At 33.9% G+C, this 57671-nt stretch carries 54 protein-coding genes and 1 pseudogene (1 of these 55 only partly in view); 16 read left to right on the top strand and 39 right to left on the bottom strand.

The window, feature by feature from the left end; translation table 11 throughout:
• Positions 1 to 187: 187 nt before the first annotated feature.
• The 7 genes from arsS to ACGLWY_RS12975 all read left to right on the top strand — a co-directional run bounded on the left by arsS (position 188) and on the right by ACGLWY_RS12975 (position 6419).
• Positions 188 to 1240, top strand: coding sequence for an arsenosugar biosynthesis radical SAM (seleno)protein ArsS (gene arsS, locus ACGLWY_RS13005; RefSeq protein ID WP_396620099.1), 1053 nt, complete (start codon positions 188 to 190; stop codon positions 1238 to 1240).
• A 22-nt stretch (positions 1241 to 1262) separates the two neighbouring features.
• Positions 1263 to 1937, top strand: a complete 675-nt coding sequence (locus ACGLWY_RS13000; RefSeq protein ID WP_396620098.1) for a TIGR04282 family arsenosugar biosynthesis glycosyltransferase — start codon at positions 1263 to 1265, stop codon at positions 1935 to 1937.
• The gene (locus ACGLWY_RS12995; RefSeq protein WP_396620097.1) at positions 1930 to 2742 is read left to right on the top strand and encodes a purine-nucleoside phosphorylase; all 813 of its coding nucleotides are present in this window, start codon (positions 1930 to 1932) and stop codon (positions 2740 to 2742) included. Before ACGLWY_RS13000 ends, ACGLWY_RS12995 begins: the two co-directional genes overlap by 8 nt.
• Positions 2743 to 2904: 162 nt before the next feature.
• The gene (arsM, locus tag ACGLWY_RS12990; RefSeq protein WP_396620096.1) at positions 2905 to 3873 is read left to right on the top strand and encodes an arsenosugar biosynthesis arsenite methyltransferase ArsM; all 969 of its coding nucleotides are present in this window, start codon (positions 2905 to 2907) and stop codon (positions 3871 to 3873) included.
• A gap of 221 nt (positions 3874 to 4094) precedes the next feature.
• Positions 4095 to 4982, top strand: a complete 888-nt coding sequence (locus ACGLWY_RS12985; protein WP_396620095.1) for a sterol desaturase family protein — start codon at positions 4095 to 4097, stop codon at positions 4980 to 4982.
• Positions 4979 to 5680: a DUF547 domain-containing protein gene (locus ACGLWY_RS12980; RefSeq protein ID WP_396620094.1), complete on the top strand. Its 702-nt coding sequence runs from the start codon at positions 4979 to 4981 to the stop codon at positions 5678 to 5680. Before ACGLWY_RS12985 ends, ACGLWY_RS12980 begins: the two co-directional genes overlap by 4 nt.
• Positions 5673 to 6419: a TIGR04283 family arsenosugar biosynthesis glycosyltransferase gene (locus ACGLWY_RS12975; RefSeq protein WP_396620093.1), complete on the top strand. Its 747-nt coding sequence runs from the start codon at positions 5673 to 5675 to the stop codon at positions 6417 to 6419. The genes ACGLWY_RS12980 and ACGLWY_RS12975 overlap by 8 nt, the downstream gene beginning before the upstream one ends.
• Positions 6420 to 6718: 299 nt before the next feature.
• Here the strand turns inward: ACGLWY_RS12975 and ACGLWY_RS12970 are convergent, their stop codons facing one another.
• On the bottom strand, positions 6719 to 7450 hold the full coding sequence (locus ACGLWY_RS12970) for a metallophosphoesterase family protein (RefSeq protein ID WP_396620092.1): 732 nt from the start codon (positions 7448 to 7450) through the stop codon (positions 6719 to 6721).
• 81 nt (positions 7451 to 7531) lie between these two features.
• Positions 7532 to 8536 (bottom strand): glycoside hydrolase family 113, encoded by a 1005-nt coding sequence (locus ACGLWY_RS12965; RefSeq protein ID WP_396620091.1) that lies wholly within the window; start codon positions 8534 to 8536, stop codon positions 7532 to 7534.
• A 94-nt stretch (positions 8537 to 8630) separates the two neighbouring features.
• Between ACGLWY_RS12965 and ACGLWY_RS12960 the strand changes: the two genes are divergently transcribed.
• From ACGLWY_RS12960 to ACGLWY_RS12940, 5 genes are all read left to right on the top strand, one after another.
• Entirely contained in the window at positions 8631 to 9935 is a 1305-nt protein-coding gene (locus ACGLWY_RS12960; RefSeq protein WP_396620090.1) for an NAD(P)/FAD-dependent oxidoreductase, read from the top strand.
• 356 nt (positions 9936 to 10291) lie between these two features.
• Complete coding sequence (locus ACGLWY_RS12955; protein WP_396620089.1) at positions 10292 to 10852, top strand: transposase; 561 nt, start codon at positions 10292 to 10294, stop codon at positions 10850 to 10852.
• Between the two features lie 58 nt (positions 10853 to 10910).
• Complete coding sequence (locus ACGLWY_RS12950; protein ID WP_396620088.1) at positions 10911 to 12512, top strand: 4Fe-4S binding protein; 1602 nt, start codon at positions 10911 to 10913, stop codon at positions 12510 to 12512.
• Between the two features lie 76 nt (positions 12513 to 12588).
• Entirely contained in the window at positions 12589 to 13281 is a 693-nt protein-coding gene (locus ACGLWY_RS12945; protein WP_396620087.1) for a glycosyltransferase family 2 protein, read from the top strand.
• On the top strand, positions 13278 to 14768 hold the full coding sequence (locus ACGLWY_RS12940) for a cellulose synthase family protein (RefSeq protein ID WP_396620086.1): 1491 nt from the start codon (positions 13278 to 13280) through the stop codon (positions 14766 to 14768). Before ACGLWY_RS12945 ends, ACGLWY_RS12940 begins: the two co-directional genes overlap by 4 nt.
• 285 nt (positions 14769 to 15053) lie before the next feature.
• Here ACGLWY_RS12940 and ACGLWY_RS12935 read toward each other — a convergent pair whose 3' ends face one another.
• The 3 genes from ACGLWY_RS12935 to ACGLWY_RS12925 form a co-directional block, all read right to left on the bottom strand.
• On the bottom strand, positions 15054 to 15389 hold the full coding sequence (locus ACGLWY_RS12935; protein WP_396620085.1) for a hypothetical protein: 336 nt from the start codon (positions 15387 to 15389) through the stop codon (positions 15054 to 15056).
• Between the two features lie 73 nt (positions 15390 to 15462).
• Positions 15463 to 15708 (bottom strand): hypothetical protein, encoded by a 246-nt coding sequence (locus tag ACGLWY_RS12930; protein WP_396620084.1) that lies wholly within the window; start codon positions 15706 to 15708, stop codon positions 15463 to 15465.
• Positions 15701 to 17410, bottom strand: coding sequence for a hypothetical protein (locus tag ACGLWY_RS12925; protein ID WP_396620083.1), 1710 nt, complete (start codon positions 17408 to 17410; stop codon positions 15701 to 15703). Before ACGLWY_RS12925 ends, ACGLWY_RS12930 begins: the two co-directional genes overlap by 8 nt.
• 217 nt (positions 17411 to 17627) lie before the next feature.
• Here ACGLWY_RS12925 and meaB point away from each other — a divergent pair, with 217 nt between their 5' ends.
• Positions 17628 to 18632, top strand: coding sequence for a methylmalonyl Co-A mutase-associated GTPase MeaB (gene meaB, locus ACGLWY_RS12920; protein ID WP_396620082.1), 1005 nt, complete (start codon positions 17628 to 17630; stop codon positions 18630 to 18632).
• Between the two features lie 26 nt (positions 18633 to 18658).
• A complete protein-coding gene (locus tag ACGLWY_RS12915) occupies positions 18659 to 20113 on the top strand; it encodes a mannosyltransferase (protein ID WP_396620081.1) in 1455 nt (484 codons plus the stop codon).
• Here ACGLWY_RS12915 and ACGLWY_RS12910 read toward each other — a convergent pair.
• The 18 genes and pseudogenes from ACGLWY_RS12910 to ACGLWY_RS12825 form a co-directional block, all read right to left on the bottom strand.
• Entirely contained in the window at positions 20063 to 20842 is a 780-nt protein-coding gene (locus ACGLWY_RS12910; protein ID WP_396620080.1) for an RMD1 family protein, read from the bottom strand. The two genes, ACGLWY_RS12915 and ACGLWY_RS12910, sit on opposite strands and share 51 nt — an antisense overlap.
• Positions 20842 to 21255 (bottom strand): VOC family protein, encoded by a 414-nt coding sequence (locus ACGLWY_RS12905; RefSeq protein WP_396620079.1) that lies wholly within the window; start codon positions 21253 to 21255, stop codon positions 20842 to 20844. Before ACGLWY_RS12905 ends, ACGLWY_RS12910 begins: the two co-directional genes overlap by 1 nt.
• 13 nt (positions 21256 to 21268) lie before the next feature.
• Complete coding sequence (locus ACGLWY_RS12900) at positions 21269 to 21499, bottom strand: hypothetical protein (RefSeq protein WP_209653842.1); 231 nt, start codon at positions 21497 to 21499, stop codon at positions 21269 to 21271.
• Positions 21500 to 21527: 28 nt separating this feature from the next.
• Positions 21528 to 21929, bottom strand: a complete 402-nt coding sequence (locus tag ACGLWY_RS12895; protein WP_396620078.1) for a DNA primase — start codon at positions 21927 to 21929, stop codon at positions 21528 to 21530.
• 16 nt (positions 21930 to 21945) lie between these two features.
• Positions 21946 to 22923, bottom strand: coding sequence for a deoxyhypusine synthase family protein (locus ACGLWY_RS12890; protein ID WP_396620077.1), 978 nt, complete (start codon positions 22921 to 22923; stop codon positions 21946 to 21948).
• Positions 22913 to 23851: an agmatinase gene (speB, locus tag ACGLWY_RS12885; protein ID WP_396620076.1), complete on the bottom strand. Its 939-nt coding sequence runs from the start codon at positions 23849 to 23851 to the stop codon at positions 22913 to 22915. The genes ACGLWY_RS12890 and speB overlap by 11 nt, the downstream gene beginning before the upstream one ends.
• A complete protein-coding gene (locus ACGLWY_RS12880) occupies positions 23841 to 25238 on the bottom strand; it encodes an arginine decarboxylase (RefSeq protein ID WP_396620075.1) in 1398 nt (465 codons plus the stop codon). Before ACGLWY_RS12880 ends, speB begins: the two co-directional genes overlap by 11 nt.
• Positions 25239 to 25806: 568 nt before the next feature.
• Entirely contained in the window at positions 25807 to 26685 is an 879-nt protein-coding gene (locus tag ACGLWY_RS12875; RefSeq protein WP_396620074.1) for a pseudouridine synthase, read from the bottom strand.
• A gap of 62 nt (positions 26686 to 26747) precedes the next feature.
• Entirely contained in the window at positions 26748 to 27653 is a 906-nt protein-coding gene (locus ACGLWY_RS12870; RefSeq protein WP_396620231.1) for a geranylgeranylglycerol-phosphate geranylgeranyltransferase, read from the bottom strand.
• A 52-nt stretch (positions 27654 to 27705) separates the two neighbouring features.
• On the bottom strand, positions 27706 to 28635 hold the full coding sequence (locus tag ACGLWY_RS12865) for a mevalonate kinase (protein WP_396620073.1): 930 nt from the start codon (positions 28633 to 28635) through the stop codon (positions 27706 to 27708).
• A gap of 73 nt (positions 28636 to 28708) precedes the next feature.
• Positions 28709 to 29014, bottom strand: a pseudogene (locus ACGLWY_RS12860) (four helix bundle protein).
• Positions 29015 to 29028: 14 nt separating this feature from the next.
• Entirely contained in the window at positions 29029 to 30144 is a 1116-nt protein-coding gene (locus ACGLWY_RS12855; protein WP_396620072.1) for a diphosphomevalonate/mevalonate 3,5-bisphosphate decarboxylase family protein, read from the bottom strand.
• A gap of 1 nt (position 30145) precedes the next feature.
• On the bottom strand, positions 30146 to 30682 hold the full coding sequence (locus tag ACGLWY_RS12850; RefSeq protein WP_396620071.1) for a DUF1697 domain-containing protein: 537 nt from the start codon (positions 30680 to 30682) through the stop codon (positions 30146 to 30148).
• A gap of 1 nt (position 30683) precedes the next feature.
• A complete protein-coding gene (locus ACGLWY_RS12845; RefSeq protein ID WP_396620070.1) occupies positions 30684 to 30953 on the bottom strand; it encodes a type II toxin-antitoxin system RelE/ParE family toxin in 270 nt (89 codons plus the stop codon).
• On the bottom strand, positions 30943 to 31188 hold the full coding sequence (locus tag ACGLWY_RS12840) for a hypothetical protein (protein WP_396620069.1): 246 nt from the start codon (positions 31186 to 31188) through the stop codon (positions 30943 to 30945). The genes ACGLWY_RS12845 and ACGLWY_RS12840 overlap by 11 nt, the downstream gene beginning before the upstream one ends.
• A 60-nt stretch (positions 31189 to 31248) precedes the next feature.
• Positions 31249 to 32460: an NAD(P)/FAD-dependent oxidoreductase gene (locus tag ACGLWY_RS12835; RefSeq protein ID WP_396620068.1), complete on the bottom strand. Its 1212-nt coding sequence runs from the start codon at positions 32458 to 32460 to the stop codon at positions 31249 to 31251.
• Positions 32457 to 33143 carry a glycerophosphodiester phosphodiesterase gene (locus tag ACGLWY_RS12830; protein ID WP_396620067.1) on the bottom strand — a complete coding sequence of 229 codons (687 nt, stop codon included), beginning with the start codon at positions 33141 to 33143 and terminating at the stop codon, positions 32457 to 32459. The genes ACGLWY_RS12835 and ACGLWY_RS12830 overlap by 4 nt, the downstream gene beginning before the upstream one ends.
• Before the next feature lie 202 nt (positions 33144 to 33345).
• On the bottom strand, positions 33346 to 37023 hold the full coding sequence (locus ACGLWY_RS12825; protein ID WP_396620066.1) for a metallophosphoesterase: 3678 nt from the start codon (positions 37021 to 37023) through the stop codon (positions 33346 to 33348).
• Positions 37024 to 37334: 311 nt separating this feature from the next.
• Here ACGLWY_RS12825 and ACGLWY_RS12820 point away from each other — a divergent pair, with 311 nt between their 5' ends.
• A complete protein-coding gene (locus ACGLWY_RS12820) occupies positions 37335 to 38531 on the top strand; it encodes a Pycsar system effector family protein (protein WP_396620065.1) in 1197 nt (398 codons plus the stop codon).
• On the opposite strand, the gene ACGLWY_RS12815 is transcribed toward ACGLWY_RS12820, so the two are convergent.
• The 7 genes from ACGLWY_RS12815 to msrB form a co-directional block, all read right to left on the bottom strand.
• Complete coding sequence (locus ACGLWY_RS12815) at positions 38528 to 40900, bottom strand: GAF domain-containing protein (RefSeq protein ID WP_396620064.1); 2373 nt, start codon at positions 40898 to 40900, stop codon at positions 38528 to 38530. The two genes, ACGLWY_RS12820 and ACGLWY_RS12815, sit on opposite strands and share 4 nt — an antisense overlap.
• 112 nt (positions 40901 to 41012) lie before the next feature.
• On the bottom strand, positions 41013 to 41879 hold the full coding sequence (locus tag ACGLWY_RS12810) for an acyl-CoA thioesterase (protein ID WP_396620063.1): 867 nt from the start codon (positions 41877 to 41879) through the stop codon (positions 41013 to 41015).
• Between the two features lie 53 nt (positions 41880 to 41932).
• Entirely contained in the window at positions 41933 to 42448 is a 516-nt protein-coding gene (locus ACGLWY_RS12805; protein WP_396620230.1) for a peptide-methionine (S)-S-oxide reductase, read from the bottom strand.
• Positions 42439 to 43383, bottom strand: coding sequence for an aldo/keto reductase (locus ACGLWY_RS12800; protein WP_396620062.1), 945 nt, complete (start codon positions 43381 to 43383; stop codon positions 42439 to 42441). The genes ACGLWY_RS12805 and ACGLWY_RS12800 overlap by 10 nt, the downstream gene beginning before the upstream one ends.
• A 28-nt stretch (positions 43384 to 43411) precedes the next feature.
• A complete protein-coding gene (locus ACGLWY_RS12795) occupies positions 43412 to 44974 on the bottom strand; it encodes a YdiU family protein (protein ID WP_396620229.1) in 1563 nt (520 codons plus the stop codon).
• A complete protein-coding gene (gene msrA, locus ACGLWY_RS12790; RefSeq protein ID WP_396620061.1) occupies positions 44974 to 45513 on the bottom strand; it encodes a peptide-methionine (S)-S-oxide reductase MsrA in 540 nt (179 codons plus the stop codon). Before msrA ends, ACGLWY_RS12795 begins: the two co-directional genes overlap by 1 nt.
• A 76-nt stretch (positions 45514 to 45589) precedes the next feature.
• Positions 45590 to 46033, bottom strand: coding sequence for a peptide-methionine (R)-S-oxide reductase MsrB (gene msrB, locus ACGLWY_RS12785; RefSeq protein ID WP_396620060.1), 444 nt, complete (start codon positions 46031 to 46033; stop codon positions 45590 to 45592).
• Between the two features lie 471 nt (positions 46034 to 46504).
• On the opposite strand from msrB, the gene ACGLWY_RS12780 reads away from it, so the two are divergent.
• Positions 46505 to 46927, top strand: coding sequence for a hypothetical protein (locus tag ACGLWY_RS12780; protein WP_396620059.1), 423 nt, complete (start codon positions 46505 to 46507; stop codon positions 46925 to 46927).
• A 97-nt stretch (positions 46928 to 47024) separates the two neighbouring features.
• Here the strand turns inward: ACGLWY_RS12780 and araA are convergent, their stop codons facing one another.
• The 9 genes from araA to fucP all read right to left on the bottom strand — a co-directional run.
• Complete coding sequence (araA, locus tag ACGLWY_RS12775) at positions 47025 to 48530, bottom strand: L-arabinose isomerase (RefSeq protein ID WP_396620058.1); 1506 nt, start codon at positions 48528 to 48530, stop codon at positions 47025 to 47027.
• Between the two features lie 80 nt (positions 48531 to 48610).
• A complete protein-coding gene (locus ACGLWY_RS12770; RefSeq protein ID WP_396620057.1) occupies positions 48611 to 50200 on the bottom strand; it encodes a solute:sodium symporter family transporter in 1590 nt (529 codons plus the stop codon).
• Positions 50201 to 50242: 42 nt separating this feature from the next.
• Positions 50243 to 50947, bottom strand: a complete 705-nt coding sequence (locus tag ACGLWY_RS12765) for an L-ribulose-5-phosphate 4-epimerase (protein WP_396620056.1) — start codon at positions 50945 to 50947, stop codon at positions 50243 to 50245.
• A 120-nt stretch (positions 50948 to 51067) separates the two neighbouring features.
• A complete protein-coding gene (locus tag ACGLWY_RS12760; RefSeq protein ID WP_396620055.1) occupies positions 51068 to 52744 on the bottom strand; it encodes a ribulokinase in 1677 nt (558 codons plus the stop codon).
• Positions 52745 to 52868: 124 nt separating this feature from the next.
• On the bottom strand, positions 52869 to 53555 hold the full coding sequence (locus ACGLWY_RS12755) for an NUDIX hydrolase (RefSeq protein WP_396620054.1): 687 nt from the start codon (positions 53553 to 53555) through the stop codon (positions 52869 to 52871).
• A gap of 26 nt (positions 53556 to 53581) precedes the next feature.
• Positions 53582 to 54238, bottom strand: coding sequence for a fructose-6-phosphate aldolase (gene fsa, locus ACGLWY_RS12750; protein WP_396620053.1), 657 nt, complete (start codon positions 54236 to 54238; stop codon positions 53582 to 53584).
• Between the two features lie 11 nt (positions 54239 to 54249).
• Entirely contained in the window at positions 54250 to 56298 is a 2049-nt protein-coding gene (locus ACGLWY_RS12745) for a transketolase family protein (protein WP_396620052.1), read from the bottom strand.
• A 405-nt stretch (positions 56299 to 56703) separates the two neighbouring features.
• On the bottom strand, positions 56704 to 57039 hold the full coding sequence (locus tag ACGLWY_RS12740) for an L-rhamnose mutarotase (protein WP_396620051.1): 336 nt from the start codon (positions 57037 to 57039) through the stop codon (positions 56704 to 56706).
• 6 nt (positions 57040 to 57045) lie between these two features.
• Positions 57046 to 57671: the end of an L-fucose:H+ symporter permease gene (gene fucP / locus ACGLWY_RS12735; protein WP_396620050.1), read on the bottom strand. 694 nt of this gene lie beyond the right edge of the window; the window shows 626 of its 1320 coding nt (coding positions 695-1320); the start codon falls outside the window, past its right edge; its stop codon occupies positions 57046 to 57048.

Genomic DNA, 57671 nt, shown 5'->3' with positions numbered 1-57671 from the left:
TACAATGTTAAAATTACGATTTTTGAATTCTTCAATTCGTAATTAGGATGGAAGGCTGAAGACGGAAGATAAAAAAACCCTGAAACTTTGGCACTTTGAAACTCTGAGACTCTGAAACTTTGATACTCTGAAGCTTTGAAACTTTGAAACTTTGAAACTTTGATACTTTAAAACCCTGAAACTTTTTATGATCAAATCCCTACATAAACGCGAAAGCGCACTAGCAAATAGCAAACGTCAATTAGAAATTTTATCGAATGGTATTTTTCAAAAAGGGGCATTACCAACTTTTAAGGAGAAAATTTCTGAAACAAATGAATTTCCACTTAAAACTAAAAAACTTGAAATTTTACAAATTAATGTGGGCTACATGTGTAATCAAGTTTGCTCGCATTGCCATGTAGATGCAGGTCCAGACCGCAAAGAAATTATGACGCAAGAAACCATGAACCAGTGTCTAAACGTCATAAAAAAAACAGGTGCACATACTTTAGACTTAACAGGAGGCGCCCCTGAAATGAATCCAAATTTCCGATGGTTTGTTGAAGAAGCTTCAAAAGCCGGTATAAAAGATTTTATTGTTCGTTCTAATTTAACCATTATTACTGCCAATAAAAAATACAATGATTTGCCTGAATTTTTCAAAAAACACAACGTACATGTCGTAAGTTCGATGCCCCACTGGACTCGTGGAAAAACCGACAAACAAAGAGGTGACGGTGTTTTTAACGCTTCTATTGAAGCTTTAAAAATGCTTAATGCTGTGGGTTACGGCATGCCAGAAAACAAATTGCGATTAGATTTGGTTTACAACCCATCAGGTGCTTTTTTACCAAGCAATCAAAAATCATTGGAAAAAGATTTTAAAAAGGCACTTTTAGAAGAATTCAATATTCATTTTCATAATTTATTTGCTATAACCAATTTACCTATTAGCAGGTTTTTAGATTATTTAATTGCTTCTGAAAACTACGAAGACTATATGCATGCTTTGGTCGAGGCTTACAACCCGGTCGCTGTAAAAAACGTGATGTGTACCAATACCCTATCTGTAAGTTGGGATGGTTATTTATACGATTGCGATTTCAACCAAATGCTACAACTCCCTGTAAGCAGTAAAGTAAACCACATTTCAGATTATAATGAAGACTTATTAGAAGGCAGAAACATTGTAATGTCGCAACATTGTTATGGATGCACCGCAGGAGCAGGAAGTAGTTGCCAAGGCAGTGTGATTTAAATGGGATTTTAAAAGAATATTCATGGGAGTTTTAAGTAATAACAACAATGATAATCAAGAGATGTCTACAAATTTCTATTTTCCTTCTTCTAAAAAAGCCATCATTATTTTTACAAGAAATCCTGAGTTAGGGCAATGTAAAACCAGATTAGCCAAAACTATTGGAGACACATCGGCATTAGAAGTTTACAAACATCTTTTAAAACATACCGCTAATATTGTCAAAATCACGAATGCCGATAAATATGTATTCTATTCTGAAACCATTCAAAAAAATGATTTTTGGGACGCTACCATTTTTAGAAAGAAATTACAAGAAGGATTCGATTTAGGAGCAAAAATGCAAAACGCTTTTAAAGACATTTTTTCGTTAGGTTACCAAAAAGTCATTATAATAGGCAGCGATTTACTCGATTTAAAACCTACACATATCAATTTAGCTTTTGATGCCTTAAATGAAAACGAATTCGTTATCGGACCTGCAAAAGATGGCGGTTATTACCTTTTAGGGATGCATGCTATGCAAGACACTATTTTTAAAGATAAAGCTTGGGGAACGCCTTCCGTATTAAAAGAAACCCTGAAAAACTTAAAAGATAGCAGTTACCATTTACTAGAAGAATTAAACGATATTGATACCTTTGAAGATATGAAACACTATCAAGAACTAGAAAAATATTATATTAAAAATGATTAAGTACATAGAAGAAACCGTTACATATTTACAAGACAAAGGATTCGAAAATCCTGAAATTGGTATTATATTAGGCACTGGCTTAGGACACCTTACAAATGAGATCGACATCATAAAAGAAGTTAGTTACAACCACATCCCTAACTTTCCGACAGCCACCGTAGAGTTCCATAAAGGCAAACTCATTTACGGTATTTTAGAAGGCAAAAAAGTCATGGTTATGCAAGGGCGTTTTCACATTTACGAAGGCTACTCGCTACAAGACGTTACTTATCCAGTTCGTATTATGGAAAAATTAGGCATCAAAACCTTATTAATTTCCAATGCTGCAGGAGCCATCAATTTAAATTTCAAAAAAGGCGAACTCATGCTTATTGAAGACCACATTAATCTTCAAGGCAGCTCTCCATTGGCCTTTAAAGGCGTAGAACAATTGGGCGAACGCTTTACCGACATGAGCGCACCTTACAATGCGGAAATCAATTCAAAATTCAAATCCATAGCAAAAGTCAACAACATAACATTACACGAAGGGGTTTACGCCAGCGTTGTTGGTCCGCAATTAGAAACCCGTGCAGAATACCGCATGTTAAAAATTATAGGAGCCGATGCAGTGGGTATGAGTACCGTACCCGAAATTATTGTCGCCAATCATTTAAAATTAAAAGTGGCTGCAGTGTCAGTTTTGACCGATGAATGCGACCCAAACAACTTAAAACCTGTTGATATTGCCGAAATTATCGCCATGGCAGGAAAAGCAGAACCAAACATGATTACATTATTTAAAGAATTGATAAAAACATTATAAAGAATTGATAAAGACAAGGGTATTTGGGCGTTACCACAAGGGTCGGGCTTTCCACTATATCTTTTTTGCTTTTAATGGCAAAAAAGGATGACGCTGCAATCCCTAACGCAAAACAAGACCTCACAGGTTTTAAAAACCTGTGAGGTCTAAAAAACAAAAAAAATGAGCTATTTAGAAACAACACATAACGTATACAAAGAAGCTGCTTTAACACCAGACGTTGGTTTATGCTGCACCACCAACCCTATTTGGGAATTACCTGGTTTAAAGATTCCTAAAATCATGCAAGAAATGAATTATGGTTGTGGTAGTACCGTACATGCGCGCGATTTAACCAACAACCCAAAAATGCTTTATGTTGGTGTTGGTGGCGGTATGGAACTATTGCAATTTGCTTATTTTAATCGTCAAAAAGGCGGTGTTATTGGTATTGATGTGGTAGATGAAATGCTCGAAGCATCCCGTAAAAACTTTATAGAAGCCGAAACACAAAACCCATGGTTTAAAAGTGAGTTTGTAGACCTAAAAAAAGGCGATGCCATGAATCTGCCCGTTGAAGACAATAGTATTGACGTTGCAGCACAAAATTGCCTTTTCAATATTTTTAAGGCAGACGATTTAAAACAAGCCATTGCCGAAATGTATCGGGTACTAAAACCACATGGCAAATTGGTCATGAGCGACCCAACCTGCGAACAAGAAATGAATGATGACCTTAGAAACGATGATCGTTTGCGTGCTTTATGTTTAAGTGGCAGTTTGCCAATAGCCGATTATGTAAAAGCACTCACCGATGCTGGTTTTGGCACCATTGAAATTAGAGCCAGAAAACCATACAGAATTCTTGATCCCAAAAACTATCCAACACAAAAGCTTATATATATTGAATCTATTGAAGTAGCAGCAATAAAAGACCCGATGCCAAGTGATGGCCCATGTATATTTACAGGAAAGGCAGCTATTTATTACGGCGAACACGATTACTTTGATGACAAAAAAGGGCACGTTTTACTTAAAAACCAACCTTTAGCGATTTGCGATAAAACAGCAGGTGCTTTAGCTTCGTTAAACAGAGACGATATTTTTATTAGCGAATCCACCTTTCATTATGATGGTGGTGGCTGTTGTTAAATTCCTGCGAAGGCAGGAATCTCACAAAGATCAATAAAAAGTTTCATTTTGACCTCAAGGTCAAAAACCGAAATTTTGTATTTTACCTCACCCAGAACTGCCTTCGGGCAGTTCTGACCTCTCAAGGAGAAGTGAGTTGGAGGCTGAACCTTCGGGAAATTATTTAGATTAAAAAGTTAACAAAACAAAAAAACAGATTCCTTCATTCGCAGGAATTAAGTATGGAAAAATATATTGACATCATAAAAAACTCCTATTCCGGATATTGGAATTACTTAAAACATGAGTTGATTTCAATTAACCATTGGGACAACTTTTTTTATGGGTTAATTGGTATTTCACTAATTGTTTGGCTATTGGAGATTGTATTTCCATGGCGAAAAAACCAATCCGTTTTTAGGAAAGATTTTTGGTTAGACACTTTTTATATGTTTTTCAACTTCTTTCTTTTAAATTTAATGGTGCTCATTGCTTTATCAAATACCGTAGCCGCACTATTAGATGACGGTTTAAAAACAATAGGGCTCTCCATTTCAAGCCTTCAACTTTTCGATATCGATACGCTACCAAAATGGTTAGGATTATTAATATTCTTTTTGGTTTCAGACTTTGTACAATGGAATACACACCGCTTATTACACCGTGTCCCTTTTCTTTGGAATTTCCATAAAGTCCATCACTCTGTAAAAGAAATGGGGTTTGCTGCCCATTTGCGCTACCATTGGATGGAACCCGTAGTTTATAAATCACTGTTATATATTCCTATCGCTATTATTGGTGGTTTCGATGCGCAAGATGTTGCCTTTGTTTACTTTTTCAGTATTGTTATTGGTCATTTAAACCATGCCAATTTGGGCTGGGATTATGGTTTTTTAAAATATGTTTTCAACAACCCCAAAATGCATATTTGGCATCATGCTAAAGAACTTCCTAAACATGTTATATTTGGCGTTAATTACGGACTAACACTAAGCTTTTGGGATTATATTTTCAAAACAAATTACATACCTTATAACGGAAAAGACATTGAATTGGGTTTTGAAAGTGATGACCAATTTCCGAAAAATTTTATAAGTCAGGAAATCTATCCACTTAATAAAAAACAATGACAACATTCTACAGCATCATTATTTGCACATTATTAAGTTTTTCTATGCAAGCTCAAAATTTTGATCATTCATCATGGACTAGACTTTTGCAAAAACATGTTTCCAACGAAGGACAGGTTAATTACAAAACTTTCAAAACGGACAATAAAGAATTAGCAACATACATCGCATATTTAAGCAAACATACTCCCAACGACTCATTTTCAAAAGAAGAAAAACTAGCTTATTGGATAAACACTTACAACGCATTAACTATCGATTTAATTTTACGCAATTACCCTATTAAAAGTATTAAAGACATTAAAAACCCTTGGGATCAGCGTATTTGGACATTTAGTGGTGAATGGTATAATTTAAATGCTATTGAACATCAAATTCTTCGCAAAATGAACGAACCCCGTATTCATTTTGCTATTGTTTGCGCCTCTATTTCTTGTCCGAAATTATTAAATGAAGCTTATACTTCCAAAAATTTAGACGTTCAGCTTACAAAAGCTACAAAAGATTTTTTAGCCGATAACACCAAAAATTCTATTTCAATAGACAAACTGGAACTATCAAAAATATTTCAGTGGTTTGCCAAAGATTTTAAACTAAACGGGGATTTAATTGATTTCTTAAATTTATATACTGATATCAAGATTTCCAATAAAGCTAAAACAAGTTATAAAGACTATAATTGGAATTTGAATGAATAAAATTTCAATCATCATTCCTGTTTTAAATGAAGCCAGCACCATTGCTAATTTACTTCATTATCTGATAGCCAATTCGTCTTCAGAAAATATTGCAGATATTATTGTAGTAGATGGTGGAAGTTCTGATGGTACCAAAAATATTGTATTATCTTTTATATCAAGTCTAGCGCAGTCGAGGCATCATAATTTCTCGACCACGCTCGAAGAACCTACTATTCAGCTTCTAACTTCGGCTAAAGGCAGAGCCAAACAAATGAACTTTGGTACAAAATATACCAATGGAAACATCCTTTATTTTTTACATGCCGATTCTTTTCCTCCTAAAGATTTCGATAAATTAATTATTGAAAAAGTTGAAAAAGGCAATGAAGCAGGTTGCTTTATAATGCAATTTAACAGCGACCATTGGTGGCTAAAACTAGCTGGTTGGCTAACTCGATTTAACTGGAAAGTATGCAGAGGTGGCGACCAAAGTTTGTTTATCACCAAATCATTATTCAGTAAAATTGGCGGTTATAATGAAAATTTTACCATTTATGAAGACAACGATTTAATTGCTAAACTTTACAAAATCAAACAATTCACAGTCATTCAAAAATGGCTTATTACCTCTGCAAGACATTACAATAATAACGGTGTTTGGAAATTACAATATCATTTTATGGTCATTCATTTAAAAAAGCGTTTTGGTGCTTCGGCAGAAGACTTACACAAATACTACAAGCAGCATATCTGCTAACTTAACAACGTGAGATCGGTGTTAAAAGTACAATGTTAGAAGTACAATATTAAAAGTTTAGAGTTTAATATACCGATGAAGTTTGTGACATACGATTGAACGATTCAACGGTTAAACAATTAAAAGTCACATGTTATGTTCATCAACCTTAACTAAGGATTTGTAATGATCTCGTTTTTTATTTAACTATTTAAGCACGTGGATTTCAGATCGCATCGAACTCTTAACTTTTAACTTTGTACTTCTAACTTTTAATATTGTACTTCTAACTTTAAAATTCAAACTCTCCTTAACAAGTACTAAACCTTATTTCTCCCTTTTTCATTTGGATATATACTAGGCAATTCATCACTTTGATAAAATGCTTTGGTTTCAACGTTCATGACTGATATTTTCCCTCTAAAAGCGGCACCTGTATCGATATTCCAAACATTAAAAGCATGCATTGGCACATCACAATTAAAATTGGTTGTTGGTGTATGTCCTATAAAAATTTCTTTATAATGCCTTAAACGATTGGGAAACAACAGCGAATCTTCTTCTATACTTTTATCCATAGTTAAAGCCATTTCCCAAAGGGTTCTATCATAATAAAAAGACTGTTTAAACACTTCTTTTTCTACACCATGCATTGAGGTGAAACCGGCATGAATAAATAATCGGTTGTCATTATCAATATGGTATAAAGGCATTTTCTGGAAAAACCCTAAATGTTTCTTTTTTTCATCTTCAGAAAAAAGCGCATAACTTTCCATGGTTTCTTTACCTCCGTGTATGTACCAAGTAAGGTCTACATGTCCAGATTCCAACCATTCTTCGCACCAAACATCATGATTTCCTTTTATAAAAATACAATTTATTTTTTCCGAAAGCTCTATTAGAAATGCAATCACTTGTGCGGACTCACTCCATCCATCTACATAATCGCCCACAAAAATCAGGGTATCCTCTTCTTTAACCTCTACCTTATTTAACACCTGTATCAGGGCTTTTAAACCTCCGTGAATATCGCCAATAGCATATACGCTCATAAATCAAATAATTTTTCACAAAACTAAAAAGATTATAATTCAGAATAAAGTAAGCGGTCATTAACTTTAGATAAAAGTTAATTAGTTTGCATATTGTGCTTTAACTAAATCCTCAACAGGTTTATTTTGCGGTGTAAACCTGCTATCGTTTTCTCCACCGGCATCTTTGTGGTTATGAAACCATTTCCATAAAAAACCACCAGCAAACCAATCTTCATTCCAAAATTCTTCAAAAAGTACTTGCATGGTATTTGTTTGTGCTTCCAAATTAACCACATTCATACCTCGGTCACTTTTCCAAGGTTCTTTTCCTGCAAAATCAACACTTCTATATCCAAACTCGGTAAACAAAATAGGTTTTTTATAAGTTTCGGAAAAGACTTTAATATTTGGTTTGTAGTTCAACCATCCGTTTCTGCACGTTTCAACAGTGGGTGTTTTTTCGTCACTCACAGGAAAATAAGCATCAATCCCTATATAATCCAAATACTCCCAGAAAGGCGTTCTATCATATTCATTCCAATTGGCAGCATAGGTTAATTTACCTTTATAAATCTTTTTGATTTCAACAATGAGTTGCTTCCAATACTCTGGTCGGTTATCAATAAAACTTTCTAATTCGGTGCCAATACAAAAAATTTCAACATGTAACTCTTGGGCTAATTTGGCATAGGTTAATATAAAACCCGTATACGACTCTTCCAAAACCTTCCAATCTGCCTCAGAAGTCATTTTTATTCCACCCGTAAACGCACCTCTCCCAACCCAAATTTGAGGTTTCACCATAACCTTTACATGGTGCTGCCTCAAGCTTTCTGTATATTGTTTCACACCAACTTTTCTTTCGCCATACCATTGCCTTTCTGTGTTAAACACAATTTCTGGATGTGATAATTCCTTAATAAACCCAAAAGGCATAATAGCTGCATAATTTGCATGGATTTGAAGTATTGGCTTTATGTGTACATTATTAATCGTATCTCTAGAAGCCACAAAACTCACACCGTTTATCTTTTCTGTTTTATGGGACACCATAGCACAAGAACACAAAAGAAAAAACAAACCTGTCCTAAAAAGAATCTTCATAGCTTATATTTAATGTTTAAATTTAAACAAATTAAACAAACCTATTAAGGTTTTGATACAACCTTCGACCTAATAGACAACTACAACAACATTTATGGAACATATTGTTATTATTGGCAATGGCATTTCTGGGGTAACAGCTGCTAGGCACATTCGAAAGCTTTCAGACAAGAAAATCACCATTATTTCTGCCGAAACCGATTATTTTTTCTCGCGGACAGCTTTGATGTATGTATATATGGGGCATATGAAATTTGAGCACACCCAACCTTACGAAAATTGGTTTTGGGAGAAAAACGACATCAATCTTAAACAAGGGTTTGTAAAAACGATTGACACCAACTCTAAAACACTTTATTTTGAATCGGACGGCACTCTAAATTATGACAAACTCATTATTGCCACTGGAAGCAAACCCAATAAATTTGGATGGCCAGGGCAAGATTTAAATGGTGTTATGGGTATGTACCACAAGCAAGATTTAGAAAATTTAGAATACCATGCGCCTAATAATAAAGTCTGCAAGCGTGCAGTAATTGTTGGTGGTGGTTTAATTGGCATTGAACTTGCCGAAATGCTTAACTCCAGAAACATTCCTGCAACCTTTTTAGTGCGGGAATCTAGTTTTTGGAATAATGTGTTGCCCGATGGTGAAAGCAGCATGATTAACCAACATATTAAAAACCACCATATCGACTTACGTTTATCAACCAATTTAAGAGAAATTATTTCGGATAAAAACGGCAAAGTGACATCTGTAATTATTGAAGAAACAGGCGAAGAAATTCCGTGTGACGTGGTTGGATTGACTGCAGGTGTCACACCAAATATTGATTTCATTAAAGATTCCCATATTGAAACAGGCAAAGGCGTAAAAGTGAATCGGTTTTTAGAAACCAATATAAAGGATGTTTATGCTATTGGCGATTGTGCCGAACAACATGAAGCTATAGGCCAACGCCGACCTATTGAAGCGGTTTGGTACACGGGTAGGATGATGGGTGAAACCGTGGCTCAAACTATTTGTGGAAATCGTATGCCATATAACCCAGGGCATTGGTTTAATTCTGCTAAGTTTTTAGATATTGAATACCAAACCTATGGATGGGTTCATAGCTCCGCAAAAAAACCTGATTATGAACAGCATTTCCATTGGAAACATGAAGATGCCACAAAATGCATCACCATTGCTTTTAACAAAAACACCAATGCCTTTTTAGGCATTAACACCTTTGGAATACGCATGAGACATGAAGTATTCGATACATGGCTTACCGAAAAACGTGATGTGGATTATGTAATGAAGCATTTACAAGAAGCTAATTTCGACCCCGAGTTTTATAGACGCTATGAATGTGATATTTTGAAAGCTTATAATAATGAATTAAAATTCGTTTAATATTTGACCTCTTAATATTATTAGACCTCACAGGTTTTAAAAACCTGTGAGGTCTTAGAACCAATAAATCATGAAATACAAACCACTAGTTGAAGATTCTTATTATCACATTTATAACTGTGAAAACAATAAGCACCGATAATTAAGAATCTTACAAATAATATTATAAGGTAATGATCCCAAATAATCCAACATCGTTATTAAGAGGTTTTGCGATTGAATTATTTGAAAACAAAAAAATTTCGACTATGTTCACAAGACTAAAGAAGCTAGCCCTATAAATAACTTAGTATTATAGATACAAACTCAGACCTCACAGGTTTTAAAAACCTGTGAGGTCTGACAACCAATAAATCATGAAATACGAACCACTAATTGAAGATTCTTATTATCACATTTATAACTGCGGAAACAATAAAGAGAACTTATTTATTGATGATGATAATTATGCCTATTTCTTAAAATTAATAAAAAAGCATCTTTTAACCACTTGTGATGTTCTATCATATTGCTTGTTAAAAAATCATTTTCATTTATTAATAAAGACAAAACCGAATATTGAGAGCAAAATTATTTCTCAATCATTTTCAAACTTCTTTAATGCATATTCTAAGGCTATTAATAAAAAATATGAGCGAAGTGGAAGTTTATTTAGAGATAGGTTTTCAAGAATCAAAATCGGTAATGAAGATTATTTAAAATCGCTAATAGTTTATGTCCACACAAATCCTGTACATCATGGTTTCACCGATAATTACGAATCTTATAAATACTCATCTTATAGGGCTACGATCTCAAATAGTCCTACATTATTATTAAGGGATTTTGTGATTGGATTATTTGAAGACAAAAAAAACTTCACCTATGTTCACAAGACTAAAGAATCCAACCTTTTAAACGAATTGGTATTAGAATAGATACAAACTTAGACCTCACAGGTTTTAAAAACCTGTGAGGTCTGCTAAAAAAAGTAAAATGAACAACCAAACACATAAAAGCATGTCCTTAGCAAAACCAGAAGCTAATGATTTATCAATAAAACAAAAAGTTGCTGTCGCTTTAGGCGTCATTGGGCTTTTTATTTTTGCTTTGGCAATTTTCAACACCCATTTCCCTAATAAAACCTTATTCTTATCCATTTCTATAGGATTGATTGCGCTAGGAACTATTTTGTTTGCGAACGATGCTTATTTAACAAAACCTGAAGGCATTAAAAACGATGGCGTTTGGTTTAAATCCATATCATCACGAGGTATTTTGGGTTGGGTAACAGGTATTTTACTTACTGGTTTTTACATCGTTCTTTATTTCTATCCACAATATTTAGGACAGACAGCCAAAGGGGAACCCAATACGGGCTTCATTTCATTATTCGACCCACTTAGCAAATTATTAAGCGGAAACCCTGCAAGCCAATGGTTTGTTTATGGCACACTTTATACTGTGGCCATTTTAGTGTTTGGTTATAAATTCATACTAAAATACAGGCACAATAGGTACGAACAGTTACGGACTGTTTCAGTGATGTTTTTTCAACTAGGGTTTGCGTTTCTTATTCCAGAATTTATGTCAAGGCTAAACGCCAGTCCCGATTACAATTTGCCCTATTACGATTTAAAAAGCATGTGGCCATTAAACTATTATTTATTTGATAGTTGGTCTATTAACGGGCTGCTGTCGTCTGGTTCTCTCGGATTATTGATGCTTGTTTTTGGAGTGATTTCCATTTTTGTTATTTCACCAATCCTTACTTACAAATATGGAAAGCGTTGGTATTGCTCGTGGGTTTGTGGCTGTGGTGCTTTAGCCGAAACTGCTGGTGATTCGTTTAGACAATTAAGCAGTAAAAAACTATCAGCCTGGAAATTGGAACGCTGGCTAATACATGCCGTTTTGGTGTTCTCTGTTATTATGACCACTGCTGTTGTTTACACTTATTTAGGAAGCAATCCAAATGAGTTTTGGATAACACGAAGCGCCTTTCTATTAGGTGTCGGTTTATTACTAACCGCCATTTTTTCTGTAACCATGATTTTTAAAAGGAATGAGCTAGGCAAAGACGCACGTTATGGTGCCATGGGTTACTTTGTGGTTATTGCTGCACTATTCATAATGCATTATACAGGGACTTCCGATGAAATCTTTTTAATAAAATCAAGCAGTTTACGTTCGGCTTATGGCTTATACATCGGCTCTATTTTTTCTGGGGTTATTGGTACCGGCTTCTACCCTATTTTAGGCAACCGCGTTTGGTGTCGTTTTGGATGCCCTATGGCAGCTATATTAGGGTTTCAACAACGCATGTTTTCAAAATTTAGAATTACCACCAATGGTGGTCAATGCATTTCTTGCGGCAACTGTTCTACATATTGCGAAATGGGAATTGATGTCCGTGCCTATGCCCAAAAAGGTGAAAACATAGTACGTTCCAGCTGTGTGGGCTGTGGTATTTGTTCAGCGGTTTGCCCTCGTGGGGTATTAAAATTAGAAAACGACACTATGAAAGGACGTATCAATTCCAATGAAATCCTATTGGGTAACGCTGTTGATTTAATGGACTTAATCAATAAAAAATAATTTAACGAAATAGCAACGTTTTTTTAACCAACTAACCAAAAGTATTGTACTTTTGCACACTGAAAGTTAATTCTTTATGCACAGAATAACAGTAATTATCCCTGCTTATAACGAGGCAGATTCCATTACCCATGTGATAAATGATATTCCTGGAATTGTTAATGAAATTATTGTTGTTAATAATAATTCCACCGACAAAACTGAAGAAAACGCAATAAAAGCAGGCGCAACTGTTTTAACCGAAAAAAAAAGAGGCTACGGAAACGCCTGCCTAAAGGGGTTAGAATACATTGCCAATCAACCTGAAAAACCAAATATTATTGTATTTTTGGATGGTGACTATAGCGATTATCCAGAGGAATTAACAAAAATTGTAGCACCAATAATTGAAAAAAATATTGATTTTGTTATTGGAGCTCGTGTTAAAAGTTTACGAGAAACAGGATCTATGACCAAACCCCAAATTTTTGGTAACTGGTTAGCAACCTTTTTAATGAAACTTTTTTTTGGTGCAACATTTACAGATTTAGGCCCTTTTAGAGCCATAAAATACGATAAACTACTAGCACTCCATATGATTGACAAAACCTATGGTTGGACAATAGAGATGCAACTAAAGGTTTTAAAACAAAAATTAACCTATACCGAAGTGCCCGTAAATTACAGAAATAGAATTGGTATCTCAAAAGTTTCAGGAACTATAAAAGGTAGTATATTTGCAGGCGCAAAAATCTTAAGTTGGATTTTTAAATACAGTATCAAAAAATGATTCTAGAAACCACCATTATCATTGTTTACACCATTTCGCTTTTGCTTATTTTTATGTACGCATTGGCGCAATTAAATCTTTTACTAAATTATTTAGCTTCTAAAAAAGCTAAGGATAATTCTCCTACTTTCGATTTTTCAAAACCCGAAGAGATCCCATATGTAACCATTCAGCTTCCTGTTTATAACGAAATGTATGTTATGGAGCGCTTGTTGGATAACATTGCAAAAATAGACTACCCTTCAGACAAACTGGAAATTCAGGTATTAGACGATTCTACCGATGAAACCGTAGCGTCTACGCGTGCGCACATAGAAAAGCTGCAAGCAACAGGCTTAGACATAAAACATATTACCAGAACCGACAGATCCGGCTTTAAAGCAGGTGCACTAAAAGAAGGATTAAAAATTGCTAAAGGTGAATTTATTGCCATTTTCGATTCCGATTTCCTTCCAGAAGCAGATTGGTTAAAACGTACCGTTCCTTATTTCAAAGATGAAAAAATTGGCGTAGTACAAACCCGTTGGGGCCATTTAAACCGCAACTATTCCATTCTTACAAAAATACAAGCTTTTGCTTTAGATGCCCATTTTACTTTAGAACAAGTAGGTAGAAACAGTAAAGGACATTTTATTAATTTTAACGGTACCGCAGGACTTTGGAGAAAAACCTGTATTATAGATGCTGGAAACTGGGAAGGTGACACCTTAACCGAAGATTTGGATTTAAGCTACCGTGCCCAACTTAAAAACTGGAAATTCAAATATTTAGAAAATGTTGAAACCCCTGCCGAGTTACCTATCGTCATTAGCGCAGCACGTTCGCAACAGTTTAGATGGAATAAAGGCGGTGCCGAAAACTTTAGAAAAATGCTTTGGCGTGTTTTAAAAAGCGAAAACATTTCATCTAAAACCAAATTACATGGCTTATTACATTTATTAAACAGTACCATGTTTTTAAATGTACTTATCGTAGCTGTGCTTAGTATCCCGATGCTTTATATAAAAAATGAATACACGCACTTAAAACCATATTTTTATGTTATGAGCTTCTTCGTGATAAGCTCTATCATATTTTTTGTGTGCTATTGGTTTATGTACAAAAATATTTATGGTAGTGGGTTTAAAAACTTCATCCGTTACATAGGTATGTTTTTTGTGTTTTTCTCAATAGCCATGGGCTTTTCACTACACAACTCCATTGCTGTTTTAGAAGGCCACTGGGGTAAGAAAAGTGAATTTGTACGCACACCAAAATTCAACATCAGCTCTATAAAAGACAGTTGGAAAAAGAACAAATACATTAAAAAGACAATTTCTATACACGTTATTTTCGAAGGTATATTAATGCTGTATTTTGCTTTTGGTATGTACAGTGCCTTTATAGTAGGTAACCAAGGTGGCGATTTCGGATTGTTCCCATTTCACTTAATGTTATTCTTAGGCTTTGGCTATGTGTTTATTAAATCGTTAACTTCAAAGGTTTAACTATTCCTGCGTAGGCAGGAATCTAAAAAATTTTGTTTGAGCTTTACTATACCCTTTAACGGCGCTCAGGGGATCTCAACTAATGTTTTCCTAGAAAAGAGGCTGTCTAAAAAGTCCTTTTAAATTTAGTTTGTCAGGAGCTTGTCCAAACCGATATTGATTACCTGTAAGTTAAAATATTTCGACAAGCTCAATATGACATCCAACTAGACTTTTTAGACAGCCTCATTAACTTATTTTTTCTTACTCGTTACGACACGGAAAACATTTCCGCGCTAGCGGGGACTAATTTTCACATTTCTCTATTTCTAAAATTTTAAACAAATCTCTTTTTGAAATAAATGTCTTTCTATTTTTGATAAATAAATCTTCATCAATATGAAAGACGATAGTGTCTTTGTTTTTGAAGGCGTAAATGGTATAATCAGTCCTATACTTTAAATAAATATCATTAATTTTTGAATTTTTAATTGCTTTTTCAAATTTGTTAATTATTTCTTTGTTATCAATTCTTTTGTAAAATTTCCCACATCCATAAATGTCCAGCGCAATAAAGTCATCTTTAGTGTCATTACAATTAAAAAATAAAAATACAGTCAGTAGTAATAAATATAATCTCATTTAGTTCATTTTTATTTTGTCATACCAAACTAAGCTTTTCGTTTTTTCGTCATGCACTTTTTGTGCACTTTTATTAACTTCTTTTCCTGGGTTTAATATTAATATTCCTGTTGAGCGATAGCGTGTCTATGTTTGTGTTTTCAAAAGCTTCGTTTTCAATCGCCATAAAGGTCAGGCTCTTTTCATAATTTTCTTCTATTAAAGCATTCACAAAACCTTCAGTAGTATCTTTATAAGTAAATGCATTATTAATAAAATCACAGCTTATAAAAAGTGACACAGTCAATAATAGAAGTAGAGTTTGGTTTAGTTTATTCATTTATTTTCTTTAAATATTTAAAGTCGTCTCCTTGTTTGGACAAAACATATTGATTCCAAAACTTTTCGTCATTCAGATTGTCTACAGAAAAATTCCATTCAGTTAGTGAACCAATTTGACTCACAACTTCACTTCCAAATAGATTGCCTTCAATGATAAGAGGTTTAAAATACACCCATTCATAAAGTTCTTTAGAATTGTCAAATGCTACAAAATAGTGTATTGTTTTTACTCCTTTTTTGTTAGATATTAAAACAGGGTTTATTGCCAATTTTCTGTACTTGGAAAATATCAACGAATGCTCTGAAATTTTAGAATAATCATCAGGCTGATTTTCTTTTAGCATTTGATAGCTATTGTCTAATACTTGTTTTTTTATTCTATTCTCAAATTTTAAATTTTCTTTGCTATTATTTTTTCTTAAAGAACTGGCTACTACTTCATACAATCCAACATAATCTCGATTGTTAATTTCATCTGACATCCACATATCATTACCATATTTATCCCAATCTGGGTCTTTTTTTAAATCTGGGACTTTTTCAAATAATTTAGTTTCCCAAAAATCAGGATTAAACTCTGTTGAATTTTTTTTGAAAAAATTCCAATGTTGAAGATTATTAAAATATTGTTCTTTCCCTTCATTTATTGAGTTTGCCTGAAAATAAGTAACGTTTGATTTTTCATAATACCATTTGTCATTGTGTTTAACAGCTTTTATAATGTAAGCGTATGTTCTTGGAATTTCTTCCAAAAATTCTTTGTCCTTAATATCATTTGGCGAAATGATTTTTACATTTTTGTCTTTCTTGTTTTTAGTTAAATCTTTAAAGTCTTGTGAAGAAACCTGCTCGATATAAAACGCAACAAATTTTGTTTTATCATTATTTAATAGTAATTGAAAAGGGTTATCATTATAATCTGTTAAGATGGTTTTTAAAAATTGTTCATCAAAGTCTTTATTCAGATATTTATTTAAGAGGACTTTTAGTCTTTCTTGGCTTAATTGTTTTTCTTTTTTTAATGTTGGACTATTAATGGCTATTGTGTAAACTATATCGTTTAAGGCTTTAGACAAGGCATTATTTATTGTACAGTTAATTGATTCGTTTGTACAAGCAAATTCAAATCCAGGATTATTCCAGTCACCGATATATGATTTGTCTAAAATAATTGCGTTTGATATTCCATCAAATAATTGAATTTTTATTTTGGCATAACCGATGTTGTCCACTTTGTACAACTCAATTTTCGAAAAATTAAGAACATATTGAAATTTATCGTCTTCAGATATACTCTTTAAATTACTTAAAGAACCATCACTTTTTTGGTCTTTTAGAATAATTAAAAGATTTGGAAATTTCTCAAAAAATCGGTAAGTTAAAAATTGCTCGGAAATTGAACTTGCATATTTAAAAAAATCTACATTTTTAGCAAATTCAATTTCGCTTTTTATCATTTGTTGAATGTTTTCAGGTTGTGATAAAAAATCCTCAGATTTAAGGTAAACTTCTGTCTCAACAGTGTTTTCACTTTTAACAAGGCTATTATTGTATTCTGTGATTTCTTTTTCAAATGATTTCTCATATTTTGTCTCATTTGGGGAAAGTATTAGAATTTTTGGTTCTAGTTTTTCCTGTCCAAAAGTTAATGTTGAAACTAGTAGAATTATTAAAGTAAATAATTGTGTCTTTATTTTCATTTCGTTGTGTTCAGCTTTCTGGTAATAATAGAATAAACACAAAAGTGTATTTAACCCTATTGTATATTTTAACAAAAACCAATTTAGCATTTTTTTCCCACATATTTGATAAGTAAAACTATTTTATTGACAATAGAATTTTTATAAAATACATCCCACAAATCATGGCACATTTTCACATAATATGTATCTTTAAAACTGGTAATGCTTTATTAAAATGACAAACTACAAACCCAAAAACAGACTAACCGCACAAGCTTATATTGATGGTGTTTTAAGTGGCGATCGTGTTATTCTGTCTAGAGCCATTACCATTATAGAAAGTAGTCTAGAAAGTGACAAAGCACTTGCCAAAACCATTATTCAAGCTATTTTACCTGCTTCGGGTAATTCTATACGCATTGGTATCACGGGTGTTCCGGGTGTGGGCAAAAGCACATTTATTGAGGCTTTTGGCAAATACCTCATAGCTCAAGACCACAAAGTAGCCGTTTTATCGATAGACCCCAGTAGCCAACGTTCGAAAGGCAGTATTTTGGGTGATAAAACCCGTATGGAAGCATTGAGTACTTTAGAGCGTGCTTACATTCGACCATCTGCTTCAGGTGAAACCCTTGGTGGTGTTGCCAACAAAACTGCCGAAAGCATGTTACTTTGTGAAGCGGCTGGTTACGATGTTATTTTAATTGAAACCGTTGGCGTGGGGCAATCTGAAACTGCTGTACATGGCATGACCGATTTTTTCTTGCTGCTAATGCTTGCCGGTGCTGGCGACGAACTTCAAGGTATTAAACGAGGCATTATGGAAATGGCCGATATGCTGGTTATTAATAAAGCGGATGGTGATAATATTAAAAAAAGCGACATGGCTTGCCAACAATACCAAAATGCATTGCATATTTTTCCGCCATCGGAGTCTGGCTGGGAAACGGTGGTGACCACGGCATCGTCTACAAAAAACACAGGTATTGATACCGTTTGGAATACCATTTTAAACTACCGGGAATTGGTTACCGAAAATGGTTATTTTATTAAAAACAGGCATCGCCAAAACATTCGTTGGATGTACGATACCATTAACAACGAATTAAAACAGCTCTTTTATGGTTCGGAAGACATTACAAATCAGCTTTCCATTTTAGAAAAAGATGTTATGTCGTCCAAAATATCGCCATTAAAAGCTGCTGAACATGTAATTGAAATGTTTAAAAAGCGACTCTAATAAATTTTAATAAGCATTTATTAAACATGCCATTAAACCTAAACGCATTAAAGCGAAACAACATACCTTTATTATTGACGATTTCCTGTGTGCTCTTCTACTTCACATTTGCATACAATTTAATACGTACCGACTATATAAAACTGATAACGCTTTATTTAGCTTTGTTTTTTTTATTTTATAAACTGGTACATCTTTTAAAATCACAGATTGTATTTTTAACTTGGTTAGCCTTTATTTTTAGAGCCATTTTTATTTTGTCCATACCAAACCTATCGCAAGATTTTTACCGTTTTATTTGGGATGGCAGAATGCTTTTAGAAGGTTTTAATCCTTATTTACATACCGTAGAGTCGTTCATTAACATGGGCAAATTCCCCGTAGCACAAGCTCAAGAATTGCACAATGGCATGGGCGAACTTAACGCGAGCCACTTTACCAACTACCCGCCTTTAAATCAATTATGTTTTGTTATTGCAGGTTTATTTGCAGGAAAAAGTATTTTAGGTTCGGTTGTGGTGATGCGCTTGCTTATTATTACTGCCGATTTTGGCACGCTCTTTTTTGGAAAAAAGCTATTGGAAAAATTAAATATTCCTGTTTACAACATCTTTTGGTATGTTTTGAACCCGTTTATTATCATAGAACTAACGGGGAATCTCCATTTTGAAGGGGTGATGATTTTCTTTTTAGTTTGGAGTTTATATTTACTTCACATAGGAAAATGGCAACTTACTGCCATTACTTTAGGTTTATCCATTTCGGTAAAACTAATTCCTTTACTATTTCTGCCTTTGTTTTTTAAGTGGTTGGTAAAAAGCAAAGAGGTTTCGACTTCGCTTAACCAGAAAACAGGTGACAAGATCACTTTGCCATTACCTCCTCGCTACAAAGGATTAAGAAAAGGAACCCGACTGATTGCTTTTTATAGCATAACACTACTTACAGTCGTTTTGTTATTTCTTCCGTTTTACTCAAAACAATTCATATATAATTATACTAAAACGGTTGGTTTATGGTTTCAGGATTTTGAATTTAATGCCAGTTTATACTACATTGCTCGAGAAATTGGATACTTATTTAGAGGTTATAATGAAATTGCTGTAATAGGTAAAATCATTCCAATTCTTATTTTGCTATTTGTGTTGGGCATCACATTTTTAAGGAAAAATAAAACCAGCGTCCAACTTATTTCGAGTATGCTTTTAGCACTTTCGTTTTACTATTTTACGGCTACAACAGTACATCCTTGGTATGTAGCAACGCTTTTAATACTATCTGTTTTTACCAATTATAAATTCCCTTTGGTTTGGAGTTTTGCAATTATTCTGAGTTATCTAGCATATTTAAACACAAACAACACCGAAAATTTATGGATTATTGGATTGGAATATTTAGTAGTATATGCTGTTTTTATTTGGGAAGTTTTTCTAAAGAAAAAATTTAGTAATCAACATATCAATCACTTCAATAACAATTAAAATAATGATGATCCATTCTAATTTGCTACTTTCTCTATGATCCATAATGTCTTTAAAGAGATCCAGATTCTCTTTAATGATTTCTATGCGATCGTGAATTAAGCGGTACCTATCGGTTAAATCGAAAGTTTGTTTTAGCTCTAAATTTAGTTTGTTAAGCTGTTCGTTTTCCCAAGTAATTTGTGGTGAATCGAAAATGTAAAGATTTTCAGAAATCTTGTTTTTTATATTCAGAACCTTACCAATAAAACGTTTAAGTGCATAGCCTGAAATATCTAACTTCCCTTTGTTTTCCAAATAGGTAGTGTGCTTGTTGGTTTGAATTAATATGTCTTCTGTAATTTCCGAATAGCGATTCAATGCCACCGATTGGGATGTATTCAACATAACCAATCGTATCATTTCTTTATCTAAACTGGGTAAAATAACACTATCGAATTCAACTTTCAACGTATCTTGTTCCACCACAACTTCTACTACTTCCGACAGTTTATCAACAAAATAATTGTTACAAAAGGGCCTTATTTCTTTGAAGACTCCTGAAATGGCCTCATCACTTAAATTAAAAAAACTTACGATGCCATATTTAAAAATATAAACAAAGGCGTTATTGGAAACTTTATAAAAAAGTTCGTCACTATCATGAAACATTAAATGCCATGATAAGTGACTTTTACTTTCTTTTATATTAATTGTGCTTGCTACTTGATAAGCAACCGTTGCGTACATTATTTTTTGAATATATCGGATGCATTTTTAAAACTCTTGAATTCCAACATATAATCATTTGGGTCTTTTATAAAGAATGAAACGTGCTCTCCCGCTTTATCTTCCAAGAACCTTGCTTGGGTAACCAAGTCAAGCTTTTGATCTTTAAGGCGAGCATATATTTGCTCCCAATCTTTTAAATCGATAATAACCCCAAAATGAAACGAGGGCAATATTTTACCTTCAAATACATAATTAGGACTGTTAAAGCTAAATTTTTCGGCTTTTATAAATGTTATTTGATTGCCAAACAAATTTATATCCACCCAACTTTGTGTTTTCCTTCCTAAGGAAGCGCCAATATTATCTACGTAAAAGTTTTCTGTACCTTTTACGCTTAAGCATGGCAACGACATATGAAATGATGCGCCCATAATATAAATAGTATTAAAGAGGTTTTAAACTTTCAACTCTGTAAATTACAAAATCTTCGTCATCATCTTCAAAATCTTCAACAAAAGTTATTCTAAAACTTTTATCGACATAGCTTTTGTCGTTCTTTAAATCGTATTGTTTTAATACTCTAGGATGTACCTCCTCGAATACTAATTCTTCCCCATTTTCAAACCAAAACGTAAAATAACCGTTTTTGTAAGACTTAAAAACAGCTGTTCTCATAAAACAATTTATTTACTATGAATTAATCTTAATCAATATCATCTTCATCATCATCATCATAATCTGAATCGGCATCATCATCGTCTTCGCTATCGTCGTCGTCCAATTTAGGTTTTTTAACTACGTCATCATCGTCGTCGTCATCGTCTAAATTCGCATCAGCATCGTCAACTTTAACTTCTTCAAAATCATCATCAGCAACATCAGCATCGTCATCGCCGAAGTCTTCCATCGCTTGCACAAGACGTTTACCAACTTTTACTAAGTAAATAGTATCATCAGTACGAACCTCTACTGCTTCAATGATTTCATTTTGAGCATTTCTAAAAGAAATAATATCTGTTTCATCGTATCCATCGGGAAACTTTTCAACAAGAAGATTTAATATATCTTCATTTAATTTTTTGTAATCTACAATTTTGCGTAACATTTTTATTTGGGTTGGATTATTGGTCTAACAAATATGCAAAAATTAATGGTGCAACAATGGTTGCATCACTTTCTATGATGTATTTTGGGGTATCTATATCTAATTTACCCCAAGTTATTTTTTCGTTTGGTACAGCACCGGAGTACGAACCATAACTGGTAGTTGAGTCACTTATTTGGCAAAAATAGCTCCAAAAAGGGATATCGTGCATTTCCATATCTTGGTAAAGCATTGGCACTACACATATTGGAAAATCGCCAGCAATACCACCTCCTATCTGAAAGAATCCAACGCCTTTTCCACCTGAATTTTTTGGATACCAATCTGCTAGCCACATCATGTATTCAATACCACTTTTGGTAGTTGATGCTTTTAATTCGCCTTTAATACAGTAAGATGCAAAAATATTGCCCATAGTGCTGTCTTCCCAACCTGGAACTACAATTGGTAAGTTTTTTTCGGCTGCAGCAACCATCCAAGAATCTTTCGGATCTATCTCGTAATATTGCTTTAAAACACCGGAATTTAACATTTGATACATAAACTCATGCGGAAAATAGCGTTCTCCCGATTTTTCTGCTTTACTCCAAATATCAAATAGATGTGATTGTAAACGCCTAAATGCTTCTTCTTCTGGAATACACGTATCGGTAACACGGTTATAATGATTTTCCAGTAAATCCCATTCTTCTTGTGGCGACAGATCTCTATAATTTGGCACTCTCTTATATGAATTATGAGCAACTAAATTCATAATATCTTCTTCAAGATTTGCTCCGGTACAAGAAATAATATGGATTTTATCTTGACGTATCATTTCTGCCAACGATTTACCTAGCTCTGCGGTACTCATCGCTCCAGCTAGGGTTACCATCATTTTTCCGTCTTCCAACAAATGCGTTTCGTAACCTTTAGCGGCATCTACTAAAGCAGCAGCATTAAAATGCAAATAATTTTTTTCTATAAATTGTGATATGGGTCCTTTAGTACTCATCGTCATCGTTAAATTTTGAAACGTTATTTTTTTGTTTTGTATTATCGTAGGTATTATCGTAATCGTCACCCACCTCTTGACCCATAAATTTATAACTTAACATTTTATAATACAATTTTGCTGCTAAAAAATCGGAGGATTTTTGTTTTACACTTGGGCATAAATCAACAATATCAAACCCAACCACATTTTTTTCTGCAAAAACTTGCTTTAAGAAATCTAAAGTTTCATACCAGAATAAACCACCAGGTAAAGGTGAGCAGGTATTTGGCATGATGGAAATATCCAAACCACTCAGACTAAAATTAATAAATACATTATCGGTCATTTGATCTATGGCAGAATCTATCCACGTATCATCAACCACCATTTCGTGTGCAAAATAGGTTTTATCGGTATCGGCTATTGTTTTTTCTTTCGCACTCATAGAGCGAATGCCCACTTGTATTAAATTGGTTGTTTGGTTTGCTTCATACAGTGCACAGGCATTATTAACAGAAGATCCGTCATGGCTTTTTTGCAAATGGACATGCGCACCAATATGCAATACCGTTAGACTTGGAAACATGTCGTTAAAAGCTCGAATGGTTCCTATAGAAACTGAATGTTCGCCGCCAAAAATGGTTACGAACTTGTTTTTCTTAATATATTTTTTTGTGGTTTGATGAACAGCTTCCACTAACGCTTCAGGTGAGGCATTATCTTCAACCGAATCTGCTAAATAAACGCCTTGTTGGTAAACTTCCGTATCTGTTTCTATATCGTAAAGTTCCATGTTGTTTGAAGCATTTAAAAAAGCTTCTGGCCCTTTGCCTGCTCCTTTTTGCACTGTACTTGTTCCATCGTAAGGCACAGGAATTAAAACTATTTTTGATTGTTCTAATTTTGAAAACTCTTCTGGAACTCCAGCATATGTGTTATTTGTCATAACCTAAAATTTTAAGTAAGTCTTCACTTTTTTGTTGTTCGCTAAATAACTCTGTTGTGATGTTTCCATCAGCATCTCGATCTATTAAAATATGTTTTGGCGATGGTATTAAGCAGTGTTGTAAACCACCATACCCACCAATAGTTTCTTGATAAGCTCCTGTATTGAAAAACCCTATGTACAATGGTTTTTCTTTATTATATTTTGGCAAATATATAGCATTCATGTGCTGTTCACTATTATAATAATCGTCGCTATCGCAAGTTAATCCACCTAACAAAACACGTTCGTAACTTTCATGCCATCTATTAATTGGCAACATTACAAAACGTTTATTAATTGCCCAAGTATCTGGCAAAGTAGTAATGAAAGAGGAGTTTATCATATTCCATTTTTCACGGTCATTTTGTTGTTTTTGATACAAAACTTCATAAATAGCACCGCCACTTTCACCAACTGTAAAACTTCCAAACTCCGTAAAAATATGAGGCACTGCTACTTCCTCTTCTTCACAAACCAATTTTATTTGATTGATGATTTCCCCAACAATATACTCATAATCAAAATCGAAAGCCAAGGAATTCTTAATAGGAAAACCACCGCCAATATTTAAACTATCTAAGCTAGGGCAAATACGTTTTAAACTGGTATATACTTTTAAACATTTTGTTAACTCATTCCAATAATACGCGTTGTCTCTAATGCCTGTATTGATAAAAAAATGAAGCATTTTAAGTTTCACTTTTTTGTTTTCTTTAATTTGGCTTCTGTAAAAAGGCAAAATATTTTTATAACCAATACCTAAACGCGAGGTATAAAATTCGAATTTAGGTTCTTCTTCAGAAGCAATTCGGATACCGATATTGAATTTCCCTTTAATTTCTTTTGACAACAAATCAATCTCTTCGTAATTATCAATAATTGGGATACAGTTTTTGTGCCCGTTATTGATTAGCCTAGCTAAGTTAGAAATATACTGATCTCTTTTAAAACCATTACTAATTACATAGGTTTTATCGGTTATCTTTCCTTCAGCTTTTAAGCTTTCAACAATATCAATATCAAAAGCAGATGATGTTTCTATATGTATATCGTTTTTTAAAGCTTCATCAAGCACATGCTTAAAATGAGAGCTTTTGGTGCAATAGCAATAGTTGTATTTACCTTTGTACTTGTTGGCTTTAATAGCCTTTTCAAACCATCCTTTAGCTCTGTTTATGTTGTTTGAAATTTGTGGCAAATATGTAAACTTTAAAGGTGCTCCATAAGTTTCAACTAAACCTATAAGGTCTATACCATGAAACTGTAAGTGTTTATCGTTTAGATCAAATTCTTCTTGCGGAAAATAAAAAGATTGATTTATTAAATCAATGTATTTGGTATTCATTCTTTATTTTTTGATATAATAGTTTGATGTTAATTTTTTAAAGTTAAGAAACATTCGTTCTTAATCAAATAATATTTACCTATTAATCAAATTCGAATTTGGCTTTGTATAGCTGGAACAAAGCCATACATGTGCTGATTAGCAACAATAGTATACACAGAAGTTAGCTTTAAAATTCGGTTGCTTTTTCTGTAAGCTGCTTTTGAAAATAACTTCTCAAATTTCAAAAACCCGAACATATAAACACGTTTCAATTTGTTCAGCAATTACATTACAAATGAAATATAAAAAATTTAATTTTATAGCATTTTAGATTTTTTTTTTAGATTTTTTTTGAAATGGATTTTGGGTGTTCCCCATAAGGGTTCAGACTTGAAATTTATCTTGAGCGTTATCGAAAATGAAAATGTGGTTTTATTTGAAGATATAAGCGTGGCTTACGAAAGGTTACACTCTTTTTGCTCATACCTCACAAAAAGGGTTTCCACTCCAAAAACAAAGCATTCACAAATTCAATTGTTTAAAAACATCAAGCAACGGTAATCCCTAACCAAAAAACCGCGTTAATCTAAAGCATTTTCAGGTTGTTTAATTCCTGTTCGGTAAGGTGTTTCCAATGTCCACGCGGAATATCTTTTTTGGTAAGCGGGCCTATGGCAACACAATCCAAATTAACGATTTCGTATTTAAAATAATCAAAAATGGTACGGATTAATGTATTGCCTGTATTTTTAATTTTTAAACCTATTTCATTTTTCGACGCTCCGTCAATGTAACTAATCTCCTCAACAGCAATAAGCTTGCCTTCAATTTTAAAACCAGCTTGAATTGTTTTTAAGTCTTCAAGCTTTAAATTTTTGTCTAATTCTATATGAAATAAACGAGGCACTCCATTTTTAGAATTGGTGAATTTTGCCGCAATAACATCATCATTTGTAAACAATAACAACCCTTTTGAGTTCCTGCCCAAACGTCCAATAGGTTTTATTCTAGATGTCGTGGCATTAGCAACTAAATCCATAACCGTTCTGCCTTTGCCTTCACTGGTTGTAGTTGCAAATCCTTTAGGTTTGTTAAGTAAAACGTATGCTTTTTTCTCTGGATTAATACGGGCACCATCATAACGCACTTCGTCTTCAAGCTTCACTTTATAACCCATTTCCGTAATTACCTTACCATTAACCGTTACCAAACCAGTTGCAATATGTACATCGGCCTCTCTACGGGAGCACATACCAGAATTAGCAACATACTTATTCAATCTAATCTCGTCTGGATTTGATGTTTTTTTAGATGGCGGATTTACATTTTTTACAGGTGCATTTCCTCTGGCAAAGCTCTTACTTTTTGAAACACTGCCACCTCTGTTTGCATTTTTTCCATTTCCATTTTGCTGTCCTCTGCCTGAAGGTTTCCCTTTTCCACTTGTTCCTTGTGTCCTACTCATCACTTTAATTTTTTGCAAAGATACTTCTAAAATTTACGATTTACGATTTTTGATTTACGATTTTATAAAATCCTGTTAAGCAACAAATTAATATCTATTAATAAAATGCTAAAGACACCCAAAACAATAATAAATTTTAAAATACTGTGCCCTAGCAAGTAGTGTAATTTGGTTTTGGATTTCCATAGCAACACTAAAAACACCAACAACAGTACAATACTTAAGTAAAAATATATGTACATATAACCAATTTCAAATTTAAACAATAAAAGATAAGTAGGAATTAGCGTTAATATAGCCAACACCGTAAGCATACGTTTTGAAACCACTTCCCCATAAACAACAGGGATGGTATGGTAATTCTGAGTTAAATCACCTGTAATATTTTCTAAATCTTTCGTGAGTTCTCGCATCGAAATAAGTAAAAACAAGAAAATGGCATGTACAAAAATGACGGTTTCGAAATTTTTGTAATACATAAAAATGGCAAAAAATGGCATGATGGTTAAAATAGCCGATGTTAAATTACCAATAAAAGGTAGCTTTTTTAATTTATGTGAATAAAACCAAATAGCAAAAATATAAATAGAAAAGAAAACTACAGCCCTAAAAGACACATAGCTCACCATGATAACCGCTAAAAAATTTAAAACAAAATAAAAAGATAGCTTCGTGTTTTGACTTACCAGCTTATCTAATTTAGATTTAATAGGACGATTAATTAAATCTTTCTCAGAATCATAAAAATTATTGATAATATAACCCCCAGCAATAGTAGCTGCAGATGCCAAAACCAACAAAAACAAATTAACATCCAAAACCACTTGCCTTAATGGTTTATCGTGCGCCAAAATATAAATAGATGCCAAATATTGCGCTATTATTATAACAAGAATATTATAGCCTCTAATTACAGAAAACATGCTAAAAAACTTAAGTAGTATGTGCTTTTGTTTTCTATTAAACAAGTTCATAAAATATTTATCAGGAATTCTTCGACAAACTCAGAATGTAAGCTGATTAAAAATTATAAACCACTTCTAGTTTATAATCCTTTAACGCATGTTTTGCCTTATCTATATCTTCAGTAAATCCTAAGATATAACCGCCGCCACCAGAACCACAAAGCTTTAAATAGTATTCGTTGGTTTCAATGCCTTTTTTCCAAAGTTCATGAAATTGAACAGGAATCATCGGTTTAAAATTATTTAACACGACTTTTGATAATCGCTTCGTGTTTTTAAACAACGATTTTATATCACCTTTCAAGAAATCATCCACACAGGCATCGGTATGTTTTATAAACTGGTCTTTAAGCATATTACGAAACCCTTCTTGCTTCATATTTTCCATAAAAATACTTACCATTGGAGCCGTTTCCCCAATAATACCGCTATCCAACAAAAACACCGCGCCTTTTCCATCTACTTTTTGTGAAGGAATGCCAGTAGCTTCAATATTATCTTTTGAATTTATAAGAATTGGAATACTCAAATAACTATTTAAAGGATCTAAACCAGACGATTTACCATGGAAAAAAGATTCCATTTCAGAAAAAATGGCTTTTAAAGTCAATAATTTTTCACGCGTTAAATTCTCTAAAACCGTTATCTTGTTGTGTGCATAATTATAGTAAATAGCTGCAACTAAGGCGCCACTACTACCAACACCATAACCTTGGGGAATAGACGAATCAAAATACATACCTGCATCTACATCACTCTTTAAAGCATCCATATCGAAAGTTACCAATTCAGGATTAATCTTCTCTAAATAGACAACAAAACGTTTTAAACTTTCGTTAGATTTTAAAGTAGCTTCCGATGGGTTTTTGGCTGTTTTTAAAGCACCGTTATAAAAATTATAAGGAATTGATAATCCTTTAGAATCTTTAATGATTCCGTACTCACCGAAGAGTAGAATTTTAGAATAAAATAATGGTCCTTTCACTTAATTTAATTAAAAGTTAATAATTATTCTTTAGATGTTTTTATGATACTTATAAGAAGTTTTGAAATTTCTTTTATATTAATATATTAACTTGAATACTAATATACTCCGAATTATTCAAATAACTTGTTTCTTTAAGCAAATCCAACCAATACTCAGTTTCGTTAGCTTCTTTTAAAACAATGGCTACTTATGAATAAATAACTTTACTCTCAGCATGCTCAACTTCACTAACATTAACACCAATTGATGTTCCTGAACGCAATAATTGTTTTGAAATAACAAACTTCTTTTTATCTTCAACCAAAAACTTATACAAATTTACAACTCTAATAGCAAATTGATAACTTTTAGTTCTAATAATATTTTTACCCTTCATTGGCAATTATCAATTTACATTGTTAATTGTTTCGCTCCAAAACCAATTTGGTCGCAAATATAATGACCGTTTTGACAATATGCAACTAATTCATTTTTAATGAATTCCAAAATTTTAAATGACTCCTTCTTTGGATATAACACGTGTACGTTTGCTCCAGCATCTAAAGTAAAACTGATGTGTAAACCAGTTTTTTGTCTAAACTCCCATATTTTATTAATTATTGTCAGGGTGTTTGGTTTCATTAAAATAAAATAGGGCATACTGGTCATCATCATAGCATGCAGTGTTAATGCTTCACCTTCAATCAAAGCTATAAAAGCGTTTAAATCTCCCGATTCTAAAATAGATTTTAATTTTTCAAGATTATCATGTGCTTGTTGAAACCTGTTTTTTGCATAAGGATGGTTGTACATTAAATTATGTCCAACTGTACTACTTACTAGCTTCTCCCCTTTATCAACCAATAAAATGGTGTCTTGATACCCTTTAAAATTTTCATGAACTTGATAAGGATATTTTACCCCGAATAAATCACTACTTCCTTCAATAGCATCGGTTTGTCCCCAAATAATCAAATCGCCTTCCATACTTCTACAGGCAGACCCGGAGCCTAAACGTGCTAAAAAGGATGCTTTTTGATTGAAATAATTTTCATCTAAAGACCTTTCGACTGTGCTCAAGGCGGCATCTGCTTGAATTAATTGTTTTTCAACACTCATTAAACACAACGCTAATGCGCTCATCCCACTTGCCGATGATGCAATTCCTGAACTATGAGGAAAGGTGTTTTTCGTTTCTATTTTAAATTTATAATATCTTAAAAAAGGTAAATAAAGTTCAACACGCTCAAAAAAAGTTTGGATTTTTGGCTTAAAATCATCTTTCTTTTCACCTTCTAGAAACACATCAAATTCAAAATCAGAAGCATTTTCTTTTTTTGAAAAAGTTAACGTTGTAATCGTTTTACAATTATTTAGAGTAAAACTTATGGATGGGTTTTCAGGGATTTGATCTTTCTTTTTGCCCCAATATTTTACCAACGCAATGTTACTAGGCGATTCCCAAGTTACCTTTCCGCTTTCAACTGTATTTGAATATGCCTTAGGAATAAATTGTTGTTCTGTCATTCTAATTTAAATCTGAAGACAAAGATAATAGTTTTAACATGGTTTTGAAGTTTCTTGCGGTTCCTGTAACTTTTAACTTCCGTTCATAAGTGTTCATATTAAACTTTGTGCGTCCGTAACCCGTTGAGGAATAAAAATAAAGACAGTCATTTTTAATGACAACTTCTTCATTTTCATAAACCATTTCTTGAGTTTTCTCAATGGCATGTTCATTAGGAATGTCACTTAAAAGTATAAAATAACTATTCTCTTTCTTTTCTTCTGAAAAAGGACACGTATCAAAAATTGCTTGCAACTCATTATTGGTTTTTACTATTACTGAAACTTCAAAACCAAAATGACTATGTATAAGTTTTTGAATTTCTGTTTCTAATTCGGACGCCTTTTTTGAAGATTGAAAAATAACATTCCCACTCTGAATATAAGTTTGAACGTTTTGAAAACCTGCATTTGTTAACAAATCACGTAATTCTGACATGGGCACTTTTTTGTGTCCGCCAACATTGATACCTCTTAAAAGTGCGATGTAAGTTTGCATGTTAAAAGTCTTGTTTCTGATTAAGAATCCTCAAAATGCGAACTTCCATATCTAAAACTACATAATGAATAGCGTAGTTAAATTTATCAAATTGATGAATTCTTACCTGTTTGTATCGAAATTGTCTAGATAAAGGCATTGCTTCTAAAAAAGTTATTTGATCACTAAAATCTTTTAAAAATGGTTCCAGCAAACCTTTGGCTTTAAAATAGCATGTGGCTATATCTATTTCCCTGGATGCTTCTGGCGAAATAATGATTTTAAATGCCATACTTCTTCTTGATATCTTCAATAGGAATAAAATCGATGTCGCCTCTTTCCATCCTATCCAACATAGTATCCATCATCGTTTTATATTCCTCCGAAGGTTCACTATATCGCATAGCGGTGTTTTCCAAAGTATATTCAATATAATTTTTTAGTGAGCGTTTTTGTAGTTTCGCTTGATTTTCAAGAATTTCAATAGCTTTATCATCTAACTCTATTAATTTTTTTGTTTTTCCCATGATGCAAAAAAGTATATATATCAAATATATACATTAAATATATATTATGCAATATAAAAATTATTCTGAAATTGATCTAGCAGCAATATATGCCCCTGTCCATGCATTTTGAAAATTAAAACCTCCTGTTATGGCATCTACATTAATCACTTCGCCTGCAAAATAAAGATTTTTATGAAGTTTACTTTCATAGGTTTTAAAATTGATTTCTTTTAATTCGACGCCACCAGCAGTAACAAATTCTTCTTTAAACGTGCTTTTTCCATCCACCTGAAAAATGGCTTGCGTAAGTTGTGATGCTAAATTTTCTAACTGGCTTTTATTTAAATCTGCCCAACGGGTTTCTTGATTCATATTAGACGCCAATACCAATTTTTGCCACAAACGTTTTGCCAAGTCAAACTGAGTTGATTTGATCACTGTTTTTTTAGCTAAATCGTGTTTTAGTGTTTTTAAAACATCTAAGCAATCTTCAAACGATTGTTTTATAAAATTAACTTCAATTTGAAATTTATAGTCTCGTTTTGCTAATTCTATGGCGCCGAAAGCTGATAACTTTAAAATGGCTGGTGCGCTCATCCCAACATGTGTCACAAGTAATGGACCATCGCTCCATAAATCGGTTCCTAAAACTTTAACCTCGACATGTTGCGCTACAACTCCGGGAATATCCTTGATACGTTCGTCTTTAATGTCAAATGTAAATAATGAAGGAACAGGTTGTGAAATACGATGTCCCAAGCCCTCTAAAAGATTCCAGATTTTAGTATTACTGCCTGTTGCTATTAATAATTTTTTAGTTGAAAAATCACCTAGGGATGTATCCAATTTCCAAAGATCCCCTTCCTTTTCAATGGTTTTTACAGAATGATTGTATAAGACCTCAACCTTATGTTTTTTGGCTTCATTTAAAAAACAGTCAATAATAGTTTGTGACGTATTTGACACTGGAAACATTCTACCATCTTCTTCAATCTTCAATGCAACGCCTCGCTTTTCAAACCACTCTATGGTATCGCCCGTCATAAATTGATGAAAAGGTCCTAACAATTCCTTTTTGCCACGTGGATAATTCTTTATTAGTTCTTGGGGAATAAATTCGGCATGCGTTACATTACATCTTCCGCCTCCAGACACTTTTACTTTTTGCAAGCCTTCTTTTCCACGTTCAAGAATCACTACTTTTAAGTGTGGATTTTGTTCTGCAATGTTAATAGCTGCAAAAAAACCTGCAGCACCACCACCAACAATAATCACATCTTTTTCGATCATAGTCTCTCAGGGAAGTCTGAAATAATAGCATCTACCCCATAAGATTTGATGCGTTTTATGGGTTTTAGGTTGTTTACCGTAAAAGTGAATACTTTAAAATCTTCCCTTAATTTTTCGACAATCTCTTGGGTTAACATGGTGTAATCGGGATGAATGGAAACCGCATTTATGGTTTTTGCAAAATTTACAGCTTCATCCAAATTAGTATCGGTAATCACTCCTAAAGGAATGTTTGGGTTTGTTTTATGAACCATTTCCAATAGATTCGTTTGAAAACTGGAAACTATAATATTTTTATATTCCCAACCTTTTTTCTCAACAAAAAAAGTGATTAATCGACTTGCTTCTTCAGCCGTATCATGCCCTTTCAGTTCTATATTCAACAAACATTTATTGTTTACAAAAGTTAAAACTTCAGACAAGGTTGGTATTTGGCAGTGTCCTTTAACCTCAACGCGCTTTAATTGGTTCAATGTATATTTTGAAACCTCTCCAGACGTATTCGTCATTCTGTCTAATGTAAAGTCATGAAACACCACTAACTGCCCCGATGCACATCTATGTACATCTATTTCAATACCATCGACCCCTAAACTCAAAGCTTTTTTAATAGATTCTAAAGTGTTTTCGGCTAAATGCCCTTTAGCTCCTCGATGACCTATGCGTAATATGTTTTTATCCACTCTATTATTCTTATTAAAAATATTTTGACAAATTTAACATTAATAAAGTGGTTTTTAATGCATAAGTAATTAATCTTAATAGTGAAGTGATTTAAACTTTTCACAATGGGCTAAAAATGGTCTTTTTTGTCCATAAACCAGCTACCCAGGCTTAAATTTTCATTTCAATCAGAAAAGTTTCAACGAGTTCAATATAAAACTATCAAAAACCAAATCCTAATTTAAATGCTAGAAGCAACCCATCATGACTATGAAATGCCGAAAAATTTCCAGTAATCATATTTGCTGCATTAACAAAAATACCACCGCCTACAGAGGTATTCCACCTATCGGAATCATTATCTTTAATCCAAACCCGACCATAATCGGCGCCACCATACAAGCCAATATTTAGCGGTAATAGTCCTGTTTTTACTTTACGCAAATTTAAACGTAAGTCGGTACTTTGCACAAATGCACTTTTACCTGTAAAACGTTCATTTCTATAACCTCTTAACCCATTATTTGCACCAATATTTGCTGCTTGATAAAACTCGAAATCGTCGCCTAAATTGATTTGCACTTTAAGTTTGCTAGCCAAAACCAGTTGACCACTCGGTAATAATTTATAATCAAAAGCAAATTCTGGGATGATATAACCAAACCCTTTAGAGGTATCAACATTATTTTTATATCCTGCTTCAAAAGCGACCATCATCCCTAAGGTAGGAAAGGCTTCATTATCGGAATTTGAATACTGATACTTCGTCTGAATGCCATAAAAACTATTACTAACTTCTATTATGTCGTTTAATACCAGATTGATGAAGCGTCCTTCAGTTTCTTCAACTTCATTATGCTCATAAGATACTCCAACTTCAAAACTAGCACCAAAACGCCCTCGCCAAATTAAAGAGGGTGCCACTTTAAACAACCTAATTTTTACACGGTTATAATCTAAACCGACGTCTAAACCATCATTCTCATCTGCTTCATAATTTGGTGTTTCATTTCCAAAACCAAAGAAATTCATTGCAAAATTAGGGCTTGTAAAATGTGCTTTCAAACCTAGATTCATATTGCCAACCACATTAGCAAACTCTCCTTTATAATGTAAATCGAAACCTTCTGTAGCAAAATAATAAGCTCCAGAAAGTGTGTGTTGTGACGTAAACGGGTTGCGATCGAAACCATATTTAGTAAACGTATTTAATAGTCCTATTTTAAAACCATCATCTGGATTAGCGCCTATCGTTGGAATGAACTGATTGGTGTTGCTTTTTAATTTTTTATAATCGTACACATTGGTTTCGTAATCATCGGTTAATTTCACGATGCCGTTGGTCGTTTTAAATGTATTTTCTTTGGATTTGTAATCGTAGATTTTAACTTTTTTTCCGTTTAAAATATTATAGGTATCATTGTTTTGGCCACCAATCAACCGTATTTTGATAAGCTTATCTCCTTCACCTGAAACATTAAAAACATCGTCATCGTCCAACCCATACACCCAAATTTCCTTGGTATCATTACAATGATAAGTTCGTTGATGAAACACAACTGCCTTTTCTCCTTTTTTAATACGATATGCAGTCACTTTTGTATTGCCATTTGGCAGGCGTTCAATGTCAAACCAATCGTCTTTATCGGTCCCTTTTACAATACCAAACTTGTTTATATGTTTGTAATAAGCGTCCGAAATTTTTTGAAGATTACTTCGCCTTCCTTGAAGTTTTAATTTGATATCTTGAATGGTTTCGTCCTGCACTTCCTTTGGAAAATTGGCAAATGCTTCGTCAATAACGGCATCCGTTAAATTATCTACTATTTGTTTTACTTGCGCATTCCAAACCTTACAATCTGACTGGTTAATCAACGCCATATCCAACGGATAAGGTTCCAAATTAAACCACTTTGGGTTCTTTAAATCCTCATCATAAGATTTCATTAATCGCAATCCAGGAATTACCGAGGTGGCAAAACCCAACAACACACCATCTGCCATTTTAGAAAATACTTGATCTCTATCTCGGGGAACAGGTCGGTACATTGTTTTTCCTTTTTCTTTGAATTCGGCCCAACGCCATTGGTCTTCGTGCCTATCCCAATCGCCAATAAGCATATCAAACAAACGTGCTCGAATATAAGCTGCTTCGTCCAAAACAAAATCTTCATCTTTATTAATCTTTTTCAACAAATCATCGGTACTAATCATAGTATTCGAAAACCCAAAACTTGCTTTATCACCATGTTCATCATCGGTCCGTTCTTCAATCATATATAACTCATCACCAAACTCGTCGTTAAAAGCACCTATTGCTTTTTGTTTTGGCACATAATACAGCACAGGATTTGTATGGTAAACACCTACTGCATCGGCTAAAGTGCCGACCACAAATGGTGCATACGGGTGTGAGCCTGTAAAAACATCTTGTAGCAAGCCCTCGGTGTAAGTATCTTCAAACTCGCCTTCAATATATTGATCTTTAAAAGCTACTGCTTGCAAATACTGAATGGCATTTTTCCGAAGGGCGCGCATAACATATTCCCTACCTTGCTTGTCTTTTAATCGCAGTGATTTAGATTGGTGTCCACCGCCTTTTCTAACAGGAGTTAAGCCACCAAAAAGCGTATCTAAATCTACTATTGGCGCTTTAACTTCTGTGCCGTAATAGTCTCGAAAACGTTCTCCCCAAATCGTTTTATATACACCTCCTTTAGTGATTTCTTCTTTTTTATAAATAGATGCTATTTTTTCCTTTGGAAATGATGCTGGATAATTAATAGTTTCTCCTTTCTTATCTTTTGAAAGCACATCTGTTTGAAACACCACTTTACCATCTTCAGCCGAAAAGAAACGAACTTGGGAAGAACCATCTGTATAAACATCCAATATGGCATAACCAGGTGTTGCATAAGAAAATTGCCCTTTACCCACATTTCGAGTGGCTGAAATTTTAGATCCTGAACCACTTATAATTTGTGGTATATTATCTTGAAATATATACTGTAGGTTGTGATCATGACCTGATATAAAAATAACCTTATCATTTTCTTGAGATAGCGTAATGATGCGTTTTCTAAAGGCATTGTACAGCTTATTTTGCACATCAACCGTTGTAACTCCACCTGTTTTTCTTATGAGATTTTTTAGTGTTCCAAGTACTGGAAATGGTTTTAAATGGCTTGAAAATGGATACTGCCCACCATGCGAACCATTCGTAAACATAGGATGGTGCACGGCTATTAAAGTTGTTTTTCCTTGTGCTTTTTTAATTTCGCCTTCAAGTTCATCAAAAAACTTGGTTCTGGTTTTTATGTCACAATCATCATTAATGGTTGGATAGTTATCCCAATCGGCTAAATACCATTCAGAATCTATAATAATTAGAACAATCTCATCTGAAATGTCTACTTTTTCAATTGGGCAACCGTTTTCGGGCAAAAAGGTGTTTTTGCCTAATTTATCTTCAATAAAATCTTCTTGTCGTTTTAAACCTTTAATACCGGAATACCAGTCGTGATTTCCAGGAATAAAAATGGTTTTTCCTTTAAAATTTTCAACCGCTTCCGTTTGTACATTCAATTGATGTTCTGCAAAGACCCTATTTTGATCCTTTTTTTTTGGTAAGCCTTTCGGATATACATTATCACCTAAAAAAATAGCCGTACTTTGTTCTGTAGCTTTGCTTAGTGCATTCTTAAATGCTTCCAATGCTTTTGAAGAAGTGCCTAAAGGTGAATTTCCAGCATCACCAATTAAGTAAAATGAGTAGGCAATATCTTTTTGGAATGATTTTTTTTCCCAATTTGAGTCCTTATACTGTGGATTATAAGTAGCACAAGCATTAAAAAATATAACGGCGATAAAAATGGCAATTATTCTTACTTGAAAAATCATTTGGTCAGTTTTATATTTTTCATAAAGATAGATTATCGCTAACTATCTTAAAATTCGTTTAGACAAAATTAATGTTTTTGTTAGCATCACTTCATTCAGTAGACATCATTTAAACCACCTTACAAAACTAAATTTATTAAAAATAAGAAAGCATTACGTAAATTTACGACAAATAAACACGAATGTTTAACATCGAATTCATCTTGATTTTTCAATTGGCTGCAAAATTTTTATTTTTCGCTTCAATCAAAAAAGTCAAGATGAGTTCATTCATTAAAGTTTAGTATTTTTACTTTAAATCGTAATCTCTTATGGACAATCTTATTGCTGAAGTCGAAAAACACGTTATTCATTTATTAAATGAAAAACTAAGCAGCCACTATATTTACCACAATTTGGCACATACACAACTTGTCGTTGAAAAGGTTAAGGAGTTATCCGATTTATCAAATTTAGGTAATTATGAAAAGGAAATATTGGTATTAGCTGCTTGGCTTCATGATACGGGTTATACTGAAGGCATAGAAAAACACGAAGAGAAAAGCGTTTCTATTGCTGAAGATTTTTTAAAGAACCAAAATGCTTCTGAAGAGACTATCAAAGCTGTTAAGGATTTAATTTTAGCCACAGTAATGGGATACGAACCCAAAAACATAAGCGAGAAAATTATTCGTGATGCCGATTTTGCCCATATTGGAAGTAAAGATTTTGGAGATGCCACAGAATTACTTAGAAAAGAGTGGGAACTTGCTTGCGATAAAACTTTGACGGATGCTGAATGGTTAGAAGAAAACATTCATTTTTTAACTAACAACCATCAGTTTTATTCTGAAGCAGCTTCAATAAATTGGACTGCAACGAAAACAAAAAATTTATCGCGATTATTAAAACTTCAAAATAAAATAAAACAAGACTCTGTTAAACTCAAACAAAAGAAAACAGAATTAAGTTTTAAAAAGAACAAAGCCGAATTGCCCGAACGCGGTATAGAAACTATGTTTAGAGTCACTTTAAGAAATCACATCACTTTAAGCAACATTGCCGATACTAAAGCTAATATTCTCCTATCGGTAAATGCCATAATTGTGTCGCTGGTGTTATCAAATTTAGTTTCTAAATTAGATAATGCCTCAAACAAATACCTGATTATACCAACAATTATTTTTGTACTCTTTACGGTAGCTTCTATTATTTTGTCCATTTTAGCGACACGTCCTAATATTACCAGCGGAAAGTTTACAAAAGAAGACGTTGCCAATAAAAAAGTAAATTTATTGTTCTTTGGAAATTTCCACAAAATGAGTCTGGCAGATTTTGAGTGGGCTATGGGCGAAATGATGATAGATAGAGATTATTTATACTCTTCTATGAAAAAGGATTTATATTTTCTTGGATTGGTTTTAGATAAAAAATACAAAATACTTAGATTAACCTATAGCGTATTCATGATCGGTATTATTATAAGCGTTATTGCTTTTAGCGTGGCATTTAAGCTTAATGTACGCTAAGCTTTAATTTCCCTAATTAAATCGTCGTAGGTATAAAATGCTTTGTCTTTTTTGTCTTTGTGGTACAATAAACTAACGCGAATCGCTTTCAATCCAGTTACTGCTTGCAAATCCTGCAATTCAACAATTTCTACATCATCATCTAAATAATTTTTCGATTGTAAAAATTTAATATAGCGTAAGTATTCTTGTTCGTCTTGTTTTTGGGAATAAATAATACTTATTTTTCCTTTTTGGGTTACACGCTCTTGGGTTCCTTTTATAAATGCTTTATCAACACGTTTTTTTACAATTTCGTACCGCGCATTATAAGTACCATCTACATCAAACTGCTTTTCATCCATTCTAAAACTAATGGATAATGGCTGATTAAATACTAAAATCATGGAAGCCACATCTAAACCAATAGGAAAAGTAGGCTGCATTTGGTAATAAGCATTTTCCATTTCGCACATCACCTGCAGTTGCCACAATCTTAAATTATATAAATAAATAGGGTTGAAACTTTCTTCTTTTGTAATAGCCTCACCTATATACATATTGTGTTCTACGCCATCTGTTTTAAAACGTTCAAAATAGTGCGGATACATTTTTTGCGCATCTTCTTGTTTTTTATCTAGTAATGAAGCCATTTTTTTGTTGATACTAGAAATTGTACTATCGTAGTTTTCTCTATGCTTATAAAAAGCACCAACCTTAGCATCAATTGATTCTTTATATGTATTGATAATGGCATGCAATACTTCAAATTTTGTTAGATGTTCTAATAAGGGATTGATGTCATGTTTTAAAAATCCTGTAATTTGTTGTTCGCTATCTACCTGGAAGTGGGTATCTAATCCTTCTAAATAATTATCTATTTGAAATATAAACTGCTCATATATGGGGAATTGCTCTTCTTTAAAAGCTTCATTCAGAATGGTTTTTACTTCATTAAGCTGCAACATTAAATCTTGCTGCGTTGCCCAATTTCTTGCTTCAGAAGATCCTTTGATATCAATTTGTCCATATAATGGATAAATATCCTCAAACGAAATTTTATTAAATACCGCTTGATTGCCGTTAAATTGTTCTTTAATAAAGTTTTTTGCTTCTTTTTCGAATTTCCAATGCACACTCGGATGAATAGATGTACATTCTTGCTGAATGACAGCTTCAATTAAATTCTCCTCTTCCCTTTTTGAGCGTAAAACTGCAGACACAATATATGGCATCACATCATTTAACTTATTGGCATTGATGCTATTCAAAACTTTGGGTTCAGATGAAACGATTTCTAATATCCCTAGTAAATCATCGCCATCTGCAATGGGTGCTAAAATAACGCTTTTAATGCCTTGGTTTTTAAAAGTCGCCAACTGCGGGGCCTGTCCTTGAGAACGCTCGTATAACCTATCTACATCGGACACCGCATAAAATTTCTTCTCCTTTAGTAATTTATCATAAGAACCATGACATAAAGCTTGCTTACACGGTTTTGGCTGATCGCTATTAATTAAAAAACTGCTATTGCCCATACCAAGAACAGGTTCAAAAAGACCTTCTTCCTTGTTGTATACCGAAAAACCTACCTTAATGTTTTTGATACCTAAAAGCGATTGAAATGTTTTATGAAAGTTTTCTATAAAATCTTCATCGGCACATTCTTCATCTATAATAAGATTAGATTTGATGTTCGAAATAGATTGATCGTCTGTAACATCAAAAATGTTTGATATTACAAAACCTTTGAACAAATAACTATTGGGTGGGAATTTTTCTTTCCAAAGTGCGATGTTACCAAAATTATCCAACAACTCATCATAATCTTCTTGGGTAATTTTTTTAGCACTTTCGGTTGGTGTTATTTCACAAAAATCGGCATTATATAAAATCTTATAATATCGTAAAATGCCATTCTCATCAGGAATTTCATAAAAAAATGGGCGTTTTAAATTTAAATTATAGCCATAGCAGAAATTTAAAATAACTATACAGGTGACAATATACGTATCATCTTCTGGCATGTTTTTAATTTGCAAGACAAAATCATCTCCAGCATTTTTGATAATATTTTTAAAACGGTTGGACGTATTGAATACTATATTTTGAAATGGTATGGATGCCGTTTTAATTTCGTTATTAGTTAAAACAGGACTAAAAGTATCCTGCAGAATAACTTCTATAGGTTTTTTATAAGTTTCCAGCAACGATAACTCTGTAAACCCCACTCTTAATTCGGGGTAGGGTTTTTGAATTTCCAGAATTCGCTTAACTTTGGCTGCAACAAACTCGTCATCGCTATTAGCAAGCGTCTCGTAAGTTTTAAGAAGTTTATTAAAACTTATTTTAAAAATCATTGGCGATTCAAGATGCTCGTATAGGTCCATGCCTTTAAGTTTAAGAATTGTAAAAATACAAATTAATTCAGTTAGTCTTAAACACTTTTAATTAATTACAAAATGTCAATATTATTAAATTAAACTCGTTTGAACGAGTTCATTACTTAATAATTGGTCGCATTAAACCTTCTTGAGCTACCGAAGCTATCAATTTCCCTTCTCTGGTAAATATATTTCCTCGTGCAAAACCCCGGGCATTGGAAGCGCTTGGAGATTCCATGGAGTACAACAACCAATCATCAAAATCAAAATCTCTAAAATACCACATAGAATGGTCTAAACTTGCTGTTTGCGTATTGCCCCAATGCGCTTTACTGGCATGTGGGTAAAGTACCGAACTTAAAATATTATAATCTGAAATATAAGTTAATATTTGCTGTTTTGTAGCTAAATCCAAGTTCTTTGCGTCACCTTTCAATTTAAACCATACATCGCTAAATGGCGGCAAGTCTTTTTTATCCAAAGGGTTCACTATCTCGGTTGGTTTAAATTCAACAGGACGCTCAATTTCAAAAAAAGCTTTAAGGCTTTTTGGTAAATAATCTCCAAATTGCTGAAGAATATCTGTCCAACCCAACAAATTTTCAGGTTGTTTTAAACCAGGCTTCATCACTATTTGATGATCATAACCTGCCTCCTTTTTATGAAATGATGCCGATAATATAAAAATGGTTCTTTCCTTTTGATGCGCAGTAACCCGACGTACTGAAAAACTACCACCATCCCTTACAATACTTACGTTATAGGTAATGGGCAACTCTAAATTACCAGCTTCCAAAAAATAGGAATGCATCGAGTGCAATACTCTATGGTTGGTAATGGTTCTGCTGGCGGCATTTATAGCTTGCGCCAATACCTGACCGCCAAAAACAATGGGACTACCAATAGTTTTACTTACGCCATTAAATTCAGTGTTGCTAATCTTTTCTAAGACTAATAGACTTAATAAATCGTTTACAGTGGTCATATAAATATTTTAATTCATTAGATCGGTTTTTAAAAATAATAAATCACCTGCTTTTACGCTACCAAATGTTTTAACTTTTCCATATTGGTTTGTTTAAAAAATCGTTCCAATAATAGTCTTAACTTCGGATTGATAAACGTTTCACAAAAGGGTTTTTCAGGATTCTTTATATAATAATTTTGAATGTCGTCTCTAGATGCTTTAAAGGATTGAAACGGATATACTTTGGTTATTAATTTGTTATCAAATTCCTTTTGAAAATTATTTATAATGGTTTTTGATTGCTGATTTTGTGCTTCTGAAAACGTATAAATTGCTGAACGATATTTTGTTCGCATGGAATGATTGCTCATACTTTTATGTGTATGCAAATGAATTTCGACGAGCGTTTCTAATGAAATTATTTCAGGCTTAAAATGAACAATCACAGCTTCTGAAAACGAGGCTTTTTCATCAACAGATGCGACATAACCTTGCTCTACTTTTTCAACACCTAGCAACGATTGAAAAACAGCTTCTGTACACCAATGGCACCCGCCTCCTAATGCTATTTTAGAAATTAATTCCATTGTAATTGCTTGCGTTCGTTCCAATAAGCTAAGGGTTCAACACCAAAATTTCTTAATAAAGCCATGTCTTCTTCATTTAAAACAATCGTGTTCGCTTTTGAATTTTCCTGTAACTGATTAACTGTACTTGCTCCGCTTAAAACCATACTATCAGGAATTGTTGCATTGCAAAACTGTAAAGCAACAGCATCTACCCCAACACCATATTTATATGACAAATTTTCAAGTGTACTATATAAATCATGATATGTTGGAAAGTTTTTATTTCTAAAAATCCTACCGTTTGCCAACGCTTCTTTAACAATTAATTGCTTCCCCTCTTGTTTTAATTGAGCACTAATACTTAAAATACTTTGGTCTAAAATATTATAAGTACTCTGAAAGGTATCGAACAAAGATCGACCATCAACAAATACTCCTAAAGCCTTTTTAATAACCTCAACTTGATTATCGCCTGTTGTTGAAATTCCAATTTTTATGTCGTGTTCCCTTTTCAAATAAGCCAATTGATTTAAAACTTCGGTATTTTCCAAAATTCCCGTTTCTAAAGTTGCCGAATGAATTTGATAGGTGGTTAAAAAAGGCAATAGCTTTTTAGATACTTGCCATTGCTCTTTTAATTTAGAAATACTATGCTCTTTCACTTCGTGAATTATAGCATTTTTATCAAAATTGGCAGTGTAGGTATACCCCCATTTTGTTCCTACTTGAATCCTTTTATCATTTTTGCTTGCCAACCAATCTATCAGTAATGTTTCCGCAAGTCCATAACCCGGTGCGGTATCGAAATAACGAACCCCTAAATTATAAGCAGCATCCAATACCTTAAACCCATTGGCTTTAAGCTCATTGACGTCACTTTTCGCTACGGTATTGGTTCTTACATTAATATAATGTGGCCTCCCAATAGCCGCCATTCCTAATCCTAAATTCACTATTGTTTTTTTACTGAATAAAACTTATTTACGAACTACACGATAACATGGAGCAACCTATTTTATGTCTTGCCCAATCGGGACGCTTTGCAAACCATTTTTCATATTTAGGCTGTTCGTTATATGGTTTTTTAAGCATTTTAAATAATTCATCAATTAACTTATAGTCACCTTTATCGGCATCATCAATAGCTAATTGTGCCATATAATTCCGGAGCACATATTTTGGGTTAACCAAATTCATTTTTTCTTTTCGTTCTTTGGAATTTGTTTGCTCTTGTCCCAAACGTTCGGCATATCGCTGAAACCACGTTTCCCATTTTTGTTGGACTTCCTCGGTTATTTCTGTTGGAATATAAAAAGCTTCTTTAACGACTTCCAATCCTTCGGAAGCTTTTTCAATATTAAAATCACTTAATTTCCTAAAGAAGATGGTCATATCGGTTTCTGTGAGCAATAAATTATCTTCCAAATCTTGAACTAATGAGGTATCAAAAACATCTTCAGTTTCCAACCCTAATTTAGAACGCATCATTTCTAAAGACTTCACTTCGAAATCTGCTTTATACTGGTCTAAAATACGTTCAAGTGCTTCTGCATCTTCAATTAAAGGAAAGAGTGCATTTGCTAATTTATATAAATTCCACAACCCAATGTTTGGTTGATTACCATAACGATAGCGTTTATGTTGGCGATCGGTCGTGTTGGGCGTCCATCCAAAATCGAAGCCTTCCAACCAGCCGTAAGGACCATAATCTATGGTCAAACCAAGAATGGACATATTATCGGTATTCATCACACCATGTACAAAACCAACCCGTTGCCAGTGAATAATCATATCCAAAGTCCGTTGCATCACTTCCTTAAAAAAAGCCAAGTATGTTTCTTTTGAAGATTCACCTAAATCTCTAAAGAAGTGCTTAATTGTATAATCTACCAGCGTTTTTAAAGTATTGAAATCTTGTCGAGCAGCAAAAATTTCGTAGTTGCCAAAACGTAAAAAGGATGGTGCCACTCTGCAAACAATCGCCCCTTTTTCATATTCTGGATTACCATTATACATGACATCCCGCAAAACGGCATCACCCGACAATGCCAACGATAAAGCTCTGGTTGTTGGCACACCCAAATAGTGCATGGCTTCGCTACACAAATATTCTCTAATTGATGAACGCAATACCGCCAGCCCATCGGCAGTTCGGGAATAAGGTGTTTCCCCTGCGCCTTTTAATTGAAGTGCCCAACGGCTATTGTTATGTTCAATTTCTAATAAATTAATAGCTCGCCCATCCCCCAATTGTCCCGCCCAATTTCCAAATTGATGCCCACCATAGCACATGGCATAAGGCACAGTCTTTGGTAAAATTGCGTTCCCTGTAAATACTTCTAAAAATTCCTTAGTTTGTGAATCTTCTTTTGAAAGTCCTAAATTTTCCAACATTTCGGGCGACACGTGAAGCAATTCCGGTTTTGTAGTTTGCTTTGGATTCACATAAGAAAAACAAGCTTTTTCAACCTGTCTTCTTGTATTTTCAAGATTAGGGTCTGAGGGTAACTCTTTATTAAATGTATCTTTTATATTTAGGTTCATCATTTTAATCTATCTCCGTATAATTTTCTAAGTTTCACCAATTTTGGCGAAATCACAAAACTACAATAACCCTGTTCTTTATTGTTGCTATAATAATTTTGATGATAATCTTCGGCTTCATAAAATATTTCCAAAGGACTTATTTCGGTAACTATTGGATTATCATAATAGTCAGCCACTTTTTTTATGACAGTTTCAGCTATTTGCTTTTGCGCTTCGTCATGATAATAAATAACCGAACGGTATTGTGTACCAACATCAGCTCCTTGTTTATTCATCGTTGTAGGATCGTGGGTGGTCATAAAAATAAACAGGATATCTTCATAAGAAATAATATTCGCATCAAACGATATTTGAACCACTTCGGCATGCCCTGTTAATCCAGAACAAATTTCGCGATATGTTGGATGCCCAGGCACATCGCCTCCCGAATATCCCGACACCACTTTTTCAACACCTTTTAGTTCTTGGAAAACTGCTTCTGTACACCAAAAACAACCGCCACCGACTGTTGCTACTTGTAAATTTTTGTTTGTCATTATATTACCCTTCCGTCTTTCAACTTAAAAAAGTTGAAATCAACCTTCCCTCAAATTAAGGGAAGGAATTAATTGTTTATTTTTCTAATACCATGGATTCTGAGTTGATGCAATACCTCAATCCGCTAGGTTCTGGTCCATCTGGAAATACATGACCTAAGTGGGCATCACAGGTATTACACATAACCTCAACACGAACCATACCGTAGGCGGTATCTCTTTCGTACTTAATAGCATTTGATTTTATGGGTTGTGTAAAACTGGGCCAACCCGTACCAGAACTAAATTTTATAGTAGAATCGAACAATGGCGTGTTACAACACACACAATTGTATTGCCCTTCATCATAAATACTACAAAGAGCACCACTATGCGGAGGTTCTGTACCTTTTTGCCTTGTAATTCTAAATTGTTCTGGGGTTAATATTTCCTTCCATTCATCCTCTGTCTTTTCAACACGTTTGTCTGGCGTTGGGTTTCCTTTTACGGAGAAATTTATAACATCTTTCCATGTTAGCATAGCAATGTTCCCTTTCTTTTTAAATTATTTTCAATGTGCTTTTTCAATCACAAATAAGTCGGAAATTATTAAAAAAACTTTCATTTTTTATTTGCTACGACCAGTTAGAATAAGAACACATCTATAAATCTACAACAAATAATTTACTTCAGATGATTTCCAAATACTTCAATCCTCTATTTTAAATGAAACACCAAACTATTTAGAGACTGTTTAAGTTTTATCCTTTGGCTCTTTTATGTGTCTTTTTCCGCCATACTTCAGCTATTTTTCGGTTCGTAGCTATGGCTATGAACCTCAAAATATCTTCGTCTGACGAAAAAATACCCTATAAAACATTCCAAAAACAAAATTTAAACAGTCACTTAAAAAACGCAATAATTTAAAAATATACAAATATTTAACTAAAAAACAGATGATATAATAATTTTCGCTACCTTTATTTAAATATAACCAACCAAAACTAATATTATGTTTTCAAAATCAAATTTAATTTCTACGCTAGTTACCACGCTTTGGGGCTTTTTTGGAGGATGGCTAATTTGGGGAATCATTGGAGACCCTATACTTAAAGAACATATTTCAACCGATGGCTTGATGAAAGAGATGCCTGATATGCCACTTTTGGCATTAGGCTGTTTAATTGTAGCATTTGCATTTTCTACGATGTACTCTAAATGGGCCAATAACACACATAGTGTATCTATTGGTGCTAACTTTGGAATATGGCTAGGCATTTTAATTGGCTTGGGTGATGGCTTGATAGATAACGCTACAGCTAATATTATTGATTTATCTGGAACGCTTATAAACGCGGTTCTTTATATGGTTCATTTCGCTATCATGGGCATTTTAGCTAGTTTAGTTTATAGCAAATTTGGCTCTGGGAATTAGATTCATTTTAAAATTCTGACTGATTCAATTATATCCAACAAAAAAGCTGTTGCGTAAACATACGCAACAGCTTTTTTGTTTTACCTGTTATAATTAACTAAAACCCTTTGTTTAAAACATAAGCTGCATCATTCCAACGAAGCTCTTGTTTAAATCTATATAAATCGGTTTTTTCATCAATTAACAAAAATTCTATATCCATAATTTCCGCAAAATCTTCTAAAGATTCAGTAGAAATATTTTGGCTGTAACAAGTATGGTGTGCACCACCTGCATGAATCCATGCTGCCGCTGCTGTTTGTAAATCTGGTTTTGCATCCCAAAGAACACGTGCAACAGGTAATTTAGGAAGTTCGTCTTTAATTTCGACAGCCTCTACTTTATTCACCAACATTCTAAAACGGTTACCCATATCTACCACCGATGCGTTTAGTGCACTTCCTGCACCACCATTAAACACCAATCTTACGGGGTCTTCTTTACCTCCAATTCCTAAAGGATGGATTTCGCAAGACACATCGCCCTTAGCAATAGTTGGGCAAATTTCTAACATATGAGAACCCAAACAGGTCATATTATCTGGATCGAAATGATACGTATAATCTTCCATAAAACTGTTTCCACCTTCTAAACCGGCGCCCATAACTTTCATGGTACGCACTAAAGCTGATGTTTTCCAGTCGCCTTCTCCACCGAAACCATAACCACTTGCCATTAAACGCTGTGTTGCAATACCTGGCAATTGTTTCATCCCATGTAAATCTTCAAAGGTATCGGTAAATGCTGTATAACCACCATTTTCTAAAAAGGCGCGCATCCCCAACTCTATTTTGGCTGCGTCTTTTAAAGAAGCACGCATGGCTCCATCTGACTTAATTTTGGCAGCCATTACATAGGTATCATCATACTCTTGCACAAGTTTATCAACTTGTGCATCGGTAATTTGGTTAACATAATCAACTAAATCACCAATACCGTAACCATTCACTTCGTATCCAAATTTAATTTGTGCAGACACTTTATTTCCATCGGTCACCGCAACTTGTCGCATATTGTCACCAAAGCGGGCTACTTTCATACGTCTGCTATCGGCTACCGCATTCGCTACACGACACCAATCTGCAACTTTTTTAATAACCTTTTCGTCTTTCCAATGCCCTACTATCACTTTGCGATTTAATCGAAGTCTAGACGCTATAAATCCAAACTCGCGACCACCATGTGCCGATTGATTTAAATTCATAAAATCCATATCGATAGTTCCCCAAGGAATATCTCTATTGAACTGTGTGTGTAAATGCAAAAATGGCTTTTGTAAGGCATTCAAGCCTGCAATCCACATTTTAGCTGGCGAGAATGTATGCATCCACGTAATGATACCGATACAATTATCGTCATTGTTTGCTGCTTTACAAATGGCATGAATTTCTTCTGGCGATTTTACCGTTGGTTTAAAAACCACATTTACGGGTATCACAGAATTTGCTGTATAAGCATCTGCAATTTCTTTAGAATGTTCAGCAACCTGTTTTAATGTTTCAGGGCCGTATAAATGTTGGCTTCCGGTTACAAACCAAACTTCGCCTAATTTTAAATTGATCATTTTTATTTTAAAAAAGTATTATTGATCTCGTTTAAACTTTTCATAATTGGCTAAAAAAGTTTAAACGAGTTCATATTATGTTAAGACAAATAAATATAAAGTCCTATAACCATGGCTACAATAGCAAAACCTACAGGTTTTAAATATTCCCAAGAAGTGATATCGACTTGCTTGGTATATTCTTGGTCATAATCTGTTTCTCTTGGATAAAATTTACTTACAGCATACATGATGATTACAACAAGTGCAAAAAGCATTCCCATTAAATGTAAGAAGTGCGGGAAATAAGTACCCGATTCTATGCACATTGGTCTCACAACATATAATAAAATTAAATACGTAACGGCGCTAAACAAAATAGCAATGTTTGCTGCCTTTCCTGAAACGCGTTTAGAGAAAATACCAACTATTATAATAGCTAAAATAGGCACACTGTGCGTACCGTTTAACTCTTGTAAATAGGTAAAGATACCACCTTGAACACCATATAATAAAGGTGCTATTGCCATAGAGAATATAGCTAAAACAATTCCGAAAGCTTTACCTGCTTTTACGGTTTGTTTTTCAGAGGCGTCTTTGTTGATATACTCTTTATAAAAGTCTAAACCAAATAAGGTTACCGAACTGTTTAAAGCACTGTTAAACGAACTTAAAATAGCACCAAAAAGTACTGCTGCAAAGAACCCGATAAATGCTACCGGCAACACTGCTTTTACAAGCATTGGATAAGCCTCATCGGCATTTGCCAAATCGCCATTGAAAATATAAAACGCAATAATACCTGGTAATACCACTATAAAAGGCCCTAATATTTTAATGAATGCTGCCAATAAAAGGCCTTTTTGACCTTCCTTTAAGTTTTTAGCACCTAAGGCTCTTTGAATAATAGCTTGATTGGTTCCCCAATAATAAAAGTTCACGATAATCATTCCTGTAAAAAGTGTCCAGAACGGCACATCGGAATCTGGTCCTCCAATAATAACAAACTTCTCTGGAAGCGCTTTAGTTAATGTACTTAAGCCTGTAAACATATTACCATCTCCTATATACATCAAACCAAAAATCGGTATTAAAGAACCACCTACAATCAGCCCCACAGCATTTATGGAATCGGATACAGCTACCGCCTTTAACCCTCCAAAAATGGCATAAATACTACCTATTATACCAATAGACCAAACAGTAATCCAAAGTGTTGTTTCAGGACCTGTCCCTAACATTTCGGGAATATCGAACATGGTATTTATTGCTAATGCTCCAGAATACAATACGGTTGGCAACATAGATATGGCATACCCTAATAAGAACAATAATGAAACAATGGTTTTTGTTGTTTTACCGTAGCGGTTTTCCAGAAATTGAGGAATCGTTGCAATACCACTTTTAAGATATTTAGGCAACAATATAAACGCCGTAAACACCATAGCAATAGCAGCAACAACTTCATAAGCCATAATTGGCAGACCGTCTCTAAACGATACACCATTCATTCCTACAATTTGCTCGGTAGATAGGTTGGTTAATAATAAAGACCCCGCGATAACCGGTCCTGTAAGACTTCTTCCTCCCAAGAAATAACCATCAGACGAATTCTCATCAGTTTTTCGTGTAGACCACCATGCGATAACAGCAACCAGTAAAGTAAAAGCAGCAAAAGATAAAATACCCATATTAATTTAATTTAGTTAATTATTTAGTTTACAATTATTTATTTAACAACCTTGTCCGTAATAAGCATCTTTGCCATGTTTACGGTCATAATGTTTCTTTTTTAATGCATCTTTTAAAATAGCTGCATTCGGATTAATTTGCAAGGTTAAATAGGCCATTCTAGCAACTTCTTCACAAACAGCACTATTATAAACAGCCTTTGCAACGGTTGAACCCCAAGTAAATGGTGCATGGTTACCAACAAGAATCATACCTACTTCATTATAATCCAATCCACGTTCCTTGATGCAATCAATAATTTGATATCCCGTCATATGCTCATAATCGCCTGCAATATAATCATCTTTCATTGGTGGTGCACAAGGAATATTAGAAATTAAATGATCGGCGTGCGTAGTGCCAAAAATTGGGATATCCTTTATGGCCTGTGCCCAAGCAGTACCATAAGTTGAATGTGTATGTACAACACCGCCAATTTTTTCCCATTCTTTGTATAAAACGGCATGTGTTTTTGTGTCGGATGATGGACGCATGCTGCCTTCAACTATTTTAGCGTCAAAATCGCAAATCACCATATCTTCTGGTTTCAAATCAACATAAGGCACACCACTTGGTTTTATAGCAAATACGCCTTTACTTCTATCTACGGCGCTTGCATTTCCAAATGTAAACAGTACCAATCCCAGCTCTGGAAGCTGCATATTGGCTTCGTAAACTTCTTCTTTTAATGATTTATATGTGCTCATGGTTGATGGTTTTTGGTTTTTAGTTGATGGTTGTTGGTGAAATTTGTCTCTTTTCTATTCTCTATTTTCTATTTCCTTACTTCTCTTTCAACTCAAAACTTTTAGCTTTTAACTTTTAACTTACTTACTCATAATATGATTTTCCATAGCCGTACATAACTCACTATAGTTATTATAAACTTCTTTATAAGCTTCGGCATTTTCTTTTATTGGCTCATAAACTTTTTCAAAAGGACTTGCCATAGCATCCATTGCCGATTCGGTATCTTGATGAATTCCTGCAGCTACAGCTCCAAAAATAGAGGCTCCTAAAGCACATGCTTGTTCAGATTTGGCGACTTTAATTGGTGCGTTTAAAACATCAGCCATAATTTGCATGACCAACGATGATTTTTTTGCAATGCCTCCTAAAGCGATAACACCTTTTACGGGAATGCCTTCACTAATAAATCTATCAGCAATTTTTTTAGCTCCGAAACATGATGCTTCAACTAATGCCCTAAATACTTTAGGCGACGTGCTTCCTAAATTGATTCCAGAAATCACCCCTTTTAAATTTTGATTGGCGTCGGGCGTTCTTCTACCATTCATCCAATCCAAGGCTAATTCACCTGAAGCACCGATTGGTTCTTTAGCTGCTGCTTCACTTAGTTTTGGTAAGATGTTCGCTATGGATTCTTCAAGAAGTTTCGTTTTAACATCCTCATTAATTAAATTTGAATTTCCAATAAGTTCTATAATTGGCCATGAAATTAAGCGTTCATACCACGCATAAATATCGCCAAAAGCCGATTGTCCAGCTTCTAAGCCTAACATATTGGGAATTACCGACCCATCTACTTGCCCACAAATACCTTTTACTAAATGTTCGTTTTCTTGTAATGGTGTTACCAAAATATCACAGGTTGAAGTTCCCATAACTTTGGTTAAAAAGTAAGGCTCTATATTTACACCAACTGCACCCATGTGACAATCGAAAGCACCTACTGCCACTACAACCGAAGTTGACAAACCTAAGCGTTCAGCCCATTCTTGAGATAATGTCCCTGCTGATACATCTGATGTATGAGTTTCTTTATACAATCTTTCTGTTAATCCATCCAAAACAGGATCTAAAGCCACAAAAAAATCGTTAGGAGGTAACCCGCCAAACGATTCGTGCCATAAGGCTTTATGACCCGCAGCACATCGGCTACGCTTCATTTGATTAACGTCATTTCCACCTGTTAATAGAAATGGCACCCAATCACAATGTTCAACCCATGAATACGCATTATCTAAAACACTTTTATCTACTCTTGAAACATGAAGGATTTTTGACCAAAACCATTCTGAAGAATAAATACCACCTTCATATTGGGAATAATCGATGTCCCATTTCTTACATAAGGCATTTATCTCATCGGCTTCTTTTATCCCTGTATGATCTTTCCAAAGTACAAACATCGCATTTGGATTTTCTTCAAAACCTTTTAACAACGCCAATGGTGTTCCTGTTTTATCTACTGCTACTGGTGTAGAGCCTGTTGTGTCGACACCAATACCTACAATATTTTTCACAACATCATCACTTACTTGGGATACTACTGATTTAATAGTATTCTCAATACCTTCAACATAATCTAAAGGATGTTGTCTGAATTTATTTTTTGAAGGTTCGCAATATTGACCTTGTTTCCAACGGGCATAATAATGAACAGCCGTGGCCATTTCTTCTCCCGTTGCCGTATTTACTATTAATGCCCTAACAGAATCGGAACCAAAATCCATTCCTATCGTGTATCTTTCATTACTCATAATTTCAATCTAAATATGCAGTTATTGGGTACTATATGAAATTTGCCATGCAATATAGTATTAAATTTTTCAAGTGTTATAAAAACACTTATGATTTTATACAAAAAAATAATCTTTAAGGGTTTTAAAGATTAAAATTTCGTTCTGTTTGGTACAGAGCTTCGTCGAATGTATAAAAATAAGCCCCTTTTCTAGATTCGGACATATCTTTTTCATTCAATCGAACCAAATAATTCATTTGCGACACTTTGCGTCTAAAATTTCGTTTATCGAGCGTTTCGTTTAAAATACCTTCGTAAAGCATTTGTAACTGGGGCAGTGTAAACTTAGTTGGCAACAAATTAAAAGCTATCGGAAAATTTCTAACGCGACGCCTTAATCTTCTTATGGCAGATTCAACCATCTCTTTATGATCGAAAATCAATTCAGGCAACTCTTCAATAGGAAACCACTTCGCATTATATTGACTAATCTGTTCTTCGTTATACTCCGATTTTAAAATCATGGCACTATACGTAATAGAAACCACATGTCCAGAAGAATCTCTGCCTGCTTTACCAAAAGCTTTTACTTGTTCCATATAAATATCTTCTAAACCAGACAGTTTATATAGAACTCTATTGGCGGCTTTGTCTAAATCTTCATTTTCTCCAACAAAACCGCCAATTAGAGACCATTTGCCCTTTTCGGGCTCAAAACCTCTATGAATTAATAACAATTCTAATTTATTATCATTAAATCCGAAAATAATACAATCAACAGCTAATTTTATCTGTTGTAATTCTCGGTATTCTTTATTATAAACAGTCATATTATTAACTCAATAAATAAGTACTGTTATTTATTTCCTTTTTGGTAATCTAATAAAAATTGAGCCAAGCCACTATCAGTTAAAGGGTGCTTTAACAAGCCTTTAATAGCAGATAATGGTCCCGTCATGACATCTGAACCTAATTTAGCACAATCTATAACGTGCATTGTGTGACGTACTGAAGCTGCTAAAATCTGGGTTTCGAAACCGTAGTTATCATAAATAAGTCTAATTTCAGAGATTAAGTTCAAACCATCTGTAGAAATATCGTCTAATCTTCCAATGAATGGTGACACATACGTAGCACCTGCTTTAGCTGCCAATAAAGCTTGACCTGCTGAAAACACTAAGGTTACGTTGGTTCTAATCCCTTTGTCCGAAAAATATTTACATGCTTTAATACCATCAGCAATTAATGGTAATTTAACCACAATTTGAGGATGTAAAGCTGCTAAAGCTTCACCTTCTTTTACCATGCCTTCAAAATCGGTTGAAATCACTTCGGCACTTACATCACCTTCTACTAAATCACATATTTTTTTGTAGTGTGCTAAAATGTTAGCTTCACCTGTAATACCTTCTTTTGCCATCAATGATGGGTTTGTAGTAACCCCATCTAAAACACCTAATGCTTGTGCTTCGGCTATATCGTTTAAATTTGCTGTATCAATAAAAAATTTCATATCGTTTCGTTTTATATTGTTTTTAATACTGTTTTTAAATACTCTAATACTTGTTTGCTTACTTTTTCGCCTGTAAAGCCGAATTTATCATCCAATACATTTGCTGGTGCCGAATACCCGAAGTGGTCTAATCCGAAAACTTTTCCGTTATCGCCTACAAGTCCTTCTAAGTTTACTGGCAATCCTGCAGTTAAACCAAATAATGGTTTGTTTTTAGGAATCACAGTATTTTGATAGTCTTTAGATTGAAGTTTGAACAAGCCTTCTGAAATTATTGAAGCGATGTTTACTTTCAATCCGTTTTCAGCTTCTAAAATTTCAGCAGCGGCCACTAATGTTGCCACTTCCGATCCGTTAGCGATTAAAACCACATCTGGATTTTCAACTTCTTTCACTAAATACCCACCTTTTTCAGCAGCCAAAGCTTCTTTATATCTTGAAACTCCTATTGCTGGAATGTCTTTAATATTTTGTCTTGACAAAATCAATCCCGTTGGTGTGCTTTTATTTTCCAAAGCCATTTTCCATGCGACACTTGTCTCGGCAGAATCGGCAGGACGCAAGGCTAAGAAACTTGGTTTACCACTATGGTTTTTAAGTTTTTCCAATAAACGAATTTGAGCTTCTTGTTCTATGGGTTGGTGTGTTGGACCATCTTCTCCAACACGGAATGCGTCGTGTGTCCACACATATTTAACTGGCAATTCTTGAATACCACTTAAACGAATGGCTGGTTTCATATAATCTGAAAATACAAAAAATGTAGCTACTACAGGAATAATCCCTCCGTGTAATGCTAAACCATTTGCTATACATGCCATGGTTAATTCGGCAACACCAGCTTGTAAAAAGGCACCGCTAAAATCACCTTTCTTAAGAGCGTGTGTTTTCTTTAAGAAACCATCAGTTTTATCGCTGTTAGATAAATCGGCAGAAGACACAATCATGTTTTCCACTTTTCCAGCTAAATATCCCAACACCCCCGATGAAGCAGCTCTAGAAGCTAACCCTGCTTTGTGTTCAATAGATTCAAAATCTAATTCCGGTAATTCACCAGATAGGAAAAAATCTAATTTCTCAGCAAGTGCTTTGTTAGAAGCTCTCCATGCTGAAATTTCAGCTTTCTTTTCGGTAGCTTTTGCTGTTTTTTCTTTTAAAATATTTTTATAGAATGCTTGAACATCCTCAAAAATATCAAATGGGCTTTCTGGATTTGCCCCTAAGTTTAATAAGGTTTTTGTATAATCTGCTCCTGTATGACCAATGGGTTGACCGTGTAACTCACAATGTCCTTCAAACATACTACCATCAGCTGCAACGGCACCTTTGCCCATGATGGTTTTACCAATTATTAAGGTTGGTTTTTCGGTTTCATTATTAGCATCGGTCAACGCTTTTCTAATTTCATCGTGGTTATGTCCATCTATAGTAACCACTTTCCAACCCCATGCTTCGTACTTCATGGCAGTATCTTCGGTAGTTACTTCATCTGTAGCTGTTGATAATTGAATATCGTTTGAATCAAAGAACATAATAAAATTGCTCAATCCTAAATGACCTGCAATTCTACCAGCACCTTGGGAAACTTCTTCTTGTACGCCGCCATCCGAAATAAAACCATATATTTTATGATTCATCCAATCTCCAAATCTGGCTTGTAAAAACTTAGCCCCTATCGCAGCACCAATACCCATAGTATGTCCTTGTCCTAATGGCCCTGACGTATTTTCGATACCTCTTTTAACATCTACTTCTGGATGTCCAGGCGTAATTGAACCCCATTGTCTAAAATTAGCAACATCATTTTTTTCATAATTCCCTAAAAGATAATACTGTGCGTACATTAATGTAGACAAATGACCTGCATCCATAAAAAAGCGGTCTCTAAAAGGCCACTCCATATCTGTAGGGTCAAAATTAAAGAACTCGGAGTATAAGATGTGCATAAAATCTGCACCGCCCATAGGGCCTCCTGGGTGTCCTGAATTCGCTTTCTCTACCATCGCTACAGCTAATGCTCTAATATTATCTGCTGCTTGTTGATCTAATTTTTTGTTCATTTTAATTGTGGTTAATTTTAATAGCCTGTAACTTAGCTTTAATTATTCAATGTCTGCTTATACCTTTTAAGTTTTGAAATGACCGTAATAAAACACTCTTTTCCCTTTCTACTTCAAAATAAAATGCAACCGTAACCATTAGGCTATGCTAGAATTTTCTTTTAGTATAAAGAAAAAAACATTCTTTTATTACAGTAATTTAAAAACTTAAATGGTATTAAAATCGATGTGCAAAATTAAAACATTTTATCTAAACCGTATTACCTAATACACAGATATATTATATTAAATCCATGAGATACATTTATTTGCAAATATATAATAATTATTTAATAAGTGTTTTGCAAACACTTATTTTTTAACGCAATATTTTAATGGAAAAATATAAATCGTATTTTGAATTTTTTAAAGTTTAAAGATTTCTTCTAAAAGAAGCCACTTCTCCCCTTCATTAGCCATGGGTAATTTTTGCTGAAATTTCCACATTAAGGTTTCCCATTCTTGTACTTTTGGGTTATTGGCATCCAATTCAGCTTTAGCTTCAAAAGAAAATGAAGCATTTACCTCTATTATCATAAACAATCTATTCCCTAGATTATAAATTTCCATATTTTCAATACCAGAATCCTTTATGCTTTTTAGCACTTCTGGCCATACATTTTTATGAAGCTCTTTGTATGTTTCTATTAACTTAGGGTCATCTTTTAAATCACAAGTAAGACAGTATTTTCTATTATTCATAATTGGTTAGCTATTATATTTAGAATACACTTTTTTTCCATAGACTCCAATAACAATAAAACAAATAAGGGTTATTACGAAAGAAAAACGCATTTCAGTTAATCCAAAATAGCTAACATCTTCGTAACCGGCTCCCCCTAAATCCAGTACAGAACCCTGTAATGGTGTTAACAAAGCACCTCCCACAATCGCCATGACCAAAAAAGCTGCACCAAATTTTGCATCTTGTCCTTGCCCTTCTAAAGCAATACCATAAATAGTTGGAAACATAATAGACATAAACACCGAGGTAGCTATTAAGGAATAAATACCAAAAAAGCCAGGTAAAACCATAGCACCTATTGTTGTAAGGGATGCTCCTATAGCAAAATACATTAACAATTTACCCGAATCGATATTTTTCATTAACGCCGTACCAATCATTCTTCCTGTTAAAAACACTATATAGCCAGCTAAACCAAACCAAACTGCCGATTTGCTGTCAATGCCTAAAGTTTCAGCGTATTGATATACATAGGTCCAACACATAATTTGCGCCCCCACATAAAAAATTTGTGCAACAACACCGAATGCAAATTTTGGTTGACTCCATAACCTTTTAACGGAATCAATAAAATTAACCTTAGCTTCTT

The sequence above is a fragment of the Mariniflexile sp. HMF6888 genome, from assembly GCF_044335535.1.
Classification (GTDB): Bacteria; Bacteroidota; Bacteroidia; order Flavobacteriales; family Flavobacteriaceae; genus Mariniflexile.
Note: the sequence above shows the minus strand (reverse complement) of the source record. Positions and strands in the feature narration are given on the sequence as shown.

Bases quoted from the DNA above. Each gene is read 5' to 3' on its own strand.
- ACGLWY_RS12765 (WP_396620056.1), bottom strand. From the start codon at position 50,947: ATGAGCACATATAAATCATTAAAAGAAGAAGTTTACGAAGCCAATATG.
- ACGLWY_RS12915 (WP_396620081.1), top strand. From the start codon at position 18,659: ATGCCATTAAACCTAAACGCATTAAAGCGAAACAACATACCTTTATTA.
- arsM (WP_396620096.1), top strand. From the start codon at position 2,905: ATGAGCTATTTAGAAACAACACATAACGTATACAAAGAAGCTGCTTTA.
- arsS (WP_396620099.1), top strand. From the start codon at position 188: ATGATCAAATCCCTACATAAACGCGAAAGCGCACTAGCAAATAGCAAA.
- ACGLWY_RS12985 (WP_396620095.1), top strand. From the start codon at position 4,095: ATGGAAAAATATATTGACATCATAAAAAACTCCTATTCCGGATATTGG.
- ACGLWY_RS12895 (WP_396620078.1), bottom strand. From the start codon at position 21,929: ATGTTACGCAAAATTGTAGATTACAAAAAATTAAATGAAGATATATTA.
- ACGLWY_RS12955 (WP_396620089.1), top strand. From the start codon at position 10,292: ATGAAATACGAACCACTAATTGAAGATTCTTATTATCACATTTATAAC.
- ACGLWY_RS12825 (WP_396620066.1), bottom strand. From the start codon at position 37,023: ATGATTTTTCAAGTAAGAATAATTGCCATTTTTATCGCCGTTATATTT.
- ACGLWY_RS12795 (WP_396620229.1), bottom strand. From the start codon at position 44,974: ATGAACCTAAATATAAAAGATACATTTAATAAAGAGTTACCCTCAGAC.
- ACGLWY_RS12940 (WP_396620086.1), top strand. From the start codon at position 13,278: ATGATTCTAGAAACCACCATTATCATTGTTTACACCATTTCGCTTTTG.
- ACGLWY_RS12810 (WP_396620063.1), bottom strand. From the start codon at position 41,879: ATGACCACTGTAAACGATTTATTAAGTCTATTAGTCTTAGAAAAGATT.
- ACGLWY_RS12925 (WP_396620083.1), bottom strand. From the start codon at position 17,410: ATGAAAATAAAGACACAATTATTTACTTTAATAATTCTACTAGTTTCA.
- ACGLWY_RS12820 (WP_396620065.1), top strand. From the start codon at position 37,335: ATGGACAATCTTATTGCTGAAGTCGAAAAACACGTTATTCATTTATTA.
- speB (WP_396620076.1), bottom strand. From the start codon at position 23,851: ATGACAAATAACACATATGCTGGAGTTCCAGAAGAGTTTTCAAAATTA.
- fsa (WP_396620053.1), bottom strand. From the start codon at position 54,238: ATGAAATTTTTTATTGATACAGCAAATTTAAACGATATAGCCGAAGCA.
- ACGLWY_RS12840 (WP_396620069.1), bottom strand. From the start codon at position 31,188: ATGGGAAAAACAAAAAAATTAATAGAGTTAGATGATAAAGCTATTGAA.
- ACGLWY_RS12850 (WP_396620071.1), bottom strand. From the start codon at position 30,682: ATGCAAACTTACATCGCACTTTTAAGAGGTATCAATGTTGGCGGACAC.
- ACGLWY_RS12930 (WP_396620084.1), bottom strand. From the start codon at position 15,708: ATGAATAAACTAAACCAAACTCTACTTCTATTATTGACTGTGTCACTT.
- ACGLWY_RS12910 (WP_396620080.1), bottom strand. From the start codon at position 20,842: ATGTACGCAACGGTTGCTTATCAAGTAGCAAGCACAATTAATATAAAA.
- ACGLWY_RS13000 (WP_396620098.1), top strand. From the start codon at position 1,263: ATGGGAGTTTTAAGTAATAACAACAATGATAATCAAGAGATGTCTACA.
- ACGLWY_RS12745 (WP_396620052.1), bottom strand. From the start codon at position 56,298: ATGAACAAAAAATTAGATCAACAAGCAGCAGATAATATTAGAGCATTA.
- ACGLWY_RS12945 (WP_396620087.1), top strand. From the start codon at position 12,589: ATGCACAGAATAACAGTAATTATCCCTGCTTATAACGAGGCAGATTCC.
- ACGLWY_RS12805 (WP_396620230.1), bottom strand. From the start codon at position 42,448: ATGGAATTAATTTCTAAAATAGCATTAGGAGGCGGGTGCCATTGGTGT.
- ACGLWY_RS12905 (WP_396620079.1), bottom strand. From the start codon at position 21,255: ATGGGCGCATCATTTCATATGTCGTTGCCATGCTTAAGCGTAAAAGGT.
- ACGLWY_RS12980 (WP_396620094.1), top strand. From the start codon at position 4,979: ATGACAACATTCTACAGCATCATTATTTGCACATTATTAAGTTTTTCT.
- ACGLWY_RS12770 (WP_396620057.1), bottom strand. From the start codon at position 50,200: ATGGGTATTTTATCTTTTGCTGCTTTTACTTTACTGGTTGCTGTTATC.
- msrA (WP_396620061.1), bottom strand. From the start codon at position 45,513: ATGACAAACAAAAATTTACAAGTAGCAACAGTCGGTGGCGGTTGTTTT.
- ACGLWY_RS12960 (WP_396620090.1), top strand. From the start codon at position 8,631: ATGGAACATATTGTTATTATTGGCAATGGCATTTCTGGGGTAACAGCT.
- ACGLWY_RS12740 (WP_396620051.1), bottom strand. From the start codon at position 57,039: ATGAATAATAGAAAATACTGTCTTACTTGTGATTTAAAAGATGACCCT.
- ACGLWY_RS12995 (WP_396620097.1), top strand. From the start codon at position 1,930: ATGATTAAGTACATAGAAGAAACCGTTACATATTTACAAGACAAAGGA.
- ACGLWY_RS12970 (WP_396620092.1), bottom strand. From the start codon at position 7,450: ATGAGCGTATATGCTATTGGCGATATTCACGGAGGTTTAAAAGCCCTG.
- ACGLWY_RS12900 (WP_209653842.1), bottom strand. From the start codon at position 21,499: ATGAGAACAGCTGTTTTTAAGTCTTACAAAAACGGTTATTTTACGTTT.
- ACGLWY_RS12890 (WP_396620077.1), bottom strand. From the start codon at position 22,923: ATGAGTACTAAAGGACCCATATCACAATTTATAGAAAAAAATTATTTG.
- meaB (WP_396620082.1), top strand. From the start codon at position 17,628: ATGACAAACTACAAACCCAAAAACAGACTAACCGCACAAGCTTATATT.
- ACGLWY_RS12935 (WP_396620085.1), bottom strand. From the start codon at position 15,389: ATGAGATTATATTTATTACTACTGACTGTATTTTTATTTTTTAATTGT.
- araA (WP_396620058.1), bottom strand. From the start codon at position 48,530: ATGATCAATTTAAAATTAGGCGAAGTTTGGTTTGTAACCGGAAGCCAA.
- ACGLWY_RS12975 (WP_396620093.1), top strand. From the start codon at position 5,673: ATGAATAAAATTTCAATCATCATTCCTGTTTTAAATGAAGCCAGCACC.
- ACGLWY_RS12760 (WP_396620055.1), bottom strand. From the start codon at position 52,744: ATGAGTAATGAAAGATACACGATAGGAATGGATTTTGGTTCCGATTCT.
- ACGLWY_RS12755 (WP_396620054.1), bottom strand. From the start codon at position 53,555: ATGACTGTTTATAATAAAGAATACCGAGAATTACAACAGATAAAATTA.
- ACGLWY_RS12950 (WP_396620088.1), top strand. From the start codon at position 10,911: ATGAACAACCAAACACATAAAAGCATGTCCTTAGCAAAACCAGAAGCT.
- ACGLWY_RS12815 (WP_396620064.1), bottom strand. From the start codon at position 40,900: ATGGACCTATACGAGCATCTTGAATCGCCAATGATTTTTAAAATAAGT.
- ACGLWY_RS12845 (WP_396620070.1), bottom strand. From the start codon at position 30,953: ATGGCATTTAAAATCATTATTTCGCCAGAAGCATCCAGGGAAATAGAT.
- ACGLWY_RS12835 (WP_396620068.1), bottom strand. From the start codon at position 32,460: ATGATCGAAAAAGATGTGATTATTGTTGGTGGTGGTGCTGCAGGTTTT.
- ACGLWY_RS12880 (WP_396620075.1), bottom strand. From the start codon at position 25,238: ATGAATACCAAATACATTGATTTAATAAATCAATCTTTTTATTTTCCG.
- ACGLWY_RS12965 (WP_396620091.1), bottom strand. From the start codon at position 8,536: ATGAAGATTCTTTTTAGGACAGGTTTGTTTTTTCTTTTGTGTTCTTGT.
- msrB (WP_396620060.1), bottom strand. From the start codon at position 46,033: ATGCTAACATGGAAAGATGTTATAAATTTCTCCGTAAAAGGAAACCCA.
- ACGLWY_RS12875 (WP_396620074.1), bottom strand. From the start codon at position 26,685: ATGAGTAGGACACAAGGAACAAGTGGAAAAGGGAAACCTTCAGGCAGA.
- ACGLWY_RS12780 (WP_396620059.1), top strand. From the start codon at position 46,505: ATGTTTTCAAAATCAAATTTAATTTCTACGCTAGTTACCACGCTTTGG.
- ACGLWY_RS12855 (WP_396620072.1), bottom strand. From the start codon at position 30,144: ATGACAGAACAACAATTTATTCCTAAGGCATATTCAAATACAGTTGAA.